The 55,047-nt window shown below is 69.4% G+C and carries 52 protein-coding genes, 2 tRNA genes and 1 riboswitch (1 of these 55 only partly in view); of the genes, 28 read left to right on the top strand and 26 right to left on the bottom strand.

Annotated elements, in window-relative coordinates:
* Positions 1 to 301, bottom strand: the 5' portion of a protein-coding gene (locus ACTOQ2_RS19825) for a response regulator transcription factor (RefSeq protein ID WP_440101191.1). It extends 368 nt beyond the left edge of the window; 301 of the gene's 669 nt are visible here — the first part of the coding sequence; the start codon lies at positions 299 to 301; the stop codon falls past the left edge of the window.
* A gap of 175 nt (positions 302 to 476) precedes the next feature.
* Between ACTOQ2_RS19825 and ACTOQ2_RS19820 the strand changes: the two genes are divergently transcribed.
* Positions 477 to 1,049: a hypothetical protein gene (locus tag ACTOQ2_RS19820; protein ID WP_440101189.1), complete on the top strand. Its 573-nt coding sequence runs from the start codon at positions 477 to 479 to the stop codon at positions 1,047 to 1,049.
* Between the two features lie 305 nt (positions 1,050 to 1,354).
* On the opposite strand, the gene ACTOQ2_RS19815 is transcribed toward ACTOQ2_RS19820, so the two are convergent.
* Positions 1,355 to 2,446: a hypothetical protein gene (locus tag ACTOQ2_RS19815; RefSeq protein ID WP_440101187.1), complete on the bottom strand. Its 1,092-nt coding sequence runs from the start codon at positions 2,444 to 2,446 to the stop codon at positions 1,355 to 1,357.
* Between the two features lie 238 nt (positions 2,447 to 2,684).
* The gene (locus tag ACTOQ2_RS19810; protein WP_440101185.1) at positions 2,685 to 3,299 is read right to left on the bottom strand and encodes a hypothetical protein; all 615 of its coding nucleotides are present in this window, start codon (positions 3,297 to 3,299) and stop codon (positions 2,685 to 2,687) included.
* 206 nt (positions 3,300 to 3,505) lie between these two features.
* Here ACTOQ2_RS19810 and ACTOQ2_RS19805 point away from each other — a divergent pair, with 206 nt between their 5' ends.
* On the top strand, positions 3,506 to 4,042 hold the full coding sequence (locus ACTOQ2_RS19805; protein ID WP_440101183.1) for a peptidylprolyl isomerase: 537 nt from the start codon (positions 3,506 to 3,508) through the stop codon (positions 4,040 to 4,042).
* A 166-nt stretch (positions 4,043 to 4,208) separates the two neighbouring features.
* Complete coding sequence (locus tag ACTOQ2_RS19800; RefSeq protein WP_440101181.1) at positions 4,209 to 5,084, top strand: rhomboid family intramembrane serine protease; 876 nt, start codon at positions 4,209 to 4,211, stop codon at positions 5,082 to 5,084.
* Between the two features lie 48 nt (positions 5,085 to 5,132).
* Here ACTOQ2_RS19800 and ACTOQ2_RS19795 read toward each other — a convergent pair whose 3' ends face one another.
* Positions 5,133 to 5,378: a cell division protein CrgA gene (locus tag ACTOQ2_RS19795; protein WP_344744891.1), complete on the bottom strand. Its 246-nt coding sequence runs from the start codon at positions 5,376 to 5,378 to the stop codon at positions 5,133 to 5,135.
* Between the two features lie 211 nt (positions 5,379 to 5,589).
* On the opposite strand from ACTOQ2_RS19795, the gene ACTOQ2_RS19790 reads away from it, so the two are divergent.
* The 3 genes from ACTOQ2_RS19790 (at position 5,590) to ACTOQ2_RS19780 (ending at position 7,043) form a co-directional block, all read left to right on the top strand.
* Entirely contained in the window at positions 5,590 to 6,243 is a 654-nt protein-coding gene (locus tag ACTOQ2_RS19790) for a class E sortase (RefSeq protein WP_440101179.1), read from the top strand.
* Between the two features lie 72 nt (positions 6,244 to 6,315).
* Positions 6,316 to 6,474, top strand: coding sequence for a hypothetical protein (locus ACTOQ2_RS19785; protein WP_440085309.1), 159 nt, complete (start codon positions 6,316 to 6,318; stop codon positions 6,472 to 6,474).
* Complete coding sequence (locus ACTOQ2_RS19780) at positions 6,471 to 7,043, top strand: anthranilate synthase component II (RefSeq protein WP_440101177.1); 573 nt, start codon at positions 6,471 to 6,473, stop codon at positions 7,041 to 7,043. Before ACTOQ2_RS19785 ends, ACTOQ2_RS19780 begins: the two co-directional genes overlap by 4 nt.
* A 311-nt stretch (positions 7,044 to 7,354) precedes the next feature.
* Here the strand turns inward: ACTOQ2_RS19780 and pknB are convergent, their stop codons facing one another.
* The 7 genes from pknB to ACTOQ2_RS19745 form a co-directional block, all read right to left on the bottom strand.
* On the bottom strand, positions 7,355 to 9,232 hold the full coding sequence (gene pknB / locus ACTOQ2_RS19775) for a Stk1 family PASTA domain-containing Ser/Thr kinase (RefSeq protein ID WP_440101174.1): 1,878 nt from the start codon (positions 9,230 to 9,232) through the stop codon (positions 7,355 to 7,357).
* A gap of 82 nt (positions 9,233 to 9,314) precedes the next feature.
* A complete protein-coding gene (locus tag ACTOQ2_RS19770; RefSeq protein WP_440101173.1) occupies positions 9,315 to 10,805 on the bottom strand; it encodes a protein kinase domain-containing protein in 1,491 nt (496 codons plus the stop codon).
* Positions 10,802 to 12,259 (bottom strand): peptidoglycan D,D-transpeptidase FtsI family protein, encoded by a 1,458-nt coding sequence (locus ACTOQ2_RS19765; RefSeq protein WP_440101171.1) that lies wholly within the window; start codon positions 12,257 to 12,259, stop codon positions 10,802 to 10,804. The genes ACTOQ2_RS19770 and ACTOQ2_RS19765 overlap by 4 nt, the downstream gene beginning before the upstream one ends.
* The gene (locus ACTOQ2_RS19760; RefSeq protein WP_440101169.1) at positions 12,256 to 13,635 is read right to left on the bottom strand and encodes an FtsW/RodA/SpoVE family cell cycle protein; all 1,380 of its coding nucleotides are present in this window, start codon (positions 13,633 to 13,635) and stop codon (positions 12,256 to 12,258) included. The genes ACTOQ2_RS19765 and ACTOQ2_RS19760 overlap by 4 nt, the downstream gene beginning before the upstream one ends.
* 4 nt (positions 13,636 to 13,639) lie before the next feature.
* Positions 13,640 to 14,953, bottom strand: coding sequence for a PP2C family protein-serine/threonine phosphatase (locus ACTOQ2_RS19755; protein ID WP_440101168.1), 1,314 nt, complete (start codon positions 14,951 to 14,953; stop codon positions 13,640 to 13,642).
* Positions 14,950 to 15,417, bottom strand: a complete 468-nt coding sequence (locus tag ACTOQ2_RS19750) for an FHA domain-containing protein FhaB/FipA (RefSeq protein ID WP_362688484.1) — start codon at positions 15,415 to 15,417, stop codon at positions 14,950 to 14,952. Before ACTOQ2_RS19750 ends, ACTOQ2_RS19755 begins: the two co-directional genes overlap by 4 nt.
* A gap of 17 nt (positions 15,418 to 15,434) precedes the next feature.
* Positions 15,435 to 16,175, bottom strand: a complete 741-nt coding sequence (locus tag ACTOQ2_RS19745; protein WP_329088344.1) for a DUF3662 and FHA domain-containing protein — start codon at positions 16,173 to 16,175, stop codon at positions 15,435 to 15,437.
* Between the two features lie 166 nt (positions 16,176 to 16,341).
* Between ACTOQ2_RS19745 and ACTOQ2_RS19740 the strand changes: the two genes are divergently transcribed.
* Positions 16,342 to 16,424, top strand: a tRNA-Leu gene (locus ACTOQ2_RS19740).
* Positions 16,425 to 16,908: 484 nt separating this feature from the next.
* On the opposite strand, the gene ACTOQ2_RS19735 is transcribed toward ACTOQ2_RS19740, so the two are convergent.
* Positions 16,909 to 17,943: a hemolysin family protein gene (locus ACTOQ2_RS19735; RefSeq protein WP_440101166.1), complete on the bottom strand. Its 1,035-nt coding sequence runs from the start codon at positions 17,941 to 17,943 to the stop codon at positions 16,909 to 16,911.
* Entirely contained in the window at positions 17,940 to 19,412 is a 1,473-nt protein-coding gene (locus ACTOQ2_RS19730) for a hemolysin family protein (RefSeq protein ID WP_440101164.1), read from the bottom strand. The genes ACTOQ2_RS19735 and ACTOQ2_RS19730 overlap by 4 nt, the downstream gene beginning before the upstream one ends.
* Before the next feature lie 453 nt (positions 19,413 to 19,865).
* Here ACTOQ2_RS19730 and ACTOQ2_RS19725 point away from each other — a divergent pair, with 453 nt between their 5' ends.
* Positions 19,866 to 20,990 (top strand): LCP family protein, encoded by a 1,125-nt coding sequence (locus ACTOQ2_RS19725; protein ID WP_440101162.1) that lies wholly within the window; start codon positions 19,866 to 19,868, stop codon positions 20,988 to 20,990.
* A gap of 209 nt (positions 20,991 to 21,199) precedes the next feature.
* Here the strand turns inward: ACTOQ2_RS19725 and ACTOQ2_RS19720 are convergent, their stop codons facing one another.
* Complete coding sequence (locus tag ACTOQ2_RS19720) at positions 21,200 to 21,844, bottom strand: GOLPH3/VPS74 family protein (RefSeq protein WP_440101160.1); 645 nt, start codon at positions 21,842 to 21,844, stop codon at positions 21,200 to 21,202.
* A gap of 166 nt (positions 21,845 to 22,010) precedes the next feature.
* Between ACTOQ2_RS19720 and ACTOQ2_RS19715 the strand changes: the two genes are divergently transcribed.
* The 4 genes from ACTOQ2_RS19715 (at position 22,011) to ACTOQ2_RS19700 (ending at position 25,320) form a co-directional block, all read left to right on the top strand.
* A complete protein-coding gene (locus ACTOQ2_RS19715) occupies positions 22,011 to 22,595 on the top strand; it encodes a DM13 domain-containing protein (protein WP_440101158.1) in 585 nt (194 codons plus the stop codon).
* 15 nt (positions 22,596 to 22,610) lie between these two features.
* Entirely contained in the window at positions 22,611 to 23,216 is a 606-nt protein-coding gene (locus ACTOQ2_RS19710) for a TenA family protein (RefSeq protein ID WP_440101156.1), read from the top strand.
* Positions 23,217 to 23,383: 167 nt separating this feature from the next.
* Entirely contained in the window at positions 23,384 to 23,707 is a 324-nt protein-coding gene (locus tag ACTOQ2_RS19705) for a rhodanese-like domain-containing protein (RefSeq protein WP_362688508.1), read from the top strand.
* 109 nt (positions 23,708 to 23,816) lie between these two features.
* Positions 23,817 to 23,955: riboswitch (TPP riboswitch) on the top strand.
* Complete coding sequence (locus ACTOQ2_RS19700) at positions 23,947 to 25,320, top strand: purine-cytosine permease family protein (RefSeq protein ID WP_440101154.1); 1,374 nt, start codon at positions 23,947 to 23,949, stop codon at positions 25,318 to 25,320. (Overlaps the previous riboswitch by 9 nt.)
* Before the next feature lie 98 nt (positions 25,321 to 25,418).
* Here ACTOQ2_RS19700 and ACTOQ2_RS19695 read toward each other — a convergent pair whose 3' ends face one another.
* A complete protein-coding gene (locus ACTOQ2_RS19695; protein WP_440069645.1) occupies positions 25,419 to 26,006 on the bottom strand; it encodes a methylated-DNA--[protein]-cysteine S-methyltransferase in 588 nt (195 codons plus the stop codon).
* Positions 26,007 to 26,131: 125 nt separating this feature from the next.
* Between ACTOQ2_RS19695 and ACTOQ2_RS19690 the strand changes: the two genes are divergently transcribed.
* Positions 26,132 to 28,003 carry a PAS domain S-box protein gene (locus tag ACTOQ2_RS19690; RefSeq protein WP_440101152.1) on the top strand — a complete coding sequence of 624 codons (1,872 nt, stop codon included), beginning with the start codon at positions 26,132 to 26,134 and terminating at the stop codon, positions 28,001 to 28,003.
* A gap of 157 nt (positions 28,004 to 28,160) precedes the next feature.
* Positions 28,161 to 28,610: an ATP-binding protein gene (locus tag ACTOQ2_RS19685; protein WP_440101150.1), complete on the top strand. Its 450-nt coding sequence runs from the start codon at positions 28,161 to 28,163 to the stop codon at positions 28,608 to 28,610.
* Between the two features lie 332 nt (positions 28,611 to 28,942).
* Here ACTOQ2_RS19685 and ACTOQ2_RS19680 read toward each other — a convergent pair whose 3' ends face one another.
* The 3 genes from ACTOQ2_RS19680 to ACTOQ2_RS19670 form a co-directional block, all read right to left on the bottom strand.
* A complete protein-coding gene (locus tag ACTOQ2_RS19680; RefSeq protein ID WP_440101148.1) occupies positions 28,943 to 29,638 on the bottom strand; it encodes a YidC/Oxa1 family membrane protein insertase in 696 nt (231 codons plus the stop codon).
* 205 nt (positions 29,639 to 29,843) lie between these two features.
* The gene (locus ACTOQ2_RS19675; RefSeq protein ID WP_440069638.1) at positions 29,844 to 30,110 is read right to left on the bottom strand and encodes a DUF6412 domain-containing protein; all 267 of its coding nucleotides are present in this window, start codon (positions 30,108 to 30,110) and stop codon (positions 29,844 to 29,846) included.
* The gene (locus tag ACTOQ2_RS19670) at positions 30,107 to 30,274 is read right to left on the bottom strand and encodes a hypothetical protein (RefSeq protein WP_344915193.1); all 168 of its coding nucleotides are present in this window, start codon (positions 30,272 to 30,274) and stop codon (positions 30,107 to 30,109) included. The genes ACTOQ2_RS19675 and ACTOQ2_RS19670 overlap by 4 nt, the downstream gene beginning before the upstream one ends.
* A gap of 129 nt (positions 30,275 to 30,403) precedes the next feature.
* On the opposite strand from ACTOQ2_RS19670, the gene ACTOQ2_RS19665 reads away from it, so the two are divergent.
* Both ACTOQ2_RS19665 and ACTOQ2_RS19660 read left to right on the top strand, forming a co-directional pair.
* Positions 30,404 to 31,099, top strand: a complete 696-nt coding sequence (locus tag ACTOQ2_RS19665; protein ID WP_440101146.1) for a response regulator transcription factor — start codon at positions 30,404 to 30,406, stop codon at positions 31,097 to 31,099.
* On the top strand, positions 31,096 to 32,223 hold the full coding sequence (locus tag ACTOQ2_RS19660; protein ID WP_440101145.1) for a sensor histidine kinase: 1,128 nt from the start codon (positions 31,096 to 31,098) through the stop codon (positions 32,221 to 32,223). Before ACTOQ2_RS19665 ends, ACTOQ2_RS19660 begins: the two co-directional genes overlap by 4 nt.
* 85 nt (positions 32,224 to 32,308) lie before the next feature.
* Here the strand turns inward: ACTOQ2_RS19660 and ACTOQ2_RS19655 are convergent, their stop codons facing one another.
* On the bottom strand, positions 32,309 to 32,806 hold the full coding sequence (locus tag ACTOQ2_RS19655) for a hypothetical protein (RefSeq protein ID WP_440069630.1): 498 nt from the start codon (positions 32,804 to 32,806) through the stop codon (positions 32,309 to 32,311).
* A 289-nt stretch (positions 32,807 to 33,095) separates the two neighbouring features.
* On the opposite strand from ACTOQ2_RS19655, the gene ACTOQ2_RS19650 reads away from it, so the two are divergent.
* The 3 genes from ACTOQ2_RS19650 to mptB all read left to right on the top strand — a co-directional run bounded on the left by ACTOQ2_RS19650 (position 33,096) and on the right by mptB (position 35,789).
* Complete coding sequence (locus tag ACTOQ2_RS19650; protein ID WP_329088376.1) at positions 33,096 to 33,449, top strand: STAS domain-containing protein; 354 nt, start codon at positions 33,096 to 33,098, stop codon at positions 33,447 to 33,449.
* 48 nt (positions 33,450 to 33,497) lie between these two features.
* Complete coding sequence (locus ACTOQ2_RS19645) at positions 33,498 to 34,178, top strand: glycosyltransferase family 2 protein (RefSeq protein WP_440069628.1); 681 nt, start codon at positions 33,498 to 33,500, stop codon at positions 34,176 to 34,178.
* A gap of 123 nt (positions 34,179 to 34,301) precedes the next feature.
* Entirely contained in the window at positions 34,302 to 35,789 is a 1,488-nt protein-coding gene (mptB, locus tag ACTOQ2_RS19640) for a polyprenol phosphomannose-dependent alpha 1,6 mannosyltransferase MptB (RefSeq protein ID WP_440101143.1), read from the top strand.
* Here mptB and ACTOQ2_RS19635 read toward each other — a convergent pair.
* On the bottom strand, positions 35,671 to 38,046 hold the full coding sequence (locus ACTOQ2_RS19635; protein ID WP_440101141.1) for a hypothetical protein: 2,376 nt from the start codon (positions 38,044 to 38,046) through the stop codon (positions 35,671 to 35,673). The two genes, mptB and ACTOQ2_RS19635, sit on opposite strands and share 119 nt — an antisense overlap.
* Positions 38,047 to 38,111: 65 nt before the next feature.
* Here ACTOQ2_RS19635 and ACTOQ2_RS19630 point away from each other — a divergent pair, with 65 nt between their 5' ends.
* The 3 genes from ACTOQ2_RS19630 to serS all read left to right on the top strand — a co-directional run bounded on the left by ACTOQ2_RS19630 (position 38,112) and on the right by serS (position 42,038).
* A complete protein-coding gene (locus ACTOQ2_RS19630; protein ID WP_440101139.1) occupies positions 38,112 to 39,533 on the top strand; it encodes a glycosyltransferase 87 family protein in 1,422 nt (473 codons plus the stop codon).
* Positions 39,534 to 39,678: 145 nt separating this feature from the next.
* Positions 39,679 to 40,599 (top strand): prephenate dehydratase, encoded by a 921-nt coding sequence (pheA, locus tag ACTOQ2_RS19625; RefSeq protein WP_440101137.1) that lies wholly within the window; start codon positions 39,679 to 39,681, stop codon positions 40,597 to 40,599.
* A 176-nt stretch (positions 40,600 to 40,775) separates the two neighbouring features.
* Complete coding sequence (gene serS / locus ACTOQ2_RS19620) at positions 40,776 to 42,038, top strand: serine--tRNA ligase (protein ID WP_440069618.1); 1,263 nt, start codon at positions 40,776 to 40,778, stop codon at positions 42,036 to 42,038.
* Between the two features lie 158 nt (positions 42,039 to 42,196).
* Here serS and ACTOQ2_RS19615 read toward each other — a convergent pair whose 3' ends face one another.
* Complete coding sequence (locus ACTOQ2_RS19615; protein ID WP_440101135.1) at positions 42,197 to 42,742, bottom strand: TetR/AcrR family transcriptional regulator; 546 nt, start codon at positions 42,740 to 42,742, stop codon at positions 42,197 to 42,199.
* Between the two features lie 105 nt (positions 42,743 to 42,847).
* Here ACTOQ2_RS19615 and ACTOQ2_RS19610 point away from each other — a divergent pair, with 105 nt between their 5' ends.
* Positions 42,848 to 43,999, top strand: coding sequence for an FAD-dependent oxidoreductase (locus ACTOQ2_RS19610; RefSeq protein ID WP_440101134.1), 1,152 nt, complete (start codon positions 42,848 to 42,850; stop codon positions 43,997 to 43,999).
* Positions 44,000 to 44,064: 65 nt separating this feature from the next.
* On the opposite strand, the gene ACTOQ2_RS19605 is transcribed toward ACTOQ2_RS19610, so the two are convergent.
* Positions 44,065 to 44,268 carry a cold-shock protein gene (locus tag ACTOQ2_RS19605; RefSeq protein WP_012886943.1) on the bottom strand — a complete coding sequence of 68 codons (204 nt, stop codon included), beginning with the start codon at positions 44,266 to 44,268 and terminating at the stop codon, positions 44,065 to 44,067.
* Positions 44,269 to 44,505: 237 nt separating this feature from the next.
* Between ACTOQ2_RS19605 and ACTOQ2_RS19600 the strand changes: the two genes are divergently transcribed.
* Positions 44,506 to 45,306 (top strand): HAD family hydrolase, encoded by an 801-nt coding sequence (locus ACTOQ2_RS19600; protein ID WP_362688565.1) that lies wholly within the window; start codon positions 44,506 to 44,508, stop codon positions 45,304 to 45,306.
* Between the two features lie 173 nt (positions 45,307 to 45,479).
* Here ACTOQ2_RS19600 and ACTOQ2_RS19595 read toward each other — a convergent pair whose 3' ends face one another.
* Positions 45,480 to 45,995 carry a bacterial proteasome activator family protein gene (locus ACTOQ2_RS19595; RefSeq protein WP_440069610.1) on the bottom strand — a complete coding sequence of 172 codons (516 nt, stop codon included), beginning with the start codon at positions 45,993 to 45,995 and terminating at the stop codon, positions 45,480 to 45,482.
* A 4-nt stretch (positions 45,996 to 45,999) separates the two neighbouring features.
* Entirely contained in the window at positions 46,000 to 46,956 is a 957-nt protein-coding gene (locus ACTOQ2_RS19590) for an NAD(P)H-quinone oxidoreductase (protein WP_362688571.1), read from the bottom strand.
* Positions 46,957 to 47,073: 117 nt separating this feature from the next.
* Between ACTOQ2_RS19590 and ACTOQ2_RS19585 the strand changes: the two genes are divergently transcribed.
* Together ACTOQ2_RS19585 and ACTOQ2_RS19580 are read left to right on the top strand one after the other, a co-directional pair.
* Positions 47,074 to 49,509 carry a nucleotide-binding protein gene (locus ACTOQ2_RS19585; protein ID WP_440101131.1) on the top strand — a complete coding sequence of 812 codons (2,436 nt, stop codon included), beginning with the start codon at positions 47,074 to 47,076 and terminating at the stop codon, positions 49,507 to 49,509.
* A gap of 119 nt (positions 49,510 to 49,628) precedes the next feature.
* Positions 49,629 to 49,717: transfer RNA gene (locus ACTOQ2_RS19580), tRNA-Ser, on the top strand.
* Between the two features lie 213 nt (positions 49,718 to 49,930).
* Here the strand turns inward: ACTOQ2_RS19580 and ACTOQ2_RS19575 are convergent.
* A complete protein-coding gene (locus ACTOQ2_RS19575; RefSeq protein ID WP_440101129.1) occupies positions 49,931 to 50,455 on the bottom strand; it encodes a hypothetical protein in 525 nt (174 codons plus the stop codon).
* A gap of 414 nt (positions 50,456 to 50,869) precedes the next feature.
* Between ACTOQ2_RS19575 and ACTOQ2_RS19570 the strand changes: the two genes are divergently transcribed.
* Together ACTOQ2_RS19570 and fxsT are read left to right on the top strand one after the other, a co-directional pair.
* Positions 50,870 to 51,304 carry a hypothetical protein gene (locus ACTOQ2_RS19570; protein WP_440101127.1) on the top strand — a complete coding sequence of 145 codons (435 nt, stop codon included), beginning with the start codon at positions 50,870 to 50,872 and terminating at the stop codon, positions 51,302 to 51,304.
* Between the two features lie 86 nt (positions 51,305 to 51,390).
* The gene (gene fxsT / locus ACTOQ2_RS19565; protein WP_440101126.1) at positions 51,391 to 53,910 is read left to right on the top strand and encodes an FxSxx-COOH system tetratricopeptide repeat protein; all 2,520 of its coding nucleotides are present in this window, start codon (positions 51,391 to 51,393) and stop codon (positions 53,908 to 53,910) included.
* Between the two features lie 3 nt (positions 53,911 to 53,913).
* On the opposite strand, the gene ACTOQ2_RS19560 is transcribed toward fxsT, so the two are convergent.
* A complete protein-coding gene (locus tag ACTOQ2_RS19560) occupies positions 53,914 to 54,747 on the bottom strand; it encodes a hypothetical protein (RefSeq protein ID WP_440101124.1) in 834 nt (277 codons plus the stop codon).
* Positions 54,748 to 55,047 lie beyond the last annotated feature (300 nt).

Below are 55,047 nucleotides of genomic sequence, written 5' to 3'. Positions count from 1 at the left end.
TGGACAGGAAGTCGTCCGCGCCCGTGTCCAGGGCCTCGGCTTCGTCGTGCACCCCGTCCTTGGCGGTGAGCATCAGGATCGGCGTCCAGTTCTCCGCGTCGCGGAGCTTGGCACAGACGGTGTAGCCGTTCATCCGGGGCAGCATGACGTCGAGCACGATCACGTCGTACGGGTTCTCGGTCGCCATCCACAGCCCGTCGCGGCCGTCGTACGCGACGTCGACGGCGAATCCCTCGCCCGCCAGCCCCTCCTTCAGGAGGTGGGCCAGGCGCTTCTCGTCATCAACCAGTAGCACGCGCATGCCGCCCAGCCTGCCGTACCCCGCCTAAAGCCAACCTGAAGACGATTTCCGGCGCCTTCAGGCTGGGTTCAGGCAACGGGCGGGAGCCTGTGGTCTCCAGAACGGCATGCCGGTCCGCTCACCAGTCCACCTGCCGTATCCGTCCGCCGACACTCGTCTGACAAGGAGAACATCCATGCGCATCCGCATGCTCGCCGCCGCCGTGGTGACCTCGGGGGCTCTGATGGCCACGCTGACCGGAGCCGCCAGTGCCGACACGCCCACCCCCGCCCCTCTTCCCCAGGACGGTGTCGTGATCGTCGACTGCGAGGGGGGCGGCCAGGTGACCCTGACGACGCGCCGGCTCACCGAGGCCGAGCGCGAGAAGCTGGAGAAGGAGGGATCCGCTCTCGCGGTTCCCGCCGTCCCAGCCGTGCCGTCCGGACAGGCCGGTGAGCTCGGGAAGCCCGAGGCCGGACGCGTCACGATCGCCGAGGACATCCTGGCGGTGCGGCCGGACGCCGAGCCGCCCGCCCTGCCCGAGGGCGCGATCCCGCCCAAGAGGGTCAGGGTCATGGCCGCGCCCGCCCTTCCCGAAGGCGTTCAGAAGCCCGGGGAGCCCGGGGAGGTGGCCACGCTCTCCACGGCCGTGCCCGCTCCCGAGGGGGCCGGGATCACCGAGATCAGGGTGACGGGCAAGCACCCGGAAGGCGACGTGCCCACCGTCACCTGCGTCAAGAAGGCCGGAGAGAAGGCCGAGGAGGAGTGACCTCGGGGACACCCCGGCGAGCCCAGGGCGTCCCCGCGAAGACCTGCGAACCGGCCGGGGCATCCGTGCGGGAACGACCCCGGCCGGTTCGCAGCAGGCCCGGAAACGATCCCGGCCGATTCACCGCCGGTTCGGAAGTGGCTCCGGCCGGTTCGCAGCACCCGGAAACGACTCCGGCCGGTTCACCGCCGGCTCGGAGGCGATCCGGGAAACCCGCGCGGAGATCCGTGCGGGGGCCGGTCCCCGGGGGACGACGTGTCACGCGCGGGGGCCGGTCCCCGGGGACGACCGGTCACGTGCGGTGGTCAGCCCCCGGGGAAGGACGGGTGCGGGCCCAGGGCCCAGTACTCGTACAACCCGTAGCCGATCCGGCCGTCGTACTCGAAGCGGCCGACCGCGTCGACCATGCCCCACATCCTGGGGGCGTCCTCGGGCAGCGTGTGGGTGACGCCTTGGACCACCGGGCCGGGACCCTGGTACATGCCGTGCTTCCAATCCGATTCCAGGCCATATCCGGTGCCCACCATCAGGTGCACCGGGAGAATCGGGACGCAGTGCAGGTCGAAGGGTTTCCCGCCCGGCGGGGAGAAGGAGATCGTCGCCTCGCGCACCTCCCGGGTGCCGTCCACGTACGTCGGGCGGTACTCGGGACGGCCGAGATACTCCTCCTCACCCTCCCTCGGAGAGCCGAACCCCCATACGCGCACCGCCTCCTCCAGCACCCGGCGGCCCTTCTCGTCCTCCTGGACGATGCACAGGATGGCGTGGTCGTCGAACTGGACGGGCGCGTAGAGCCAGTAGAAGGTGCCCGCGTTGCGCGCCTGGATGCCGGGGGGCTCGGGCTCGCCGACCGGGCGGATGCCCCACGAGCGGTCGCGGGTGCCCTGCCAGCGGTCGGGGGTGACCTCGACGTGCTCGTCGCCGACCAGGATGTGCCCGGTCCACCGGCCGGTCTGGGCCATCCGGGAGGAGTCGAACACCACGCGCTCCTGCCAGCGCAGGAAGTGCCGGGGTTCCAGGGTGGCCGGTACGGTGCCCTCCCAGATGAGGTCGAAGGACAGGCCGTGCTCCGTGGGGTCGAGCACCACCCGCAGCCGCCGGAGGCCCTCGATCACCTCGACCCTGAACGGGCCGACCCGCGTGTCCATCCGGTCGCCGCCGAGTTCCCGGGAGGCCCGGACCACGCGGTGCAGGTTCCGGTACCGCACGCAGGCGAACGCGTCGGTGACACCGAGGTTGGGATACTGGCCGAGGCCGACGATGAGCATCAGCTCGTCGGACCCGGCGTGGCAGTTGAAGTAGTACCGGTCGTAGAAGTTGCGGTCCGACGTCGTGACGTGCCGCATGACCTCTGGCGACTGGTGGACGGGATGGTCGTCGAGGGGCGACAGCGTCATCGGTGCTCCTTGGGTCAGAGGAACACGTTCTAACAAGCGCTTGGTGATCGGTCAATGGACGCCGCGCAGGAGTTCAACGGACGTTCGCGCAGGAGGGTTCGATCGACTCCGCACAGGAGTACGGCCCGCACCTTCGCGGTGCGGGCCGTACTCCCGGCAGTCGCCGTGGCCGTACCCGGCCGTACGCCGTGTTCGTGCCACCGACCGGCACTCACGTGACCGGCCGGTGCTCCGATCCCTAGGGCAGTTTCTTGGAGGTGTGCTCCGCCCTGGAGTCGGCCTTGGCACCGACCTCGTCGGCCTTCGTCGCGGCGTCATCCGCCGTGTCGGAGACCTTCCCGGCCACCGCCTCCGTCTTCTGCCCCACCCACTGGGACGCGTCGGAGGCGCTCTCCTTCAGCGTGTCCGCCCATTGGTCGGCGTTCCTGCGGTACAGGACATAACCCGCCGCCGCGATCGCGACGCCCGCGAAGAGCAGGATCATGGGTGTCTTCCTGGATTTCGCGGGAGTGGGATCGATCCTCGCGGCGGCCTGGGACAGCGCGGCGCTGATCTTCGGCGCGAGCTGCTCCTCGAACGAGTGCGCGGCGGCGTCAAGCCTGGGTGCCGCCCACCCGCGTGCCACAATGATCTTCTCGCTGGCCACGTCACGAGCCTGACCGGCCACTTCACGGGCCTGGCCGGCCATCTCTCGGGCGTGACCGGCCACATCGCGAGCCTGGACGGCCATGTCATGGGCATGATGACTGGCCGCGTCACGGGCGTGGCCGGCCATCGGGCCGACCCGATCCGCGGCTCGGACGGCCTGAGCCTTCACGTGGCGCAGCCGCCTTTCCGGTGCCACGATCTTCATGTGGCGCTTTCCAAACAGTGCTAGAGGCACAACAACCTCCCCATTCGTTGGGGCCCCGTCGCCACCCCTTCCCGCTCGAAGGCGGCTCAATCATGACGGCCCGTGGGAGGATGCTTGGGGATGCGGCTGCGGCCGAAATCGTCAAAGTGCCATAAAAGCAATACGTTGCACAGGTATTCCTACGAACTGAAGGGGGCAGTCCGATCATGGCTGAGAAGTTGATCGCGAACCTCAACACCAACCGCGGTAGCGTGAAGGTCCAGCTCTTCCCGGATCACGCGCCCAAGACCGTGAGGAACTTCGTCGAGCTCGCCGAGGGCACCCGCGAGTGGGTGCACCCGGAGACCGGCCAGAAGTCCAACGCCAAGCTGTACGACGGCACGATCTTCCACCGGGTCATCTCCGGATTCATGATCCAGGGTGGCGACCCGCTGGGTCAGGGTGTCGGCGGTCCCGGCTACAAGTTCGACGACGAGATCCACCCGGACCTCTACTTCAACCGCCCGTACCTGCTCGCCATGGCCAACGCCGGCGTCCAGTTCGGCCGCGGCACCAACGGCTCGCAGTTCTTCGTCACGGTGGTTCCCACGCCGCACCTCAACGGCAAGCACACCATCTTCGGTGAGGTGATCGAGGGCCAGGACGTCGTCGACGCCATCGCCAAGACCGACACCGACGCCCGTGACCGTCCCACGGAGCCCGTGGTCCTGGAGTCGGTGACCATCGAGCGCGTCCAGAGCTGATCTCTCGAACGGCGGCCTCCTCCGGAGGCCGCCGTTCGCGTTCCCGCACGTCCTCTTCCTCACCCCGCCCCCGAGCCCTGCCCTTCACGGGTGTACGGGTGCTCGGGATCGTGAATAGGCTGGCAGTCTGTGGATAACAGAACGCTCGAAGGGGCCAGCCACACACATGACCACCCAGCCGTCCAACGAGCCCGACACCGTTGTCCCCACCTGCTACCGGCATCCAGGGCGTGAGACCTACGTCCGCTGCCAGCGGTGCGACCGTCCCATCTGCCCCGACTGCATGCGCGACGCCGCGGTGGGCTTCCAGTGCCCCGAGTGCGTGGCCGAGGGCAACAAGGGCATGCGGCAGGCGCAGTCCGTGTTCGGCGGCCGGGCGGTCACCACGCCCCGGGTGACCTGGGCACTGCTGGTCGTCAACGTCCTGGCGTACGCCGCCGAGACCGCGAACACCAGCTGGGTGCTGAACAACTTCATGATGAGCGCCTACCACGTCGGCTATCAGGGCGAGTGGTGGCGCCTGATCACCGGCGCCTTCCTGCACCAGCCGCTGGGGGCCGGTGGCTTTGCCCTGACCCACATCGTGTTCAACATGTGGGCGCTCTACGCCATCGGCCCCGAGCTGGAGCGGCGCCTCGGGTCGGCCAGGTTCCTGGCCCTGTATCTCCTCGCCGCGCTCGGCGGGTCCGTCGCGGTCTACCTGTTCGGCGAGGCCGCGGTCGGCGCCTCGGGCGCGATCTACGGCATGTTCGGCGCGCTGTTCGTGCTCGCCAGGAAGCTCGGCTACAACGCCCAGGGCGTGCTCTGGCTGATCGGTGCCAACGCCGTGATCACCTTCGTGATCCCCGGCATCAGCTGGCAGGGCCACCTCGGCGGCCTGATCACCGGCGCCCTGGTCGCCGCGGTCTTCGCCTTCGCCCCGGCCAGGAACCGCAGCGCAATCCAGTGGGGAGGTTGCGCGGCGGTGCTGATCGTCCTGGTCGCGCTGTTGCTGGGGCTGCCGCCGTTCGTCGTTCAGGCCAAACTGGGGATCTTCGGTTGATCCACACCCTGATGCTTCCCCAGGGTGTGGACAATCCCTGTGGAAAAGCTAGCGCCAGCGGGTGGAAAGGATCACCCCGAGGATGATGAACGCGAACCCGACCAGCAGGTTCCAGTTCTGGAGGGTGCCGAGGAGGGGAGCGGTGGGCGCCACGTAGTAGACGGCGATCCACAGGATGCCGACGATCCAGCAGGTCACCATGACCGGCGCCAACCAGCGTGGGCTGATCTTGACCTGCTGTGAGGTCTGCGGCGGGGTGTAGACCGGCTTCTTGCGAGTCTTGGGCTTGGGCACTGGGGTTCTTCTCCTGCGTCAACCCTGCGCGATCTGGATCGTGCGCAGGCCGTGTCGATTAGCGTAGTCGCTAGTGGATGAAGTTCCGTGTAAGGATAGTCTGCGCAGGTGGACCATGGCGATTCCGTGGGGCACCATCCTGTGGCAAATGTTGCGCCGGACCCGTGGTCCGGCCCGCCGCGGAGGCCTTTTCCGTCACTAGCCTGACCCCATGAGAGCGGCGCTGAGGGTTCTGGGCGACCTGAGCGTCACCGCGGGGCTGGTCATCCTCCTCTTCTGCGCCTACCTGCTGTGGGGCACCGGCTCCTACACCGCCACGCAGCAGGCGCTGCTGCGCGGAGAACTCCTGGGAGAGGAGATCCCGCCAGGCGGGGAGGCCGGAAGCCGGCGGGGAGAGCCGCCGGGGCCGATCCGGCTGGGCGGGGCGGTGGCGATGCTGGCGATTCCCCGGCTCGGGGACGACTACCGGTACGCCATCGTGGAAGGCGTCGACCAGGATCGGCTGCGGATGGGCCCCGGTCACTATCCCGGCACTGCCCTGCCAGGAGAAATCGGTAATTTCGTTCTTTCGGGCCATCGGACCACCTACGCCGCCCCTTTCAACCGCATCGACGAGCTCCGCCGGGGCGATCTCATCCTGGTCGACGCCCGCGAGGCCCGCTACACCTACCGCGTCACCGGCAGGCGCGTCGTCGACCCCGGCGAGATCAGCGTGATCGCCCCGGTTCCCGGCCGGCCGGGCCGCGAGCCGACCAGAGCGCTGATCACCCTGTCCACCTGTCACCCGGAGTACTCGGCCGCCCTGCGGCTCATCGTCTCGGGGGAGCTGGCGGGGCATGAGGACCGCCTCGAGCGGTCCGGGTAGACCCCGAACAGGAGCCGGACAGACCCCGAACAGGAAGGCCCGGGCAGACGCCCCGGACACGAAGGAGGTCCCATGTACGGCTGGATCTGGCGAATGCTTCCCGGAAACCTCGTGACCAGGGGATTCGCCGCCCTGGTGCTGGCCGGGCTGGTCGCGGCCGTACTCTGGTATGTCGTGTTCCCTTGGATCGAACCTCGCGTCTCCCTCGACCTGACCACCGTGGGCCGATGAGCCGCGTCCTGGTCGTCGACAACCACGACAGCTTCGTCCACACCATCGTCCAGTATCTCCGCGAGCTCGGCGCCACCTGCGACGTGCGCCCGCGCGACCTGGTCGCGGTCGAGGACGCCCGTGGCTTCGACGGGGTCCTGATCAGCCCCGGCCCCGGCACCCCTGAGGACGCGGGGGTGAGCGTCCCGCTCGTCGGCCACTGCGAGGCCCATGGCATCCCGCTGCTCGGCGTCTGCCTGGGACACCAGGCCATCGCCATCTCCCACGGGGCGACCGTGGGGCGGGCGCCCGAACTGGTGCACGGCCGTACCAGCGCGATCTCGCACGACGGGCGCGGTGTCTTCTCCGGCCTGCCGTCACCGGCGACCATGACGCGCTACCACTCGCTGGCCGTCCTGCCCGGGACGGTGCCCGAGATCCTCGAGGTCACCGCGACCAGCGACGATGGGGTGATCATGGGTTTGCGCCACCGTACCGCCCCCGTCGAGGGCGTGCAGTTCCACCCCGAATCGGTGATCTCGGAACACGGTCACCGGCTGCTCGGAAACTGGCTGGAAAGATTGTTGTAACGCGAAGCCCATCCTGGACGATTGACCAGTGAGAGTCCTTCCGCCATCGCCCCCGAGTGGCGGAAGGGCTCTTCCCCGTTTCCGGGCCTTGCGGGCCTCCCGGTTCTCCGGTTCCCGTCTCCCGGATCCTCCGGCCGGAAACCGGGTGACGACGTCGCGCACGCCGGACGCCGCACACATCGAACGCCGCGAGACCCCGACGCCGCGAAAGCCGGGAGAACGCGAGAACGGCCAAGGACGCAGGAACGGGCGCGGGCGAGAAAGGAAAGAGGCCCCCGCGCGGTCGCGGGGGCCTCCGTCAGGTGCTCCGGTCAGTTCCCGTCGCCGGGCGGCGCCTCATCGAAGATCGTGTCGTCGTCGGGCTCCGTGGGCGTGTCCTCCGTCGGCTCCTCGGGAATGGTCGGCTGCTCCTCGGGGAAGGTCGGCTGCTCGGTCGGCTCGGGCGGTGCCCCGCTCGACACGATCAGCGTGATGGTCGTCCCCTGCTGGTACTTGCCGCCCGCCTCGGGAGACTGGCTCAGCACGGTGTCCTTGGGCAGGTCGCTCGGCTGCGGGACGACCTTCCACTTGAAGCCCGCCTCCTTGAGCGCGTTCTTGGCGTCCCCGACCGTGAGGTTCACCACGGCCGGGACCTCCATCGCCTCCTTGGGGACGTAGATCCGGACGATACTGCCCTTGTTGGCCTTCTTGCCCGGCGCGGGCACGGTCTCGAAGACGATGCCCTGCTTGCGGCTGGAGGGCTTGGTCTGCAGGTTGACCTCGAAGCCGGCGTCCTCAAGGGTCTTCGTGGCGTCCTCGGCGCTCATGTTGAGCACGGTGGGCACCTCGACCTTCTCGATCCCCTTGGAGACCTTGAGCGTCACCTCGGTGCCCTTGTCGACCTCGTGGTCGGCCGACGGGTCGCTCTCGATCACCGAGCCCTTCGGGATCTCCTCGTCGAACGCCTCGACGACCTTCACCTTCAGGTCGAGGTCCGTGAGCTTCTTGGTCGCCGCCTCCACGGTCTGCGAGACCAACGGCGGGATCTTCACCTTGCCGCTGGTGGTGGGGGTGCCCGGCGAGCTGAGGAACATGTAGCCGACGCCGATGAAGGCGCCGATGACCAGCAGCGGGATGAGGATCCACGCCGCGGTCTTGACCGCGGTGTTCCCGCCGCTCTGCTGCCGGCGACGGCCGCCCCCGCCGGTGCGCGGGCCGCCGCCCTCCTCGCCGTACTCGTACGCCGGGACGGCGGTGGTGCGCTGGGTGGCCGGGCCGCCCGGACCGCCGGGGCCCGGAGCCTGCATCGTCCGGGTGGCCGAGCCGTAGTTGTTGTTGGCGCTCAGCGCCATCGTCTGGGCGTCCGTCGGGATGCCGGACATCGCCCGCTGGATGTCGGCCCGCATCTCCCCGGCGCTCTGGTAGCGGTGCGCCGGGTCCTTGGCCATCGCCTTGAGCACGATGGCGTCGGCCCACTGGGGAATGTCGCGGTCGATCTGCGACGGCGGGATCGGGTCCTCGCGCACGTGCTGGTAGGCGATCGCGACCGGCGAGTCACCGGTGAACGGCGGCTGCCCGGTCAGCAGCTCGTACAGCACGCAGCCGGTGGAGTAGAGGTCGCTGCGGGCGTCGACCCGCTCGCCCCTGGCCTGCTCCGGCGAGAGGTACTGGGCGGTGCCGATCACCTGGGCGGTCTGCGTCATGGTCGCGGCCGAGTCGGCCATCGCGCGGGCGATGCCGAAGTCCATGACCTTCACGTCGCCGTTGCGAGTGATCATGATGTTCGCGGGCTTGATGTCGCGGTGGACGATGCCGCCGCGGTGGCTGTAGTCCAGCGCCCGCAGGATCCCGTCGACCAGCTCGGCGGCGCGCTCGGGCAGCAGCCGCCGGTCGGCCCGCAGCAGGTCGCGCAGCGTGCGGCCGTCGACGTACTCCATCACGATGTAGGGCACCGGCGCACCCTCGGAGACGTCCTCGCCGGTGTCGTAGACCGCGACGATGGACGGGTGGTTCAGTGACGCGGCGGACTGCGCCTCACGGCGGAAACGCGCCTGGAAGATGTGGTCCCTGGCCAGGTCCGCGCGAAGGGTCTTGATGGCGACGATCCGATCCAGCCGGATGTCTCGGGCGCGATAGACCTCGGCCATGCCGCCACGCCCGACGACGCCGTCAAGCTCGTAGCGATCGCCGAGGCGTCGGGGCTGAGTCATTTCCTGCACTGTCCCTTACCGTTCATCTTGGGTGCCGGTGAGCTCTTGGGCCACCGGTGTCCATCATCGACCCGTTGCCGCATCACGTCTCCTCATTCGGCGGGTCTGTGTCACCGGGTTCAGGAGTTGTGCTCGGTGTGAGGCTCGGTGTCACCGTCGGGGTGGTTGGTGTCGGGGTGGGAGTCGTCGGGCTGGGGCTGGGTGGTGGCGACGTACTCGGCCTTGCGGTGGGCGTGGCCGATGTGCTTACCGTAGCCGACGGCGTGACCGAGGGGCGGGCCGACTTCGTCGGTGAGAGCGGCGGTCTGCTCGTCGGAGGCTTGCTTTTCGTCGGCCGTGCGGTCGGCGACGTGGTGGCCGGGCTCGACCGTACGACCGGCTCTCCCGGCTCGCTGTCACCGGGCTGGTTCGTCAGCTCGTGGACCGCCAGGGCACCCAGCCCGACCGCGGCGGCGCATCCCGCGACCGTGGCGACGATCAGTGTCGTCCTGCGCAGACCGCGGCGCCCGCGCCGCGCCGGGACGGCACCCGGCGGAGTCGTGCCCGCGCCGGATCCCGCACCGGCGCCCGCGCCGGAACCCCCGCCCGCCCCGGAGCCCGCGCCCTGACCGGGACCCCCCGCCGGGCCCGCGGCGTCCCGGCCGGGCTCGGGCCGGAGGGGGACGGCGAGGGCGGAGGTGACCTCCTGGGGCCACTCGCTCGCGGGCTCCGCGCGCCAGCCCACGGGGTCGGTGAGCATGCCGAGACCGGTGGCACCGGTGGCGGTCAGCGCGTCGAGCAGCATGTCCGCCCGTTCCGACAGCTCCCTGGCACCGGCCGGGCGCCGCAGCGGATCCTTGGCCAGGCACGCCATGACCAGGTCGCGGACCGCCGGCGGGATCCACTCCGGCAGCGGCGGCGGGGGTTCGCCGATGTGCATGAGCGCGATCGCCACCTGCGTCTCCGCGCGGAACGGCGCCTGCCCGGTCAGGCACTCGTAGGCGACCACACCGAGCGAGTAGATGTCGGTGGCGGGCGTGAGCGGGTCGCCGGACGCCTGCTCGGGGCTGACGTACTGCGCGGTGCCCATCAGGATGCCCGTCTGGGTGACCGGCACCGCCTCCAGCGCCCTGGCGATGCCGAAGTCTGTGATCTTTATCACGCCCGCCTCGGTCACCAGAAGGTTCCCGGGCTTGATGTCCCTGTGGATGATCCCCGCGCGGTGTGCGGCGTGCAGGCCCATGGCGGTCTGGCGGACCACGTCGAGGGTGATCTCGGGGCTCAGCGCGCCGTCGCGGGCCAGGATGCCGGCCAGGGACTGCCCGGGCACCAGCTCCATCACCAGGTAGGCGACGCCGCCGCCCTCGCCGTAGTCGAAGACCTGCGCGATGCCCGGGTCGGACAGCCCGGCCGCGATGCGCGCCTCGGAGCGGAACCGCAGGCGGAAGGCCGGATCCTCCGCCACGTGCGGGCGCAGCAGCTTCACCGCGACCTCGCGGCCGAGGAGCTCGTCCCTGGCCCGCCACACCTCACCCATGCCGCCCGACGCGATCCGCCCCAGCGGGCGGTACCGGCCCCCGAGCAACGCGGTCATCTACCCAGCACCGCTTCCATCACGCTCTTGGCGATCGGGGCCGCGGTCTGACCGCCTGAGGCGTCGCTGCCGGCGCTCCCGGACTCGACGATCAGCGCGACGGCGACCTTGGGGTCCTCCGCGGGGGCGAAGGAGATGAACCACGCGTGCGGGTCACGGCCCTGGGCGGTCTCCGCGGTGCCGGTCTTGCCGCCGACCGTCACGCCCGGGATCTGCGCCGCGCTCGCCGTGCCCTTGTTGACGACGTTGACCATCATCTCCTGGAGCTTGCGCGCGCTGTCCTCGCTCATCGCGGTGTCCAGCTCGTCGGGATCGGCGCTCGCGACCTCGCCACCCTCGGAGTCGGCGATCTTGTTCACCAGGTACGGCTTCATGACCACGCCGTTGTTGGCGATGCCGGCGGCGATCATGGCCATCTGCAGCGGGGTCATCTGGTTGCTGCGCTGGCCGATCGAGGCCTGGGCAAGGGCCGCCTGGTCCTCCTCGGGGCCGATGCTGCTGGCCGCCACCGGCATCGGGATCGCCAGCTGCTCGCCGCCGATGCCGAACTTGGCCGCCTGGTCGCGCAGCGCCTCGTAGCCGAGGTCCATCGCGATCTTGCCGAACGGGGTGTTGCAGGACTTCTCCAGCGCGAACGACAGCGTCACCCGCCCGGCGCCGCACGCCGCGCCGCCGTAGTTGGGCAGGTCGGCGGTGGTGTTGGGCAGGTCGAGCCGCTGCGGGGCGTCGACCTGGGTCTCCGGGCCCACGGTGTCGTCGCTCTCCAGGTACGCGGCCGCGGTGACCACCTTGAAGGTCGAGCCCGGCGGGTAGGTGCGCTCGACCGCCCGGTTCAGCAGCGGCGTGTTCTCGTCCTTCTCCAGCTTCTTGGAGGCCGCGTTCACCTCGGCCTTGTTGGCCTTGGACAGCGGGTTGGGGTCGTAGGTGGGGATCGAGACCATCGCGAGGATCGCCCCGGTCTTCGGCTCGATCGCGACCAGCGCGCCCTTCTTGCCACTCTCGCCCAGCGCCTTGTACGCCGCCTCCTGCGCCCTGGGGTTGATCGTCAGGTCGACGTTGGCGCCCCTGCTCTGCTTGGCGGTGAACAGGTCGATGCTGCGCCGGATCAGCAGGTCGGCGCTCGTCCCGTTGAGGAGGCTGTTCTCGGCCCGTTCGATGTTGCTCTGGCTCTCGGGCGCGAAGAACCCGGTGATGGGCGCGTAGACCTTGCCCTCGGGATAGCGCCGCTCGAAGCGGAACTCTGGGTCGCCGGTGTCGACCGACTCGGCGAGCACCTTGTCGCCCGCGGTGATGCGACCGCGCTCGACCTCGTACTGCGCGAAGAAGTTGCGGGTGTTGCGCGAGTCCTTGCGCAGGTCCTCCGCGCGCACGGCCTGCAGGTAGTTCACATTGATCATGAGCAGGCCGAACATGAGCAGGCAGGCAAGGGCGGCGCGCTTGAGGGGACCGTTCATCGCTGGAACACCTGCGTCATTCCTTCGTCCTGGATGGCCTGGGGCGGAGGCTTCCTCGCCGTATCCGACATGCGTACCAGCAGCGCGATAAGGATCCAGTTAGCCAGCAGCGCCGATCCGCCCTGCGACATGAACGGGGTGACCAGGCCAGTCAGCGGGATCAGGTTGGTCACGCCGCCCACGATGATGAAGACCTGCCAGGCGAGGATGAACGACAGGCCCCCCGCGAGCAGCTTGGAGAACGGCTCGCGAGCCGCGATCGAGGTGCGCAGACCGCGCTCGACCAGCAGGGCGTAGACCATCAGCAGGGCCATCAGCCCGGTCAGGCCGAGCTCCTCGCCGGCGGCGGTGAAGATGAAGTCGGAGAAGGCCAGCGGGATCTGGTCGGGGTGGCCCTGGCCGAGGCCGGTGCCGAGCACGCCGCCCTGCCCCATGGCGAACAGGCCCTGCATGAGCTGGAAGCTGCCGCCGAACTCGCGGTCGTACAGCGCCGGGTTCTCCGGGTCGAGGAAGACCTCGAAGCGGGCCGCGACGTGGTCGAAGAGCAGCCCCGCCAGGACCGCTCCACCGACGAAGAGCAGGATGCCGATGAGCACCCACGAGGTGCGCTGGGTGGCGATGTAGAGCATCGCGATGAACGTGCCGAAGATCAGCAGCGAGGAGCCGAGGTCCTTCTGCAGGACCAGCACGCCGAGGCTGAGGCCCCAGGTGATGAGCACCGGGCCCAGGTCGCGGGCCCGGGGCAGGTCGATGAAGAGCAGCCGCCGCCCGGCCAGGGCGAGCACGTCGCGCTTGGCGACCAGGTAGCCGGCGAAGAAGATGACCAGGGCGAGCTTGGTGAACTCCGCGGGCTGGAGGGTGAAACCGGCGATGCCGATCCAGATGCGGGCGCCGTTGATCTCCTGGCCGATGAACGGCAGCAGCGGCGAGACCAGCAGGGCCAGGCCGACGGCGCCCATGGTGTAGGTCAGACGCTGCAGCGCGCGGTGGTCGCGCAGCACGATCAGCGTCACGGAGAACATGACGACCCCGACCGCGGTCCACATCAGCTGGTTGGTGGCCGAGGCCCCCGGCATGCCGGACGCCTCGAGGCGATAGATGATCACCAGTCCGATGCCGTTGACCAGCGTCACCAGCGGCAGGATCAGCGGGTCGGCCCAGGGCGCGAACCTGGCCAGCACCAGGTAGGCGGCGAGCATGAGGCCGCCCAGGCTGAGACCGTAGGTGACCATTCCCGCCGGGATCTGCTTGTCGAGGGCCAACCCCACGTTGGCGTACGCCAGCATCACGATGGCGACCGCGAATGCGAGCATCGCCAACTGGGCCACCCGCCGTTTGGCGGGAAGCGGGACCGGCTCTGCGCTAGGGGTGCTCATGTGTTTACTGTGACCTTGTGGGTTCGGGAGCCCTGGCGGGCGCGGAGGACGCGGAGGCGCTCGGGGATGCGGTCGGTTCGTCCTTCCCGTCGGATGCGGCCGCGGACGTCTTCAGCTCTTCGATCTTCCTCAGGCCCGCCTCGACGGTGGGGACGGGGATGCCGTCGCGGACCTGGCCCTGCTGGAACGCGCCGAGAGTCGTGATCGATTCCGCGGTGCTCTGGGCGACGTCGAAGAGCTCGATGGGGCCCAGGTTGGTCTTCACGCCCTGGAAGACCACTATCTCGTTGCCCTTGGCCCCCACGAAGTACTGGTCCTCCAGCCACTGCCCGCCGAAGTACCAGCCTAAGCCGCCCCCGACGACGACGACGCCGCCCGCCACGGCCAGGAGAGGCCATACCCGGCGGCGTTTGGCCGGTCGGGCCGCGGCCCTGACGATCGGCTCGTCGTCGTCGGTGTCGTCGTCGGAGATGACGGGTTGCGGCATGGTGACCGCGCTGGCACGGCCCGCCGGGGTGTCCGGCGGTTGTGACCTCGGCATGCTGGAACCGGCGGCGCCGACCACGGCCGCGTCGGTGCGCGGCACGTGGGTCTCGTCCACCTCCAGCACGTCGGCGAGGACGCAGGTGATGTTGTCGGGGCCGCCGCCCCGGTTGGCCAGGTCGATGAGGGTGCGGACCACCCCGTCGGGGTCCTCGATCGTGGAGAGCGTGTGGTGCAGGGTCTCGGCGCTCACCACCCCGGACAGGCCGTCGGAGCAGAGCAGGTAGCGGTCGCCGATCTGGGCCTCGCGCAGGGACAGGTCGGGGTCGACCTCGCCACTGCCGTCGAGCGCCCGCAACAGGATCGACCGCTGGGGGTGGGTGGCGGCCTCGTCCTGGGTGATCCGGCCGTCGTCCACCAGTGACTGCACGAGGGTGTGGTCGTGCGTGATCTGGTAGAGCTCTCCGGCTCGCAGCAGGTAGGCCCGTGAGTCGCCGACGTGGACCAGGGCGACCCTCGTCCCCGACCAGAGCATGGCGGTGAGGGTGGTGCCCATGCCCTTGAGGCTGGGGTTGTGACTCACCATCTCGTGCAGCTTGCGATTGGCGTCGCGTACCGCCGCCTCGATGGCGCTGAGCAGGTCACCTCCCTGGGCGTCCGTGTCGAGCAAGGACATCTCGGCGATGGCGACCGAGCTGGCCACCTCGCCGTGTGCGTGGCCGCCCATGCCGTCCGCGACGGCGAGCAGGCGGCCGCTGGCGTAGGCGGAGTCCTCGTTGCCTTCGCGGAGGAGGCCGACGTCAGAGCGGGCGGCGTAACGGAGTGCGATGGTCATTTGCGCAATTCGATGACGGTCTTGCCAATGCGGATCGGAACACCGAGCGGCACCGGAGTCGGACGGGTGACTTTGGAGCGGTCAAGATACGTGCCGTTGGTGGAGCCGAGATCTTCCACGATCCACTGACCGTCCTGGGGGAAGAGCCGGGCGTGCCGGCTGGAGGCGTAGTCGTCGCTGACTACCAGCGTCGCGTCGTTCGCCCGGCCGATGGTGATGGGCGTCTCCGAGAGGGTAATGGTGGTGCCTTGGAGGGGGCCACCGGTGACGACCATCTCCCGGGGTTCCCCCTTCTTGGATTTGGCCGGAGTCTTCACCGGCTTGGGCGCCTTGCGCGCGGGGACGGCGGCGGCCGTGCGTGAACCGAACAAGTCTGTCCGGATCACACCGACCGCGGCAATCACGAAGAACCACAGCACCGCGAGGAAGGCGAGCCGGATCAGCAGCAGCGTGAGCTCGGACATGGACCGTCTGTTTACCTTTAATCGCGCCGGAAAACCAGAGTCGTTCGCCCCAGCGTCACGCGAGTGCCGTTCTGGAGCTCGACCCGGCGAACCGGCTGGCCGTTGACGAAGGTGCCGTTCGTGGAGCCGAGGTCGACGAGCGCGACCAGGGGACCCTCCACTCGCAGCTCGGCGTGGTGCCGGGACACACCCGGGTCGACCAGCCGTAGATCGCAGTCGGTGCCCCTGCCGAGCAGGGTCACCGGTGTTGTCAGGTCGAAGGACCGCTGGCCCTGCGGGTCGTCCTGGGTGGACACCAGCAGGCGGGGGCGGCCTCCGAAGGCGTGGGATTTCGCGGCGGGCACGTCGCTCACCGGCTGGCGGATCTCGTCCTGCTCGACCGTCGCGCCACGGATCACGCCCGAGCGGATGCGGAACAGGCCGACCGCGAGGTCGTCGGCCGTCTCGAAGCGGACCCTGACCGGCCCCACGAAGGAGTAGCCCTGTTCCTTGGCGTACTCCCTGGCGAGGTTGGCCAGCTCGTGGCTGATGCTGTCGGAGTAGACCTCCAACCGCTCGTTGTCGGTCGTGGACAGTTCGACCACGAAGTCGTTGGGCACGAGAGTGCGTCCCTGGGCGACGATCGCCGCCCGCTCGTCCATCTCCCGTTGGACCGCACTGGCGACCTCTACCGGCTGAAGGTCAGATTTGAACGCCCGTGCAAAGGCCCCTTCAACCAAACCTTCGAGCCTCCGCTCGAAACGCTGAAGGACTCCCACCGGGTACCTCCCCTCCTCCGTCTATGTGGTCGCGGCCGCTTGGGGGCTCGTTGGCTCGTTCCTCGCTCTCTCGCACCCAGCTGCTCCGCTTTCGCATCTAGGAGGATCGTATCCGGGTTCATGGGTACGGGCCGATCCGTGCTAATGTTTCGACCGCACCCAACAAGGGCGGGTGGCGGAACGGCAGACGCGCACGGTTCAGGTCCGTGTGTCCGAAAGGACGTGAGGGTTCAAATCCCTCCTCGCCCACAAGATCATCACCCCGGTCATGCGAGCATCGCAACCGGGGTTTTGTCGTTTCCTGGCGAACCGCGTATCCATCTGAGCCATCCGTAAGGTCTCGTGGCGGGCCGAGTCGATCATCGATCAAGGTAGTCGCTCGCTCCGTTATAGAGAAGTCTCAGGGGTTACGCATGGGTCTTGTGGTTTTTGGACCGCTACGACATGCCCATCGGTTCTACCCGGTCACGCTTGCTGATCACTTTCGGATGACTTGCAGTGATTCGCCGGTGTCTGATTACGCTTACAGAGAACACGGGCCGGAAAATAATCTTTCCCCGGCCCGTGTCGTCCTCCCACCGGTTCCGTGATCGATCTGGCCGGTCTCTCGCCGGCCCGGTGGGGCTCTCACCGGTCTGAGCGGGCCTTCACCGGTCTGGCCGGTATTTCGCCGCTCCCGCTGCTCTTTCCCCGGTCTCGCCGCTCCCGCGGACGCCGGGAGCGGCGAGGACCGTTAGCGAGCCGCGGGCATCCGTACGTCCAGGATCTCGCCGAGCAGGTCCGTGAGGCTCACCATGCCGACCACCTCGCCACCGCCGTCGGTGACCAGGCCCAGGTGCGCGTGGGCGTCCTGGAGCGTGGAGACCGCGTCGGGGATCGTGGTCTCCTTGGCCAGGCGCGGCACCGGGCGGGCGAGCTCGGCGGGGCTCGCCTCCGGCCGGACGAGGATGTCCCTGACGTGCACCACGCCCAGGACGTCGCCCGGCCTGCCGGAGGTGACCAGCATGCGCAGGTGCCCGTCGCGCGCGGCGACCTGGCGCATCCGCTCGCTCGTCGCGTCGGCGGGCACCGAGGTGGTCTTCTCCAGCGGCAGCATCAGCCGCTCCACCGGCTGCTGGTGGACCCGCAGGGCCCGGGTGAGCAGGTCGTGCTCGTCGCGGTCGAGCAAGCCCATCCGGCCCGACTCGCCGACCAGCATCGCCAGCTGGACCGGGGTCCTGGTGGTGGCCAGCTCGTCCTTGGGATGCACCCCGAACAGTCTCAGGATCCCGTTCGTCAGCCCGTTGAGCGCGGCGAGCACCGGCCGGACGACCCAGGTGAAGCCGCGGAACGGCAGGGCCAGGCCCATCGCCGCCATCTCCGGGTGGGTCAGCGCCCACGACTTGGGAGCCATCTCGCCGATCACCATGTGCAGGAAGGTGACGAACGCCAGCGCGATCACGAGCGAGACGGGGACCCGCAGCGACTCGGGCAGGCCGACCGCGCCGAAAACCGGCTCCAGCAGGTGTTCGATGGCCGGTTCGGTCACCATGCCCAGGCCGAGCGAGCACAGCGTGATGCCCAGCTGGGCTCCGGCCAGCATCAGGGAGAGCTCCCTGCCGCCGCGCACGGCGGCGCGGGCGGCGAGCCGGGTCAACCGGCCTCCCCGGCTCGCGAGCTCCTCCAGGCGGTGCCTGCGGGCCGAGATCACCGCGAACTCGGCGGCGACGAAGAAGGCGTTGCCGATCAGCAGGGCCACGCCGAGCAGCAGGGCGGAGGTGGTGCTCATCGCCGCCTCGCCTCGCTCCGCTCGATCATGGGCGTCTCGGGGCCACGCTCGATCATCCACGGCGCGGTCATCGCCGGTCGGTCCTCTTTCCCGGTTCTCGCCTCCGGGGCGTCCCCGGGATCGGCGTCCTGCGACGCGGTGAGCGACAGCCGCACCCACTCGGGGACCCTGCGGTGCACCGAGAGCACGGTGAGCGCCGCCTCCCTCTCGTCGGCGCTGTCGTTCTCCAAGGGGTCGTTGCGCGACGTGAGCGTGACGGTCACCTGGTCGCCGGGCTCGCTCATCCGGCCGAGGGTGGCGAGCACGAGGCCCGCGACGGTGTCGTAGTCGTCGCTCTCGGGGAGTTGCAGGCCGATGGCCCGCTCGATCTCGTCCAGCCGGAGCGTGCCCGGTAGGTCCCAGGTGCCCTCGTCGCCCGCGACGACCCCGGCGGGCTCCGGGTCGTTCTCGTCGATGAGCTCGCCGACGAGCTCCTCCGCGAGGTCCTCTATGGTGACCACGCCGGCCAGGCCGCCGTACTCGTCGATGACGCACGCCAGGTCGTCGTGGGCGGTGCGCATGCGCTCCAGTACGAGGGGCAGCGGCGAGGAGGTGGGCACCAGGAGCGCGGGGCGGGTGATCTTTTCCAGCGTGCCGTCGGCCAGTCCCGACCTGAGCAGCTCGCGGACGCCGGTGACGCCGACGACGTCGTCGCCGTTCTGGTTGCAGAGCACCGGATAGCGGGAGTGGCCGTGCCTGCGGACGGCGTCGATCAGGTCGGAGATCGGCCGGTCGTCCCTCAGCAGCACCACGCGGGGACGCGGCACCATGACGTCCTCGGCGGTGCGGTCGCCGAACTCCAGGGCGCGGCCCAGCAGCTCCGACAACCTCGGCGGCAGGTCACCCGCGGTGGCGGACTCGGAGATGATCCGGGACAGCTCCTCGGGGCTGGCGCCGTGCTCGATCTCCTCCACCGGCTCCACGCCGACCCGGCGCAGCAGGCCGGTGGCGGCGGAGTCGAACAGGCGGATGACCGGCCCGGCGATCCGCAGGTAGATCATCGTCGAGCGGGCGAGGAACTTCGCCACCGGCTCGGGACGGGCGATGCCCAGGTTCTTGGGGGCCAGCTCACCGAAGACCATCTGGATGACGGTGGCCACCGCGACGGCCAGCGCCACGGCGATGCCGGGCACGGCCCCGCGCGGCACTCCCGCGGTCTCCAGCCAGGGGCGGATGACGGTGGCGATGGCGGGTTCCGAGATGAAGCCGACGAGCAGGGCGGTCACGGTGATGCCGAGTTGCGCCCCCGACAGCATGAACGACAGGCGTCCCGTCACCTCCAGCGCCCGTGCCGCGGCCGCGTCGCCGGAGTCGGCCTGCTCGCGCAGCACGCCGCGGTCCGCCGCGACGAAGGCGAACTCCTGGGCGACGAAATAGCCGGTGGCGAGGGTGAGCAGGAGGATGGCCAGCAGGCCCAGAGCCGTGTTCACCGGGCGGCTCTCCCGGTCGGTTCAGTGGTGCCCGTGCGTTCGCACGGGCAGGTATTCCACGGGTCCGGAGTGGACACGATCATCCTTTCGAGCAGAGGTAGTCCTCTACCGTAACGATCCGGGTGGGGGCTGATGTTTCCGGATCGGCCGACGATCGCATTGCTGGTCGCTAACAACCTGTCTGAGTACTTTTACACAGGGAAACCTTGGGCGCCTGGCGGCAGGCGCCCCAGCCACGACGTAGCGTCGATAATGACGTTTTCACCATGAGATCAAGAAGTGGCGGGACAAGACGTGGCTGACAGGCCCGAAGACGACGATCGCACTCGCGCGCTGCGATCGCCCACGCCGGGGCCCGTGCCGCCGAGAGCGGCCGGGCAGCCCGCCTACCCCTCGCCTGGCGGTCCGGGGACGCCCGTCCGGCAGTCGGCCTCCTCGCGGCGGGAGGCACCCGTGCGGGAGGAGACGTCGCGCGAGGTGCCGCCGCCCCGGGGCGGGCGGGTGTACGGCAAGGCCAGGTCGGGTTCCGGCCCGGTCAAGCCGCTGAACGCGCCCCCGGCCCCGCCCGGGGACTCCGGCGGCCGAGGAGGCGGGAGCGCGTCGCGCATGCCCGGCTGGCGGCCGAAGCGTCCCGGCAGGCTCATCGTGCGGATCCTCGCCGGGCTGGTCGTCGTGCTGCTCGTCCTGGCCGTCGGCGGATATTTCGTGATCAACTCGCGGCTGACCAAGATCGAGGCGCTCACCGACTACGAGGGCCGTCCCGCCGACACCCCCGGCACCAACTGGCTGCTGGTCGGCTCCGACAGCCGCGCCGGCCTGACCGCGGCCCAGCGCAGGAAGCTCGCCACGGGCAAGGCCGTGGGCCGCAGGACCGACACGATGATGCTGCTGCACATCCCCGAAGGCGACGGCCGCCCGACCCTGGTCAGCCTCCCGCGCGACTCGTACGTGCCGATCGACGGTCACGGCAGCAACAAGCTCAACGCCGCCTATGCCTTCCAGGGCGGCCAGCAACTGCTTCCCAAGACCGTGGAGCAGGTCACCGGGCTGCGTCTCGACCACTACATGGAGATCGGCTTCGGCGGCTTCGTGGGGATCGTGGACGCCATCGGCGGGGTCGAGATCAACGTCAAGCAGGCGATCAAGGACCCCAAGGCCGGGATCAACCTGAAGAAGGGCCTGCAGACGATGGACGGGGGGACGGCCCTCGGCTACGTCCGCACCCGCGCCACCGGCGCGATCCCCGACCTCGACAGGACCCAGCGCCAGCGCCAGTTCTTCTCCGCGGTGGTGAAGAAGGCGGCCAGCCCCGGCGTCCTGATCAACCCCTTCACATCCGTCCCGCTCGCGCTGAGCGCGGCCGACTCGGTGTCCGTCGGCGAGGAGACCGGCGCCTTCGACCTGCTCTCCCTCGGCCTCGCCATGGGCGGCAACCCGGTCACCACGGTCGTGCCCATCGGCTCCCTGCCCACCATCGACGGCCAGTCCGTCGTGAAGTGGGACCGGGAGAAGGCCCTGCGCATGTTCGAGGCCCTGGCCCAGGACAAGCCCGTGCCCGAAGACGCCCTCGGCAAGTGACGTCCCGCCCCGGCCCCAGGGCCGGGGCGCCTGCCCGGCGGTTCCCGTCCACGGCACTTTCCTCCGGCCCTCCCGCCCCCGGTCGTCTCCCCGAAGCGACACGGAGATGACGCGGAGACGACGCGGAGGCGGGGCGGGCACGGGATAGGACGTCCTCGCCGGGCGGAGCACCTTCGTGACAGTGCCCGCCCGGCGAGGGCCGGCGGACCTCAGCTGCCGGCGCTGACGACGACCCCCGCTATCACGGCCGCCATGACGGCGGCATTGACGGCGGCGATGGTCTGGGAGACCGCCTTGCCGGCCCACTCGCCCTCGGTGATCTCCTTGATCCGTTCCTTGCTCGCGCCGGGGAACGCCTTACGGTCGATCTTGGCCGCGTGCAGGATCGCGATCAGCACCGCGGCCCGCTCGTCGGGGGTGGCGCCGGACAGCACGCTCTGGACCCGCTCGCGGATCGCCAGCTCGACGCCGGGGTCGCGCTCGGGGTAGCGGGTGCTCGGGAAGATCCCCAGGACCTTGCGCCGCTCCTCGTCCAGCACGCCCCGCTCCGCCAGGCGCGCCAGCAGGCGGGCGCGAAGCTTGCCGGAGTGGAGCCTCTGCACCCACCACTCGGGCTTGCGCGCCCTGGACTCCGCCGCGATCCTGGCCAGCGCCGTGTCGAGCTCCTCGTCCCCGACCGGGGTCGCGTCGAGAACGGCGACCTTCTTGTCCGCGAGGTCGATCCGGCCGCCGACGGCCAGTTCCGCCAGCAACGCGCCGCCGAGCGCGGCGTCCAGCTCCGAGGAGCCGATGAGTTGTCTGCCCTGCTCCTCGTCGTACGCGAGCAGGAGCACTTCCTCAGCGATCGTCGTCATCGTCCGACACTACGTCGCGGGCGCTTCGCGGCCGTAAGCACTCCGTAATCGATCTAGGGCGGTATCGCGGATAGCCTCGGCACCGAGGCCGGAGGGACGTCTCGACTTCCTCGCCGTAACCGGAGGCCAGGGGTCTCCACGCCGGAGGTATGCGATGGGAGTCCAGATGAGGGTCAAGAGGCTGCTCCGGCACCCCGTCACGTGGGGTGTCCTGGCGCTGGGCGCCGTCGCGCTCGGTGTCGCGCTGTACCTGTTCCAGCCATGGCGCCTGTTCACCACCGTCGAGGTGAACGAGGCGCTGCCCGTCGCGGCCGCGTCCCCCGGGCCGGAGGCCACCGGGCAGGGCGAGCCGGCCGAGCCGGCCGAGCCCGCCAGGGCCACCGAGACCGCCCAGGATCAGGAGCCGAAGGTCATCGCCACGGGCACGTTCATCTCCCACGAGCACGAGACCGAGGGCAGGGCGAGGGTACTGGAGCTGTCCGACGGGAGCCGGGTCCTGCGAATCGAGGACCTGAACACCTCCGACGGCCCGGACCTGCGGGTCTGGCTCAGTGACCAGCCCGTCAAGAAGGGCAACGCGGGATGGTTCAACCTGGACGACGGCAAGCACCTCGAACTCGGCGACCTGAAGGGCAACAAGGGCAACGCCAACTACGCCATTCCCGCCGGGGCCGACCTCGACAGCCTGAAGTCCGTCACCATCTGGTGCAAGCGCTTCAGCGTCTCCTTCGGCGCCGCCGCCCTGACCTGACACAATCTCCGACCCATGAGCGTTTCTGAGGAACTCCACGTCATCGGCCGCCCGCTCGTCGAGGCGCAGCTCGCCCATCCGACGGTGGCGGGCATCGCGCGGGGAGATCTGCCCGAGCCGGTGTTCCGGTCGTGGCTGGAGCAGGATTACCTGTTCCTGCTCGACTACGTCCGCGTCTTCTCGAGACTCGCCTGGCAGGCCCCGGACGGGCATCTGGGCGACCTGGTGGACCTGGCGCACGTCACCTTCCACGAGGAGCTGAGCCTGCACCGGTCGCTGTCGGCCGAGTTCGGCGCCGACCTCGGCGGGGCGAGGAAGGGCCCGGCCTGCGCGGCGTACACCTCCTTCCTGCTCGACTCCGCGGCCGTCTACGCCGACGGCCTGGCCGCGCTATACCCCTGCATGTGGGGTTACTCCACGCTCGGCCGCGCCCTGGCGGAGAATCCGCCTGCCGAACCCCGCTACCGCGCCTGGGTCGACACCTACGCCCACCCGGCCTTCGCCGAGCTGACCGGGCGCATCGCGGTGATGATCGACGAGGCGGCGCCGGACCCGGGCAGGGCCGGACAGCTGTTCGCCGAGGGAATGGCTCACGAACTCGCCTTCTGGGACGTGCCCTGACCCCGTCCGCCCGTCCGCCCGTTCGCCCGGCTGCCGCCGCGGGTCGGGTGATCTGGTAGGGCTGGACGTACCGAATTGGCCTGCTATCAGGGGAAATCGAAGGTCCGGATGAGGGCATCCACGTGGCTTTGCGCCCCATCCGGTGGAGGAGTTGGAACAATGGGCGTATGAGTGTTCCTGAGGTCGAGGCGCAGGCCGTGCCGGATGACGCGTTCCTGCTCGACGTGCGCGAGAACGACGAGTGGCGTGCCGGGCACGCGCCCGGCGCCGTCCACATCCCCCTGGGTGAGCTGCAGTCCCGGGTCGACGAGGTGCCCAAGGGCGCGCCCGTCTACGTGATCTGCCGGGTCGGCGGCCGTTCCGCGAACGCCACCGCCTGGCTCAACCACGTCGGCTGGGACGCGATCAACGTCGGCGGCGGCATGCGGTCCTGGGACGGCGCGGGGCGTCCGATGATCGCCGAGAGCGGCCAGGACCCCTTCGTCGCCTGAGCCGCCTGAGCCGCCTGAACCGTGCGAGGGGGAGCCCTCGCCGAGACGTGAGGGGGGAGCCTCCGCCGAGACTCTTGCCAAGAAAGGAATGAATGGCATAATCAGGGCGAATGTCTACCGCGGGAGCTCGGGCGTAACCGGGCTGAGAGGGCGGAACACGCAGAGGGTCTCATCGACCTCCGACGCGCCGCCGACCGCATGAACCTGTCCGGGTAATGCCGGCGTAGGGAGTGTGCGTGATGACGTCTGCCGCCGTCGATTCCAAGGGTTCCGGCGATTCCGGGGACTCCGGGGCGGCCGAGGCGCCCCTCACGCTCGGCGAGGCTCCTCCCAAGGCCCTCGGCGTGCTCGACCAGGGTGCGCTCTGGGCCAACCTGGGTGTCAGCCTGCTCGGGTTCTCCGGCGCGATCGCGCTGATCAATCCGCTCGGCGACCGGCCGCTGAGCTTCATGGCCGCGATCCTGGCCGCCGTCGTGGGCAGCGTCATCGGTACCGCGATGGTCGGCCTGGCCGCGATTCCCGGGCAGCGGACCGGCGCTCCGGCGATGGTCCTGCTGCGCGGGCTGTTCGGGGCGAGGCTCTCCTACCTGCCGACTGTGCTGAACATCGTCCAGATGCTGGGCTGGGGAGCCTTCGAGCTGTGGGTCATCGCCCAGGGCGCCCAGGCCATCGCCGGATCCTTCGGCGTCGAGGTGCCCTACGCGGTCTGGGTGGTCGTCGCGGGGGTGATCACCACCGCGCTGACCATCCGGCCGCTGGGAGCGGTCCGCCTGCTCCGCAGGTACGTCACCGCCGGCGTGGTGATCTCGATGATCTGGTTCATGGTCGCCCTGTTCCAGCGGGGACCGGCGATCGGCGGCGGATCCTGGGAGGCGTTCGCACCGTCGGTCGACTACGTGATCGCGCTGTCGGTCTCGTGGGTACCGGTCGCGGCGGACTTCGCCCGCTTCTCCCGCTCCGGCAGGGCCGCCTTCACCGGGGTCGTCGGCGGTTACACGATCGCCCAGGTGGCCTGCCTGGTCCTCGGCATCGCGGCGCTCGCGCTGGTCGGCAACGACCCGAACCAGGTCTGGGACCCCTTCGTGGCCGCGGCACTCGGCCCGCTGTTCTTCGGCATCCTGGTGCTGCGCGAGACCGACCAGTCGTTCGTGAACGTCTACTCCACCGCGATGTCGCTGCAGAACCTGCTGCCCAGGCTGGACCGCCGGATCATCTCCGTGGCCATCGGCGTGCTGGTCACCCTGCTCGCGATCTTCGTCAACGCCGAGACCTACACCGGCTTCCTCGGCCTCATCGGGGCGGTCTTCGTGCCGATGTTCGCGGTGCTCGCCGCGGACTACTTCCTGCTCGGCGGCGCCAGGCGCTGGGACACCTCGGAGACCGCGCCCTCGCGCCCGCTCATGGTGCTCCCGTGGGTGCTGGGCTTCGTGACCTGGTGGATGCTCGCCGCGCTGCCGGCCGCCCCGGAGGTCGCGTGGTGGACCTCGTTCTGGAACGGTGCCCGCGACGCGCTCGGCTTCGTCCCGCAGCCGTGGATGAGCGCGTCCGTCGGCGCGTTCCTCGTCGCGGGTCTCGTCACCCTGGGGCTCGGCGCGCTCCGGCGCCGCTCCTGACCGCGCCGCCGTACGGCTCCGGCGGTTTCGGGTCGTGGAGGCGGTCGTGGGCGGTCCCAGGGGGCACTGGGAGTCCCGGGGGTCCTGGGGAAGGCGGGCTACGCGCCGCCGCCGGGCCCGCGGAGCACGGCGGCGGACTCGATGCGCAGCAGTCGTTCCTTGGCGGCCGAGCCTCCGGCGTATCCGCCGAGGACGGCCTCGCTCTCGACCACCCGGTGGCACGGCACGATGACGCACACCGGGTTGCTGCCCAGCGCGTTGCCGACCGCCCGCAGCGCGCGCGGCCTGCCGATCCGCTCGGCGATCTCGAGGTAGGTCGTCACCGTCCCGTACGGCACCGCGAGCATCATCTGCAGCACGGTCCTGGAGAACTGGGTGGCCAGGCGCAGGTCGACCGGCGTCGTGAAGGCGCGGAGCCTGGCGGAGAAGTAGGCGTCCAGCTCCCGGCGCACCGGGTCGAGCCGCCGGGCGTCCGGCCCGATGAACGTGCCGACCTCCCTGCTGATCCGCTCGAAGACGACGTTCTCGTCCTCGTAGCTGCAGGCCACCACACCCCTGCTCGTCACGGCGAGGGTCAGACGCCCCAGCGGGCCGTCGAGCGTGCCGAACGCGATGTCGGGATGGCTCGTGCCGACGTAGTCGGGCGAGGTCACCCGTAGCAATGCATCGATGTCGCCGGATGACATGGCCCCACCCTTTCGTATCCAGGTGTGTGGTGACCGCAGAGTATCGGACGGATCGCCCGGCCAGTGGCAACACGTGCGGGACGAAAGTGCCAAGATCAGACCGGTTGAGACGGCACTATGGGTGTGTGGTGGACTACAGGGCCGACAGTGACGGGGGCATCGGCCGTGAGGTCGTCGCCGCGGCGCCCAACGCGATCGTCGCCATCGATCGCGAGCAGACGGTCCTCGCCTGGAATCCCGCCGCCGAGCGCCTGTTCGGCTGGTCGGCCGACGAGATGGTCGGCCGCCGGGTGCCGGTGGTCCCCGAGGAGCTGACGGCCGAGCACAACGCGGTCCTGGAGAAGGTCCGCACCGGCGGCCAGGTCTCGCTGAGGACCAAGCGGTTCCGCCGCGACGGCAGCCTGCTCGACGTGCGGGTCGACACCGCCGCGCTGTCCGCGCCGGACGGCGCCCTCCTCGGCTACGTGAGCGTCTACCACCTGGCCCAGGACGACGAGACCGCCAACGACCGCAACGCCCGCCGGGCGCAGCTCGTCCGCAGGCTCACCGACGTGGTCGCCGACATCAACGCCGAGCTGGAGCTGCCCGCCGTGCTCGACCGGATCGCGGCGAGCCTCGCCGACCTGACCGGAGCCGACGCGGGCGGGTTCGTGATGATCGAGGGCGACCGGCTCCGCCTCGTGGCCTGCCACAACCTTCCCGACTCGCTGCGCGACTCGACCGCCGACCTCCGCACCAGCCTGGTCGGCAAACTGCTGCGCGAGGGCAGGACCGTCCTGCTGGAGACCGGCGACCAGGACCGGCTGGACCGGTTGATCTGGTCGCGGCTGCCCGGCCTGCACACCATCGCGCTCGGCCTCGCGGCCATGGGCGGGCGGTCGTACGGCGCGCTGTACGCGCTGTTCGCCAAGCGCAAGGCGGGCCACCTGGAGCTGGAGCTGCTGGAGCTCCTCGCGGGTCACGCGGGCATCGCCGTGGGAAACGCCATGGCCTACCAGGAGGCCGTGCGGCAGCGCGCCCACGAGCGGGCGGTGTTCGACGCCAGCGCCGACGGCATCGCGGTCCTCGACGACACGGGCCGGGTGGTCCAGTGGAACCCGGCCGCCAGCGAGCTGACCGGCTTCCACGCGGCCGAGGTGATCGGCGGGCCGCCGCCCTTTCAACTGCCGGGCCCGGGGGACAAGCTCAGCATCCAGCTGCCCTCGGGCACCTGGCTGGACGTGCTCTGCGCGGAGATCGTGGAGACGGGCGAGATCGTGGTCGACTTCCGCGACGTCACCCGCGCGAAGGAGCTGGAGGAGGCCAAGGACCTCTTCCTCGCCACCACCAGCCACGAGCTCCGCACGCCGATCACCGTGGTCCGCGGTTTCGCCAGCACGCTCGACAGTCGCTGGGACAGCATGGCCGAGGCCGAGCGACGTGCCGCCGTGCACACCATCGCCGAGCGGGCCCGCTCGCTGGGCCAGCTCATGGACCACCTGCTGCTGGGCTCGCGCGCGGGCGCCGGCGAGCTCACGCTCAGGATCGAGAGCTTCGACCTGGCCGAGCTGGTCCGGGCCGCCACGCTGGGTCTGCCGATCCTGTCGGACCTGCACCGGGTCGAGGTCGACGTCCCCGACGATCTGCCCCCGGTCTCCGGTGACGCGCTGGCCACCGACATCCTGCTGGCCCAGCTGCTGGAGAACGCCTTCAAGTACTCGCCGGACGGTGGCCTGATCAGGGTCGAGGCCTGGGTGGACGGCGACCGGGTGGTGCTGGTGGTGGACGACGAGGGCGTCGGTATCGCCCATGCCAGCAGGGAGCGCGTCTTCGAGCGCTTCGTCCAGGCCGACAGCGGCGACCGCCGCAGGTTCGGCGGGGTCGGCCTCGGCCTCTACATCGTGCGGAGCCTCGCGCGGGCGCAGGGCGGGGAGGTCTCGGCGCATCCGCGTCCCTCCGGCGGCACCCGGATGAGGCTGGCCCTTCGTATCGCCGACACGCCGGGCGCCCTTACCTGATCGACACGCCGAACCAGTAACGAGTCGGTAACGGATGCGCTGATCTATTGTCGAATGTGCACAAGCTGTAATTGACGCCCGGTTTCCACGACTATCTAACGGGGCATTTCGGTCGTACTGGGGTGAGTTCCTCAGGGGGGAACAGGCATACGGGGAGGTGAGTGCGTCGAGCGTCGTTCTGTTGCCGTATGCACCGTCCAGCGTCGCTGTCGCACGCCAGCGCCTCTGCTCTGACCTGCAGGAACGAGGTGTGTACGAGACCGCTATCGACGACGCGGTGCTCGTGGTCAGCGAACTGCTGAGCAACGCGCTGCGTCACGCCCACCCGTTGCCGTCAGGACAGATCAGAGTGTCATGGCGCTGGACCGAAGAGCATGTCGAGGTCGCTGTGAGTGACGGTGGCGCGGCCACCGAACCGCGGGCGGGACGCCCGACGCTCTCCTCCCTGGGAGGGCGAGGCCTAGGAATCGTCGAGTATCTGGCCTCCAATTGGGGCGTCAGGCACGAGGGGGACATCACCACGGTATGGGCGGTGGTCACGGCGGTCGACACGGTAGGTAACGGCCACGTTTCCACTCCCGAACCCGCTCTCAGGGAATGCGGATAACCCTCTTTCCGGGTTTCGTCCCGCTTCAAATGTCGTGAAGCGGGACGGGACCGGGTACCTCTCCGGTGGGGCGACGTCGTTATCAGGCGTGAAGGCTTTCTCGCGGGATGACGCCCTTATCAGGCGTGAAGGCTTTCCCGCGGGATGACGCCCTTACCAGGTGTGAAAGTTTTCCCGCGGAATGGCGTCCTTACCAGGTGTGAAGGCTTTCCGGCGCCGACTACCCCTCCCGCCGATCGGCGGGACGCGATTCTTCCTCGGTCCTCGGTCCTCGGTCCTCGGTCCTCGGTATCCGGTGCCCGGTATCCGGATTCCCGAGTGCCGCCCCGCCCTCAGCCCCCGGCGAGCGCCGGGCGGTGCAGCACGGCCTTCTCTCCGGCCGTCCAGGCCGTCGTGACGAGGAGATAGACCCCCGCCGCGAGCGGCAGCACCGCGGCGACCAGGACGGTCCCGTACGGCAGCAGGGGCAGTATCCGGCGCAGCGCCGCGGGCTGCACGTCCTCGCTCATCGTGCGCCGCATCCGGCGGGACGTGATCCACGCCACGGCGACGAGCAGCAGGAAGAGCCCGGCGAAGACCAGGGTCGGGCCGCTGATCAGCCCGAATCCGGCCACCGTGCCCGCGAACTGCTGACCGAGCGGCACCCCGAAGAGCCCGTGGGTCAGGAGCGCGTTGGCCTGCCCGGCGATCGTCGAGGAGATGAACACCTGGTACGTCACCATGAGGAACGGCATCTGCGCCACGGACGGCAGGCACCCGGCCAGCGGCGAGGTCTTCTCCCTGGCGTAGAGGGCGGCCAGTTCCCGCTGGAGCCGCTCGGGGTTGCGGCCGTGGCGCTTCTTGAGCCTCTGGAGCTCCGGGGCGAGGCGTACCCTGGCCCGCTCGCCCCTGGCCTGCATGACACTGAGCGGGAGCAGCAGCAGCCGGACGAGGACGGTGAACACGACGATCGCCGGAGCGGTGGAGCCCAGCGGCTCGGCGAGCGCGGCGATGAGGCCGGCGGTGAACGCGATGACGGGGTCGAACATGAAAGGGCCCTTCTGAGCGGAGTGGAGACGGCACAGAAGGCGCCCGCGAACCGCGGGGTCTTTCCTGGACGCGTACGCGCGGCGCACGGCGGCCGGGTGCCTCCGGGGCACGGTGATCACGTGTGTACACGGTGATCACGCGCGTGCGGGGCATGCCGGTCACGTGCGCGCGGGGCACGCGAGGATCGCGAGAGGTCGCGGAGGATTACGCGGGCGCCGGGCCCGCGGAGGGTGCTCTGGGCCGGGATCTCCCGGCCGCGTCTGGGTCGCGCTGCCGGACGAACATCGTCCGTCTGGCCCGGTCGCGCCGGGACATCGGCGACCGTGACTCCGTACCCGAGGTGACGGGCGCCGGGCGCAGAGCCCAGGCGAGCAGGAGCACGCCCAGCCCGACCACGGCGGCGGCCGTCAGGACACCGCCGCCGTCGAACATCCAGACCGCCAGGGTCTGGACGGCGAGCAGCAGGTTCACTTCTTGAACTTGGCCACCGCGGTGACCAGCGCGACGACCACGAAGGCCACCACCGCCAGGACGAGCGCGAACTTCAGCAGCCCGAAGAGGGCGGGCAGCACGAACCCGAACACCACGTAGAGCGCGAGCAGGACGCCCAGAACCCCCAGCACGATACGACTCATGCGATCCACCGTACGCCGGGCGGGGCGACGGCGGGCGCCTTGATCGTAACGATGGTCATAACGATCGAGTGCTTACGGACCGGTGACACGGCTTAGGGATCGTCCCCTCGCGGGCCTACCGTGGGGGCCATGAGTGCGCGGATTCTGGTGGTCGACGACGATTCGATGGTGGCCGAGGTCGTGGCCCGCTACCTGGAACGCGACGGTCACGTGGTCGAGTGCGTCGGAGACGGCGCCGAGGCGCTCAGACGCGCGCTGGCCAATCCGCCCGACCTGATGGTGCTCGACCTGATGCTCCCCAAGATGGACGGCCTCCAGGTCTGCAAGAAGCTCAGGGAGCGGTGGCCGGTTCCGGTGATCATGTTGACCGCGCTCGGCGACGAGCTGGACAGGGTCGTCGGCCTGGAGACCGGCGCCGACGACTACGTCACGAAGCCCTTCAGCCCCCGGGAGCTGGCGCTGCGCGTGCAGTCCGTACTGCGGCGGGCGCGCGGGTCCTCCCTGCCGGCCGGTACCGGCGTGCTCAGGGACGGCGAGCTGGCTGTCGACGTCGGTGCCCACGAGGTGCGGCTCCGCGGTGACGAGATCATGCTGACCGCCCGCGAGTTCGACCTCCTCGCCCACCTGATGCGCAACCCCCGCCAGGCCTTCAGCCGTTCCGCCCTGCTCGACCAGGTCTGGGGCTGGTCCTTCGGTGACTCGTCCACGGTGACCGTCCACGTCCGCCGCCTCCGCGAGAAGATCGAGCCCGACCCGACCGACCCCCGGCGCATCGTCACCGTGTGGGGCGTCGGCTACCGCTACGAACCGCTGGCGGAGTCGTGATCCCGGAGATCCTGCTGATCGTCGCCGTCACCGCCGGGCTCGGCCTGCCGGTGGCGCTGGCCGGGCTGGGCACGATGTGGCTGCTGCGCGAGCGGTCGATCGGCGTGATGCTCGCGGTGGTCGTCGTGGTGACCGTCGTGGCGACGGTCGGCGGCATGGTGGCCCTCACCCTGAAAATGATCATCGAGGGGACGTCGAGGGACATCGTGCTCAGCGTCGTCGTCGTGGGCGGTCTGGTCGGGCTGGGCGTCGCGACGGTGCTCTCGCGCCGGGTCGTGGCGGCCAGCCGCAGGCTCGTCGACGCCGTGCACGCCGTACCGGCCTCGGGGGAGTTCACGCCTCCCGAGGGGCTGCCCGCCGAGCTCGGCACGATCGCCGGAAGCCTGGACCAGGCCTACCGGCGGCTGCGCCTCGCCAATGAGCGCGAGCGCGCCCTGGAGAGCGCCCGCCGCGAACTCGTCGCCTGGGTCAGCCATGACCTGCGCACCCCGCTGGCGGGCATGCGGGCCATGGCCGAGGCCCTGGAGGACGGGGTGGTCGCCGACCCGGAGACCGTCGGCCGCTACCACCGGCAGATCCGCCTGGAGGTGGACCGGCTGTCGGGCATGGTCGACGACCTGTTCGAGCTGTCCAGGATCCACGCGGGGACGCTGCGCCTGTCGCGCGACCGGATCGGCCTCGGCGACCTGGTCGCCGACGCGCTGGCCGGGGTGGAGGAGCTGGCCAGGGGCAAGAGGGTGAGACTGGCCGGCGAGGTCGGCCCGGTGGTCCCCGTCCAGGCCGACGCGGCCCAGCTCTCCCGGGCGCTGCGCAACCTGGTGGTCAACGCGATCAGGCACACTCCGGGCGACGGCACGGTCGTGGTCCGCGCCTCGGTCGAGGACGACACCGCCTGCCTGTCCGTCGCCGACGGCTGCGGCGGCATCCCGGCCGACGACCTGCCCCGCGTCTTCGACGTCGCCTTCCGTGGCGAGACGGCCCGTACCCCCAGCGCCGACGGCGCCGGGGCGGGTCTCGGCCTGGCGATCGCGCGCGGCATCGTCGAGGCCCACGAGGGGGCGATCGGCGTCGTCAACTCCGGCCCCGGCTGCCGCTTCGAGATCCGCCTGCCGCTCTCCGCCTGAGCGGCCCGGCCGCTCCGGTCCTGCCGGGTCCGGTCCGGACGTACGCCGGTGAGCGCGGAACGCGGGGCGGGTGGGCGGTGGGCGGTCAGCTCGCGGCGGTGCCGTTGGAACCGGTGTTGCCGGCGGCGGTGCCGTTGGCGGTCGGCGCGGGCGTGACGTGGCTCGTGGTGCCCTGCGGGCCCTCGGGCCTCACGGAGACCATGAGGGTCATCTGCGCGCACTCGCCGCCCTCGGTGTCGGGTTCGACGTGCTGGCAGGAGGTCAGCCTCCTGGTGGTGCCGAGAGACTCCACCATCGCCCGGAACGTCGGGCACGGCCAGCGCCACATGCAGCTGCGGCAGCGCAGGATCGGATGCGCGGCGTCGCTGGTGATGCCGCCCGCGTCGCGCGGCTGGTGCAGGTCGAGCAGCCTGACGCCGAGCGTGGCGAAGTCGAGGAGCTCTTCGCGCGCTCCCTCGAGGAAGTCGAGGTCCTCGGTCGACAGGCGGGTTCTGATCGGGACGTATCCCTCGTGGTTCACCAGGCTTCGCAGTGAGCTCGCCGCGTCGCGCCACGAGGTGGCCTTGTCGGTGCGAGTGATCATGGATTCCAGGTGCTCCCGAAGCCGCTGTCGCTGGAGATCCTCAGGTAGGTCGGTGTTCATGGGTGCGTTCGAGCCCGTTTCTTGTAACTCAACGGCCGCCACTGACGTAGCGCAGCGACGATCGGGAGGCGCCGGGTCTCCTCCCCTTTCCGGCCAAGCCGGTGTTGCTTAGTGTCAAGCTTCGCGCACTCAGGGTTTCCGTGAGGCGGAAACGGGGGACAAAGGGCGGACGACTCGGGTTGTTCAAGAGAACGTGACCAGCGGCTCTCGCGCCGCTAGTGTGCCCGCTGTGGAGCTAAAAGTCTCAACTCGATCTCATGCCGGGCACACCGTCGTGACCATCGTTGGCGAAATCGACCTATACACCGCGCCTCGCCTGCAGGCCGAGTTCACTCGGTTGCTTGGGCAGAGCCAGACCATGCTTGTCGTCCTCGACATGTCCGCCGTGGAGTTCTGTGACTCCACCGGCATGAACGTGCTGCTCTCCGCGCTCAAGCGACTGCGCGAGCGGGGTGGCACGCTGGAGGTGGCGGCGCCCCGGCCGGCCGTACGCAAGATCTTGCAGGTCACCGGCCTCGACTCCGTCTTCGTCGTGCACGAGACGCTGCCGGAGAAGCTGCTGACCTCCGACTCCCAAGGATGACGTCCTCCCCACGGCTGATGCCCGGGGTCTCCACACTGGAGGTGTTCGATGACCGGCACGGCGGCGATCATTCCCGCCAAGGATGAGGGCGACAGGATCGGGGCCACCGTGGCCGCGGTCCTGGCGCTGCCCGGCGTCGATCTCGTCGTGGTCGTCGACGACGGCTCCGTCGACCAGACGGGGCGGGTGGCCAAGGCCGCCGGGGCCCGGGTCGTGCGGCACAGCCACAACCGGGGGAAGGCCGCCGCCATGGAGAGCGGTGCCCACGCCGTACGCCTGCTCGACGGCGAGGAGCCCCGGCACCTGCTGTTCCTCGACGCAGACCTGGGCGAGACCGCCCGTACGGCCGTGCCGCTGATCGAGCCGGTCGCGGCGGGCGAGGCCGACATGACGATCGCCGTCTTCGTCACCCGCGTGAAGCTCGGCGGCCACGGGTTCGTCGTGAGGCTCGCGCGCGAGGGAGTCGAGCGCGCCACCGGCTGGACGCCCGCCCAGCCGCTCAACGGGCAGCGTTGCCTGACCCGGGCGGCCTTCGAAGCCGCCCGCCCGCTGGCGCGCGGTTTCGGCGTGGAGACAGGTCTCACGATCGACCTGCTCAGGAAGGGCTTTCGCGTGCGCGAGGTCCCGGTCGAGATGGCACACCGGGCCACCGGCACCGACTGGAAGGCCCAGATCCACCGGGCCAGGCAGTTCCGCGACGTCGCCCGCGCCCTCCTGGCACGCCGCTGACCCCGACCGGCTGGTCCGGACCGCCGGCCGGGCCCCGCGGCACCACCCGGTTCACCGGTGTCACCCCGGGCCCCGCAGCGGGCACTGCACCGGGCACCGTGCCGGGTGTGCTGGAATTTGCGGGTGACTCGGGATGCGTCGGTCGTCGACGAGAGGCGGAGTCCCGCCGGCGATACGCCGCGCGGGCTCGACGTGGCCGCGTTCGGAGCCGTGGGGCTCTCGGTGGCGACCACGGTCCTGATCGGGCTGCTGGGCCCCTCGGCCATGGTCCCGAGGTTGCCAGGGCCCTCCTGGCAGCCTCCGTACTCGCTGGAGGCCCACCCCGGCGCCCATCTGGCCATCGCCCTGGGCGCCGTCGCGATCGTGCTGGGCGGGCTCGGCCTCGCCGCCGCGCTCAGGTCCCGGTGGCGGCCCGACCCGCGCCGGCTGCTCTACGCCGGTTGCGCGGTGGCGGGCCTGCTCGCCTTCCTGCCGCCCTCCGGCTCGGCCGACCACCTCAACTACGCCGCGTACGGCCGCCTGGTCACGCTCGGCCAGGACCCGTACGCGATCACCCCCGCCGCACTCCCCGGCGACCCGGTCACCGGCGCGGTGGAGGAGTGGGCCGGTGTGACCAGCGTCTACGGCCCGGTCGCCACCGCGGTGCAGGCGCTGGCGAGTTTCGTGGGCGGCGACTCGGTCAGGCTGACGGTCTTCGCGATGGCCGTCGTCAACGCGGCGGCGTTCATCGGCACGGCGCTGCTGCTGCACCGTTTCGCCAGGGGTAACGCCGACCTCCAGCGGCGGGCGGCGCTGCTGTGGACGGTCAACCCGCTGATGATCTACCACCTGGCCGCCGGGATGCACGTCGACACCCTCGCCATCGCCTGCATGGTCGCCGCGCTCACGGTTCGCGGCGCCGCCTCGGGGCTGCTGCTCGGGGTGGGCATCGGGGTCAAGCTCAACGCCGGGCTCGTCGCCCTCGGACCGGCGTGGGAGCTGCGCCGCTCGCCGGGCAGGCTCGCCGTGGTGGCGGGGACCGCGACGGCCACCGTGGTGGCGATCTACGCCGTCGCCGGGCCGCACGTGCTCGACCAGGTGAGCGCCGCCAGCAGGAAGGTCTCCCTCGCCACGCCCTGGCAGCTCGTCAAGGTGGGGCTGCAGTCGCTCTTCGGGCCGGGCGCGTACTCGGCCTGGATCCAGATCGGATCCCTGCTCCTGATGGCCTGCCTGGCCTGGCTGGTGCTGCGGGCGCCGGGGTCGGCCGGGTCGGCCGGGTCACAGCCCGCCGGTACCGCGCCCGCCGTCGCCGCCGCGATGGTGGTCGCCTGGCTGTTCGCCGCGCCGTACGCGCTGCCCTGGTACGACGGGCTGGCCTTCGCGCTGCTGGCCCTGGCGTCCTGGCCCGCGCTGGAGGCGTTCATGGTGGCCAGGGTCGTCGTGCTGTCGCTGGGCTACCTTCCGGCCAGGGAGGCGCTGCGGCCCGACGACCTGCTCTGGACGAAGACGCTGCTCAGGGAGACGGTGGTGCCGTGGACGCTGCTGGCACTGACGGCTGCCCTGGCGTGGTGGGCGGCGAGAGCCGGACGGCGCGCACGCAGGCGGCCAGCGTCAGCGGCACCGCGACCGTGAGGGCCATGGCCGGGATCGCGATGCCCGAGTCGTTCATCAGGAACCCGATCAGCGCGCAGGCCAGCGCCCCGATCAGCCCGGCGCGCAGCGCGGGCGCGAGCGCGTAGGCCCGGCCCAGGGCCGACGCGCCCCACCGCGACGGGCGGTCGAGCACCAGGAACAGGAACGCCAGCGCGACCAGCGTGAGCAGCGACAGCGACCAGTTGCCGACCGTGACCCCGATCATCGCGCCGAACTTGCGGCCGACCACGGTCCAGGCCTCCCCGTCCAGCACCTGCTGCACGAAGGCGCCCAGGTGGGTGCGCTGTCCGGCGGGCCGCAGCCAGTCGGCCACCGCTATGGCGCCGATCAGCAGGCCGCCCGCGAGGCCGGCCAGGACCAGCCTGACCGGCGAGACCCGCCCGCCGGACAGCAGGATCAGGAAGACCGCGACCCCGACCAGGAAGGCCGGGACCCCGCCGAAGTCGGCACCCCACGCGGGCCAGCCGTCGGCGAACACCGCCAGCCCCCCGTACGCCGCGCACACCGTGAGCGCGAGCGAGCGCCGGCCGCGCGAAATCAGCCACTGGGCGATCCCGGCGAGGGCCAGGATCGTGCCGGCGGAGTAGACGGCGAAGGCGATGTTGCTGAAGCCGTAGAAGCGTCCGCCGGTGACCGGCTCGTAGCCGGTGACCGCGTTCACCTGCAGCGTCGAGCCGTTCATCACGTCGGCCAGCAGCGCCACCGAGGTGACGGCGGCGACCACCGTCAGCGGGCCGAGCGGGTGCGCCCGCCACGGGCCGGCGAGCGCCACCCCGGCGACCGCGCAGGCGAAGCCGAGGATGGTCACGATCACCCAGAACATCGGCGCGGGCAGGCTCCACCAGGGGACCAGCTGCGCCAGGAAGGTGGAGACCGCGATCGCCCCGCTGACCACGGCGACGACCCGGACGGCCGTCAAGGCGCGGGAGCCGCCCCAGCCCCGGCGGATCGCGGCGGCGGCCAGCAGGTAGAACAGGATCTGGACCGCCACGAACACCGCGAAGAACGGTCCCCTCACCTCGCGCAGCACCTGGCTCGCCAGGTCGTCGTCGGCGAGCTTCCCGGCCGTCGCCGCGACCGGCTCCCCGCTCGGCACGTCGCCCAGCCAGGGGCGTCCCACGACCCCGTTGGGGATCTTCATGTTCAGCAGGCCGATCGCGGTGGCGGTCAGGTCGGTGTTCGTGACCAGGCCGTCCTGGCGGGTGGAGGTGGCGGTGAGGTAGCCGCGCGCGTACGTTCCCCCGTCGGGGGACGGGCCCCGGGCGATCGCCACGTGCAGGTGGGGCACCACCGAGGTGTCGGCCAGGCCCCCGACCAGGACCGTGGTCCCCGTCCCCGGCGACGGGGTCCCGCGTGACGGGGGCAGGCGGTCGAGGACCGCGCCCACCACGCGGTCGGCCCCGGCCACGGCCTCCCGCCTGGCCTGGCCGGTCATCCCGTCCGCGGTGCCGGCCGGGGTGCGGCCGGCGCCGGTCCAGGCCCTGGTGAGGTCGTCGGCCTCGACCACGATCAGGCCGTACGGGGACAGGTCGCCCAGTTGCTCAATGCTCGCCGCGTATTTCCCGATTTTCCCTGACTTGTTGGCGGCGGCGAGGGCGGCTCCCGGCCCGACGGCGGCCACCTTCAGGCCCGCGCCGGTCGCGAGCTCGCCCAACTGCCCGAGAACCGGCCGGTAGGAGGTGGTGGCGTTGAAAGCGGACAGCTCGGCCCAGCCGGGCACGCTCGCCCCGCCGCCGGGAGCCGGCTCCGGCGGGCGCGGGGGCTCGCAGCCCGCACCGGGCGCGCCCGCGCGCTGACCGGCCGAGACCGTCAGCCAGCCCGCCACCGGGCAGGTGATCCCCCGATCGGGCGGCGGGACCGCCCGGGTGGACATGGACGCGGAACCGCCCTCGCCCACCAGCCTCCACAGGTTCGGGGTCCGCTCCCGGTCCAGGTCACTCCACTCCAGGCCCGGTATCCCGACGATCACCACCTTCTCGGGAAGCGCCTTTGCCGAGGCGCCCGTCGTACCGGCACCGAAGGCGCCCAGAGCGCCCGGGGCGCCTGAAGTTCCAGAAGCGCCGGAGGCGGCGAAGGACTTCGAGGCGCCCGGGACGCCGAGGAGGACGCAGAGCACGGCCAGCAGCAGGGACGCGGCGGCCGGAGCGGTCCTGGCGACCCGGTGGAGCGGCGGTCGCGTCACGGTCCCGTCGGTGGCCGGGCGCGCGGTCCCGTGGCCGCGGTGTGCCGAAGCCATCCGGTTCCCCCTGTCCGTATCCGCCGGGCGGCCGTTCTCCCGGCCCCACGGTAACCTGCCTGCTCGTGAGGACTGGCGAGGTGACCACGACCGGGCGGCGCCCCCCGACGTGGCTGTCATGGCTGTCGTGGCTGCCCGCGTTGCTGCTCGTCGCCGCCGCGGTGGCCCCGCTGGTGCTCCACTGGCTGGGCAACGTGGACGACCAGCGCCTGGTCGACCTCGATGTTTACCGTACCGGCGGAGCGGCGATCCTGGAGGGCCGGCCCGTTTACGGGTTCATCACTCCCGCGCCGCAGCTGCTGCCCTTCACCTACCCGCCGGTGGCGGCGCTGCTGGCCACGCCGCTGGCGGTGATGTCCTGGACGGCGGCGCAGTGGGCGTGGACCGCGTTGATCTTCCTGACGCTGGCGGTCACCGTCCTGCTCTCCTTCCGCGCCGTGCTCGGAGGCCCGAAGGCCGTTCCCGATGCGGCCGTTCGCGGTGCGGCCGTCGCGGGGCCGGGCGCCGCCTCCGGTGTGCCCGCCGGAGACGCGGCGCGCATAACGGGGACGTTCGAGGGCGTACGCGCCCGGCTGGGCGGGCTCGCCAGGTTCGGCGAGGGCGGCGAGGGCGGGGCGGGCCGCCTGTGGACGCCGCTGCTGTTCGCCGCACTGATGATCGCGTGCACCTACCTGATGCCGATCAGGGACCAGGTCCGCTTCGGCCAGGTGGACATCCTGCTCGTCGCGCTCTGCCTGGCCGACTGCGTGGCCCGGCGCCCGGTGTGGCCGCGCGGCATGCTGATCGGCCTGGCCACCGCGGTCAAGCTCACCCCGGGCGTCTTCCTGATCTACCTTCTCATCGCCGGTTTCGGGCCCGGCGCGAGGCGGGAGCAGCGCGGCACCTTTTTCGTGGCCGCGCTCACCGCGGCGCTGCTGACCCTGCTGCCGTTCCTGGTGATCCCGGCGGACGCCGCCGACTTCTGGTTCCGCGCGCTGCTCGATCCCGAGCGGCTCGGTGCCAACGCCGCGACCACCAACCAGTCGATGCGCGGCATGCTCATCCGCCTCTACCTGCCCGACGTGCTGACGAGCCTGCTCTGGGTGGCGCTGGTCGCGGTGGTCGCCTGGTACGGCTTCCGCCACGCCCGCAGGGCCCTGCTCGACGGGCACCTCGTGGCGGGGGTCGCCCTGGTCGGGCTGATGGCCGTACTGCTGTCGCCGGTCGCCTGGATCCATCATCTGGCCTGGGTGGTCGTGGTGCTCGGCGCGCTGGCCGGTGACGGGCGCGACCCGGTCAGGCTCCGGGTGGCCGCGGGGGTCTGGCTCTACTACGTGCTGCCGATCCCCTGGTGGGGAGTGACGATCAAGGCCGCGGAGATCCCGGTGCTCAGCCCCGTGCTGGGCAAGATCGTACAGAACGGGTTCGGTCTGGGCGCGCTGGCCCTGGTCTGGTTGCTGGGGGTATGGCTGCCCAGGCGGAGAGAGGCGTTCCGGACGCTCTCCTGACGGCCCCCGCACGCGGCCGTCGAGGGGATGATCGACAGGAGACGGCCTCTGACGTGGAACGACTTCGAGTGACCATGTCGGAATCGGCCGCGTCAGTAGGTAATCCTGCGCACATTTTCCGACAGTCGCCGGATAACCTGGGGACATGTCGAAACTCGCTTACCTGGGACCGGAGGGGACCTTCACCGAGGAAGCCCTGCGCATCCTGGCGCCCGAGGCCGAGCGCCTGCCGAGCCCGAACGTCACCGCGGCCCTGGAGGCCGTCCGGCGAGGCGAGGCCGACGGAGCCGTCGTCCCGATGGAGAACTCGCTCGAAGGCGCCATCACCACGACCCTTGACGAGCTCGCCCGGGGTGAGTCGCTGCTCATCACCGCCGAGCTGCTGCTCCCCGTCGAGTTCTCGCTCCTGGCGCGTCCCGGCACCGAGATCGGCCACATCAAGAGGGTCTTCTCCCACCCGGCGGCCATCACCCAGTGCCGCAACTTCATCGCCCGCGAGCTGCCCGACGCCGTGGTGGTCGCCGCCCCGTCGACCGCCGCCGCGGCGCAGGAGGTCGCGCTTCCCGGCTCGCCGTACGACGCGGCCATCGCCGCGCGCATCGCCGGTGAGCACTACGGCCTGGTCGAGCTCGCGGCCGGGATCGGCGACCGCACCGACACCGTCACCCGGTTCGTCCAGGTGTCGCGTCCCGGCCCGCTGCCCGAGCCGACGGGTGCCGACCGCACCTCACTGGTCGTCTTCCTCGCCGACGACCACCCGGGCGCGTTGCAGGAGATGCTGACCGAGTTCTCCGTCCGCGGCGTCAACCTCTCCCGCATCGAGTCGCGGCCCACCGGCGACGGCATAGGCCGCTATTTCTTCCACTTCGAATTCGAGGGCCACGCCGCCGACGCCCGCGTCGGAGAGGCGATCTCGGGTCTGCACCGCATCTCCGCCAAGGTGCGCTTCCTGGGCAGCTACCCGCGCGCCGACGGTCTCTTCCCGCAGATCAAGCGCGGTACGAACGACGATGACTTCGCCGAGGCCGCCGGCTGGCTCGGCAGGGTCCGCACCGGTCAGGTCTGATCGCCGCCCGGCCGTAGAGCCGGCACCCGGTCCAGGGACGGTGCCGGTGTGCGCCCGCCTAAGGCGTCCCGGCGGGCGGGAAACGGATGCCGCGGCCGGCTCGTCACCGCCACCGCGGGGGGCGGGCCGGTCAATCCGGGCGCGGGCGCGAGCCGTACATCGGTAGCCTTGTGGCTGTGATTGACCTGCGTACCCTTCGTGAGGATCCCGACCGGCTACGGGCGTCGCAGCGTGCCCGCGGTGAGGACGACTCTGTCGTCGACACGCTGCTCGACCTCGACGAGCGGCGGCGCGGCGCGCTGAGCCGCTTCGAGACGCTCCGCGCCGAGCAGAAAACCGTCGGCAAGTCTGTCTCCCGTGCCTCAGGGGAGGAGAAGGCCACCCTGCTGGAGCGGGCGAAAGACCTCTCCTCGCAGGTCAAGTCCGCCGAGGCCGAGGCGGAGAGGCTCGGCGCCGAGCTCGACGAGCTGCTCTACACGGTGTCCAACCTCGTGGAGGAGGGGGCTCCCGCCGGCGGCGAGGACGACTACGTCGTGCTGGAGGAGATCGGCGAGAAGCCGTCCTTCGACTTCGAGCCCAAGGACCATCTGGCGCTGGGCGAGCTGCTCGGCGCGATCGACATGGAGCGCGGCGCGAAGGTCTCGGGCTCGCGGTTCTTCTTCCTGAAAGGCGTCGGCGCGCGGTTGCAGCTCGGGCTGCTCAACATGGCCATGCAGCAGGCGATCGAGGCGGGCTTCATCCCGATGATCACGCCCGTGCTGGTCAAGCCGGAGTCGATGAAGGGCACCGGTTTCCTCGGCGCCCACGCCAGCGAGGTCTACCACCTGCCCGACGACGACCTGTTCCTGGTCGGCACGAGCGAGGTGCCGATGGCGGCCTACCACGGCGACGAGATCCTGGACGGCTCCGCGCTCCCGTACCGCTACGCGGGATGGTCCTCGTGCTTCCGCCGCGAGGCGGGCTCGTACGGCAAGGACACGCGTGGCATCATCCGGGTCCACCAGTTCGACAAGGTCGAGATGTTCTCCTACGTGCGCCCCGAGGAGGCGCACGCAGAGCACCTGCGCCTGCTCGACTGGGAGAAGGAGATGCTGGCCAAGGTCGAGCTGCCCTACCGGGTGATCGACACCGCGGCCGGAGACCTGGGGTCCTCGGCCGCGAGGAAGTTCGACTGCGAGGCGTGGGTGCCCAGCCAGGGCCGTTACCGCGAGCTCACCTCGACCTCCAACTGCACCGACTTCCAGGCCCGCCGCCTCGGCGTCCGCTTCCGCGACTCCGGCGGCAAGCCCCAGCACGTGGCCACCCTGAACGGCACGCTGGCCACCACCCGCTGGATCGTCGCGATCCTGGAGAACCACCAGCAGGCCGACGGATCCGTCGTGCTCCCCAAGGCCCTGCGCCCGTACGTCGGTCTCGACGTGCTCGAGCCCGTCAAATAGGTTCGCGCCGCTCGCGGCGAGGCACGCGAGCCCGTAGTGCTCGTAGTGAGGGCCCCGCCGCGCGGCGGGGCCTTCCGGGGCATGCCCTCCGGTGGATCCTCCCGCTCGTCCTGCCTGTCCCGTCGGCCTCGCCTGTTCCGCTCGCCTCGCCGTTTCGCTCACTCGGCGAGGTAGCGCTGGATCGTGGGGCCGAGCCAGTCGACGATCTCCTCCCGGGGCATGGCCACCACGGGCGGCAGCCGCAGGACGTAGCGGCACAGGGCCATGCCGAGGACCTGGGTGGCGGTGAGCCCGGCCCGTAGCGCGGCCTGGGCGGGGTCGGCGCTGAGGCGGGCGACGAGGGGGCCGAGCTGGGCGGCGAAGATCTCGCGCATGCGCTCGGCGGCGCCCTCGTTGGTGACCCCGGTACGGAGCAGGATCATCATGCCCTCGTCGTCCTCCCAGCGGTCGAGGAAGTGGGCGACGAGCGTCCTGCCCACCTCCTCCCGGGGAACCGCCGACAGATCCGGAAGCCTCAGGTCGATGTCGGCCGCGGCGGCGAAGAGCCTGTCCTTGTTGCCGTAGTAGCGCATGACCATGGACGGGTCGATGCCCGCGTCCGAGGCTATGGCCCGGATGGTGGCCCGCTCGTAACCGTCCGCCGCGAAGCGCTCGCGTGCCGCGGTCAGGATCGCGGCCTTGGTGTCCTCCGAGGTTCTTCGCATGCCAACAACTGTAGGCCAACAACTGTTGACATCGCCAGGGCGGAGATGCACAGTTATGCCAACGAGCGTTGACCAACAAGCGTTGGCATTCTCAAGGAGGACGAAATGCTCCCCACGCTTCCCACGACCACGGACGTTCTCGTCGTCGGCGCGGGCCCGACCGGCCTCACCGCCGCCGTCCACCTCGCCGGACAGGGATTCGACGTGACCGTCGTCGACGACCAGGCGGCCGGTGACAACACCTCGCGAGCCGCCGTCGTGCACGCCAGGACGCTGGAGGTCCTCGAGAATCTCGGAGTCTCCGCGCGTCTGGCGGCCCTGGGCATCCACGCCCGGCGGTTCACCATCAGGGACCGCGACAGGATCCTGGTGCCCGTCGGCTTCGACCGGCTACCGACCCGCTACCCGTACACGCTGATGGTCTCCCAGGCGGTGACCGAGCGGGTGCTGCTGGAGCGCCTCGCCGAACTGGGCGGACGTGTCGCCAGGCCGTACACCCTGGAAAGCCTCACCCAGGACGACGAGGGAGTGACCGCGCGCCTCTCCGGGGGCGCGGTCGTCACCGCGAAGTACCTCGTCGGCGCCGACGGCATGCACAGCACGGTCCGCGAGCAGGTGGGAGTCGCGTTCGAGGGCGGGCGGTACGCGGAGTCGTTCAGCCTGGCCGACGTGCGCCTCACCGGCGGCGTGCCCCGCGACGAGGTCGTCCTCTACTTCTCGCCCGCCGGGCTGGTCGTGGTCGCGCCGCTGCCCGACGGCACCCACAGGATCGTCTCCACCGTGGACGAGGCGCCACCCACCCCCGACGTGGCCTTCGTCCAGGGACTGCTGGACGCCCGGGGCTCCCGGAAGGAGCGTGCCGTGGTCGGCGAGGTCCTCTGGGGATCCCGCTTTCGCATCCACCATCGCGTGGCCCGTACGTTCCGCGCCGGGCGGGTCCTGCTCGCCGGTGACGCCGCGCACGTCCACAGTCCCGCGGGAGGGCAGGGGATGAACACCGGAATCCAGGACGCCGTCGCCCTGGCCGAAGCCCTCACGATCGCTCTCAAGGGCGCGGAGGAGGCACTGGACCGCTATGCCGCCGCCCGTCGCCCCATCGCCCTTCAGGTCGTCACCTTCGCCGGGCGGCTCTCCGGGCTGGCCAACATGAACAGGCATCTGCGACCGCTCAGGAACCTGATCCTGCGACTCCTGGCGCTCAGCCCGGCCTTCCGCCGGCGACTCGCCTGGCGGCTCTCGGGTCTGGTCTACCGGTGAAAGGTAGAAGGCGGGGTTCGCTAGAAGCGAACCCCGCCTTCCGGTTCAACCAAGAGGTCTATGCGTCAGACGGCGCGGACCTGCGAGGCCTGCGGGCCCTTCTGGCCCTGGGTGATCTCGAACTCGACCCGCTGGCCGTCTTCGAGGCTACGGTAGCCGTTGCCCTGGATCTCGGAGAAGTGCACGAACACGTCCGGTGCACCGCCGTCCGGTGCGATGAAGCCGAAGCCCTTTTCAGCGTTGAACCACTTGACGGTTCCCTGAGCCATTAAAGCTCTCCCTCAGGATTTGAAACTTTGGGATTCACACCTCATGAACCCCATGTGTCGTACAGCGGGCCCCGGGGTGGCTCAGTCAAACTGGTTTTCACAACGGGATTCAGCTAATACAACGCCATCACATCTAACACTATCCGGCGCATGCGTGTTCCCGCCATGAGGAAGATTCCTCGGACCGGATCCCTGGGGCCGACACGCCGACCATCACAGTGCACACTGGGACGTGTTATGCAAAGCCCCAGGCTGGTCGCCACCGACCTCGACGGCACCGCTCTGCGCTCGGACGGCACCGTCTCCCCCCGTACGGCCGCCGCTTTTGCGCTTGTGGAGAACGCCGGGGCCACACTGGTCTTCGTGACCGGCAGGCCACCTCGCTGGATGCACATGGTCGCGGGAGCCGTGCGCCATCGAGGGCTGGCCATATGCGCCAACGGAGCCCTCGTCTACGACCTGCACAGTGAGCAGATCGTCAAATCCCACCTCATCCACCCGGACGTGCTTGAAGAGGTGGTGAGGCGTCTCCGCGAAAAGGTTCCCGACCTCGCGTTCTCTGTGGAATACGAGGGTGGATTCGCTCACGAATCGGACTTCCGTCTCGGAGGATGGGACAGCAAGGCGGTCGGCGGACGCCGCGTCGGAACGGACACGCTCACCTCGCGGCCCTGCGCCAAACTTCTGGCACTACATCCCAGAATGGACCCCGACATCCTCCACGCGGCGGTTTACGGGCTGGTCGGCGACCTGGTCACCCCCACCCATTCCAGCGGCCGGGCACTGATCGAGATGAGCGCGCACGGCGTGACGAAGGCATCGGCGCTGTCCCACCTGGCCATGACGCTCGGCATCGTGGCCGAAGAGGTGATCGCCTTCGGCGACATGCCCAACGACCTTCCGATGCTCCGGTGGGCCGGCGTCTCGTACGCCGTCGCCAACGCCCACCCGGAGGTGCTGGCCGCGGTCGATCACGTGACCGCGGCCAACAACGACGACGGGGTCGCCGGGGTTCTTGAGGAGCTCTACAGATCGTGACGGGCTCCGCGAGCTCTCAGAAAGCCCGGTGAAAGTTTCGCGATCGGGGAGCCGGCGGCGTCCGCCGGACTCTCCGCCCGGCTCGTGAGCCTTCACCGCGCCCCTCGGCGGGCCGGTGGGTGTGTCGTGCGGGGGTCTTACAGCGCGGGGGCCTTACAGATCGTGCGGGGGCCTCACAGGTAGGGACCCGCGTTGCCGCCAGGGGGGCCCTCCTGCTGCTGGAGGGACATGCCGCCGGGCAGAGCCCTGCGCATGTTCTCCAGCTGGGCGCGAGCCGCCATCTGCTGGGCGAACAACGTGGTCTGTATGCCGTGGAACAGTCCTTCGAGCCAGCCGACCAACTGCGCGTGGGCGACCCGGAGCTCCGCCTCGCTGGGCGGGGTGCCGTTGACGTCCTCGGTGAACGGCAATGAGAGCCGTTCCAGCTCCTCGACCAGTTCCGGTGCCAGACCGTCTTCGAGCTCCTTGATGGAACTCTCGTGGATCTCCTTGAGCCGCTTGCGGCTGGCCTCGTCCAGCGGAGCCGCCCGGACCTCCTCGAGGAGCTGGCGGATCATGCTGCCGATGCGCATCACCTTGGCGGGCTGCTCGACGAGGTCGGCGATCGACCGGCTCTCACCCTCCTCCTCGCCCTGGGAGCCCTGGGGACCCACGACCACGATGTGCGGAGTGCTCTCCTCAGCGTTCATAGCCTCAACTTACTAGCAGGATTTTCCCGATGTGTTCTCCGGACTCCAGGATGCGGTGGGCCTCGGCCGCGTCGCTCATCGGCACCCGGGCGTGCACCACGGGCCGGATGGCCCCGGCGTCGAGCAGGGGCCAGACGTTGTCCACGACCCCGCGCACGATCGCCCCCTTCTCGTCGACGGGCCGGGAACGCAGCGTGGTGCCGTACACCGAGGCCCGCTTCGCGAGCAGGGCTCCCAGGTTCAGCTCGCCCTTCGCGCCACCCTGCAGGCCGATCACGACCAGCCGGCCCCCCGTCTTGAGAACCCTGATGTTCCCCGGAAGGTATTTGCCGCCCATGATGTCGAGGACCACGTCGGCCTTGACCTTCTCCGAGAAGTCCTCCCGCCGGTAGTCGATCCCCTCGTCGGCGCCCAGCTCCAGGCAGCGGTCGATCTTCTCGGGGGACCCGGCGGTGACGACCACGCGCGAGCCGAACGCCTTCGCCAGCTGTACGGCCATCGTGCCGATCCCGCTCGCGCCGCCGTGCACGAGGAGGGTCTCGCCCTTCCGCAGGCGCGCGGTCATGAAGACGTTGGACCAGACCGTGCAGGCCACCTCGGGCAGCCCGGCGGCCTCGACCAGGTCGACGCCCTCCGGCACCCGCATGACCTGCTGCCAGGGAACGGCGACCTTCTCCGCGTAACCGCCACCGCTGAGCAGCGCGCACACCCGGTCACCCGGCGCGAACCCCTCGACGTCCGGACCCACCGCCTCGACCACGCCGGAACACTCCATGCCCGGGTACGGCGAGGCGCCGGGGGGCGGGTCGTAGAGCCCCTGACGCTGCAGCGCGTCGGCCCTGTTGACCGCGGAGGCGGCCACGTCGATGATGACTTCGCCGCGTTCGGGCAGCGGATCGGGAACCTCCCGCCACGTCAGCACTTCCGGTCCACCTGGTTTATCGATCACGATGGCGCGCATGTGAGCAAAGGTATCCGCTGAGCCCCAACTTGGTGGTTGCTCGCGTTGACAGGAACACAGGGCGTTAACCTGCTATGTGTTTGCTGCCCTTTTATGCCCATCCCGAGGGGGAACACGGTGGCAAGACACGATCGTGAGGAATCTCTCGAGGAACAGCTCGCATGGCTCGACGCCATCAAGGAGCAGGAGGAGGAGGCGCCCGCCCTGGCGGTGAAGGCCGGCGCGGTGGACGACGCCGTCGTCTCGCCGTACCCGAAGGACCCCTGGAGTCTGGTCCCGACCGAGCCGGACACGACGTCCTCGCCGCTGTTCCGCGCGGCCGTCGACTCGGCTCACCCGGTCGCCGACCCGCCGGTGGAGGACGCCGACGCGGCCGAGTGGATGGAGGCCTCCGACACGGTGAGTTCCTTCACCGTGCCCGCTCCGGTATCCGGCAAGCAGGACAACGACGGCTTCCTCGCGCCGCTCAAGCCGCTGCCGCGCCAGGAGGAGGGCGACACCGGCGACCACGGCGTCGCCGACTTCACCGAGCCGCACCTTCGCACCCCGTTCGCGGCGCCCGCCCAGGAGCCGTCCCGCGGGTTGTTCGAGCAACCTCGGCGCCAGGCGGAGCCGGCCGAACCCTTCACGTCTCCCGCTCCTGCCTCCGCCTCGGCCGAGCCCTCCGACCCGGAGCCGCCCAAGCCGTCGTCCTCGGACACCGAGCGGTTCACCTTCGGCGGCACGGAGTTCGGCGGTACCGACTCCGACCGCTTCTCCTTCGGGAGCGGCGGCACGCGCTCCACCTCGGGCGGCAAGGACTTCTCCTCCACCGGCTCCTCGACCGGCGGAGACTTCTCCGCCGGAACCGCCGGAACCGCCGGAACCGCCGGAACCGCCGAGGCCGACCGGTCGGCGTCCGGCACGACCGGATCCGGTGGGTCCGGGACCGGCACGTCCGGTGCGTCCGACGGTGGCGACCGGTTCTCGTCAGGTGCCGCGGAGGCCGACCGCTTCCCCGCCGCCGGTGCCGAGCACGACCGTGACCGTACGATCTTCGAACCCTTCGAGTCCTTCGAGTCCACGGTGACGTCGGTGGTGAAGGAGCCGCCCAGGCAGGCGCCCGAGCGCTTCGAACCCGACTCGGATCGCTTCGAACCCGTTCCGGCACCCGTCCCCGCGTCCGGTTCCGAGCCCAAGCCGGAGCCCGCCGACTCGTTCCGGGCTCCCGAGTCCTTCGGCACCGACCGGCCGGAACCGGCCGCGGCGCCGGAGCGTCCCGCGACCTCGGGTGCGTTCGGCCCGGAGTCCTCTGCGGGCTCCTTCGGTACGGACACCGCCCCCGGCTCCCGTGGCTCCTTCGGCACGGAGCGTTCCAGCTCGGCTCCGTCTTCTTCCGGTTCTTCCGGGTTCGCCGCGTTCTCCGGCCCCACGGCCTTCGCGCCGGGACGGGACGCGCCCCCCGCCCCCGAGCGGGACTCGTCCCAGGAGCGCGTGGAACGGGAGAGCCCCTTCGCGCCGGGACGGGACGCGGCCGAACCGGTGCGGGAGCCGTATCAGGCACGCCGCCGCCAGACGACCCCGGCACCCGCCTTCGGCGCACCGGCCAGGCAGCAGCAGCCTCCGGGCACGGCTCCCCGGCAGTCCGCCGACAGCCTGGACCCGGAGTCGCTGCTGAGGGGCCGTCGCAACGCGCCCGCCGGTGGCTGGCGGAAGCTGGTCTACAAGGCGTCGGCCGGGCTGATCAAGCCCGGCGAGTCCCCGGAGGTCCGTCGTCGCAGGGAGCTGGTCGGCCGCGCACGCACTCCGGTGGCCACCGGCCACCACCGCGTCGCCGTACTCAGCCTCAAGGGTGGTGTCGGCAAGACCACGACCACGGTCGGCCTCGGTGCCACGCTGGCCCAGGTACGCGGCGACCGGGTCATCGCGGTCGACGCCAACCCCGACCGGGGCACCCTGTCGGACAAGGTCGAGCTCGAAACCTCCGCGACCGTCCGCGACCTGCTCAACGAGCGGCAGCAGATCAAGAGGTACGTCGACATCCGGGCCTTCACCTCCCAGGCCCCGTCGCGCCTGGAGATCCTCGCCTCCGACCGTGACCCGTCGGTGTCCGAGGCCTTCAGCGCGGCCGACTACCAGTCGGTCTCCCAGGTGCTGGAGAACTTCTACTCGATCTGCATCACCGACTGCGGCACCGGCCTGCTCCACTCGGCCATGTCCGGCGTGCTCGGCCTGGCCGACCAGCTCGTCCTGGTCAGCTCTCCCTCCGTGGACGGCGCCCGCGCCGCCTCGGCGACCCTCGACTGGCTGGAGGCCCACCACTACGAGGAGCTCGTCCGCTCCGCGACCGTGGTGCTGTGCAGCGTCCGTCCGCGCTCGAAGTCGACCGTCGACCTCGACCGCCTGGAAGCCCACTTCGCGGCCCGCTGCCGCGCCGTCATCCGCGTCCCCTACGACCCGCACCTTGAGGAGGGCGCGGAGATCGACTTGGAAAGGCTCCAGCCCGGCACCCGCGAGTCCTACCTCCGCCTGGCCGCCTCGGTCGGCGACGGTTTCGCGGGTCCCCAGCCCTGACTCACACCGGGCGGGCGCCTCGTCCCCGAATCGGGGACGAGGCGCCCGCCGGGTCCGGGCACGCCCGGGTCAATGAGAGACTAGGGTGCAATCTGACACGTTCTCCGGACGTGTCGCCAGGAGAGCTCGCCTAGTGGACGATGGCGGCGGTCTTGAAAACCGCTAGGCCGGGTGACCGGTCTCGTGGGTTCGAATCCCACGCTCTCCGCTGAGCATCAGAAACGGCGTCTGACCAGGCACTTGGCCTCGGTGAGGCGCCGTTGATCGTTTCCGGGGTGTGCAGCCGTATGCCGCTCTGAGCGGCTCTGAGTCGGTGTTCGCGGAATATACGCGGAATGATGTTGGTCGCATCCGCGCAGGTCGCGCCGGGAAAAAGAGAAGAGGCCCCGGGGACTCCGGAGCCTCTTCCACGTGTGATCGATCATGCGGCCAATGCATCGTCGATCCTGCGATTGGCGATCTCCGTGCCACCGTCGATGCACTTGGCGTAGACCTTGAGCAGCACGTCCACCCCGTGCCCCGCCCGCTCCGCCACGTCAGGGGCCGCCACCCCGGCATTGAGCCACAGGGACACCGCCGCGTGCCGCAGATCGTACGGCCGGGCCGCCAGGGGTGAGACCTGCTGTTCGGGAGTCAACGCGAAGGCTCGCGCCGCCTTCCACACTTCGCAGTAGGTCCCGATGGAGATCACTCCGCCGCGCGAGGTCCGGAACAGTCGGCCGTCTTCATGGATGCCGAACTCCTCGATGTGCTCGCGCAGGATGGCCACCAGCTCGGGCGGGACCGGCACGGGACGGCCTTCGTCCTCGGCCCGGTGCTTCAGGCCCCGATCGTCGTGAGCCTCACCACTGTCGGTCCACTTCTTGTTCGTCCACGGCTTGGACTTGGCCAGGACGGGCCACCCCCAGCCCGTCGCCGGGAGGTGGCTGAAGCGACCGACATGCAACGGGGATGCACAAGGGATTGAATCGAGCCGGCCGACGAGCGCCTGGTCGATCTTGATAAGAACCCCCGAGTGGGACGGCAAAACGCAATATGCGTGGAATGATCTAAATCGCTAGAGCTGGCAGATGCGCGTCTGTGCACTTCAGGGCGCCATACAGTGAAAATCGGCGGTCCGTTGTAAATCCGCGGCTCATAGCCAGGTTCGGATGCCGGAGCCGTGGTGAGCAGTAGAAACGGCCCTTGGCTAGCGCATACGCCGGTTAAGGGCCGTTCTCGTCTCCCCCTTTTTGTCCGGCTAGCGTCGGACGTCTGCGATTATCCGTTGCAATGCGTTTCTACGATCAAGGTCTAGGGTAGCGTTCTAGATGGAGTACGCCTCAAGATCCAAACTTCCCGTGAGACTGGAACGGTGCACATGGATCCGCTTACTGCAGCAATCATCCTCGGCGCAGGAGCTGGGCTCAAAGAAGGCGCGACGCAGGCTGTTCGCGACGCGTACAATGCAATCCGCAATCTCCTGACCTCCAGATATCCAACCTTGGATCTTCGGCCGTTGGAAGAGAACGCCGGTTCAGCAACAGAACGGGAATCCCTTTCGGCGGATCTAGTGGAACGCGGCGCCCTTGAGGACGCCGAACTACTGGAGTCTGCTAGGTCACTGGTCGAAACGGTGGAGAGGGAAGACCCGCAGTCTGCGGCTTCCCTAGGGGTCGACCTTAATGCTATTCGCGCGGAGTTCATCACGATCGCGCGAGTAGTCGGTGGCGTGCGGGCACAGGACGTCCAGACCAAAGGCGGAATATCTATCTCTGATATTCAACACGGCTGGGGGGCTGACCCAAAACCCTGAGGGCGGCTGCCACGGAACGCGCATCCGCAGCTGCCCAAGCCGATGCCACCGACCTCCCTCCGCGATCTCTCGTCGATCTCGATCGAGTGGCTGCCCATAACATCACGATCAACGTGGCATCTACAGAGAACGCACCGGTGACACGCCTTAGTCCGCCCGAGCCCAGGACCGGAGTCCCACCCGACCCAATCGTCTATTTCACCGGCCGCCAAGAGGAGTTGACCAAACTCCGACAGGCACTACTCCAGCACGGCCGCGTGGCGACGTTCGGGCTCGGCGGCGTCGGAAAGACGCAGCTGGCTGTCCAATATATTCAACGGAACAGGGCCGACTATCACAACGGCACTTTCTGGCTGAGAGGCGACAGGGCAAGCACGCTCACCGGAGATCTGGCCAGCCTGGCGTGGCGACTGAACCTCCCAGAGCGGGAGCTGATCTACCAAGAGCTGATTATCGAAGCGGTCGTCTCATGGCTGAGCAACCATCAGCACTGGTTGCTTGTGATCGACAATCTTGATGAACCGGCATTTGAGGCCGTTAATCGACTGCTCCCCCCTGGCCTTCGCGGGCACATCCTGGTCACCACACGGGTCCCCATATGGGCCGTGCGGTTGGAATTGGGGCCGTTGCCGATTGATGTCGCCACCCGCTTTCTACTGGCCCGTACTGGGCAGAGCGATGTCATCTCCGCAGAGGCCCTATGCGACCGGCTCGGCTGTCTGCCATTAGCGCTCGAACAGGCCAGCGCCTATCTGGACGAGACAGGGGAGCAACTGGCCGGCTACCTCAGGCTACTTGCGCAGGCGTCCTCCGAACTCCTGCAAGAGGGAACCCCAGAAGATCACCCGGAACCTGTAGCGCGCACTTGGCAGGTCGCATTCCAACGAGTAGAACAACGCTCACCAGCGGCAGCCGACCTAATGCGGCTGTGTGCGTTCCTAGGGCCCGATGAGATACCTATCCACCTGCTCCGAACAGGGGCCAGGGCTGACAAGCTCGGCGAGGTCTTGAACAACGCCTTGAGCGATGACCTCAAAGCCAACCGTGCAATCGCGGTTCTACGTCGGTATTCACTGGTCACTCGACAGGTTGATCGATTGAGTATTCACCGACTGGTGCAAGAGGTCGTTCGCTACTCGGTGGAAGTTAACGGTACTCAAAGTGTCTGGACGGAGCGTGCGTTGGACACGCTGATAATCACTGTGCCGGCCGCGGCCAAGGAGCCCGTGAACTGGGGCATTTGCCACGAACTCGCGCCGCACGTTCTGAGCGCGGTGGACTTGTCGCTCAAGGCTGGTCTCTGGCCCATCTACAGCAGTGAACTTCTCAACCGCATTGCCACATATTTTTGGGCACGTGCCGAATACGAAGCCGCAAAGCCCTTACACGAACGAGCACTTAAGGTACGCGAGCAGACCCTCGGCCGGGACCATCCGGATACCGCGATCAGCCTCAACAACCTGGCAGTGCTGCTTCAGGACAGCGGTGATCTTGAGGGTGCGCAGACCCTGTGCGAAAGGGCGCTCAACATTCGTCAGCGCGTCCTGGGAGCCAACCATCCGGACACCGCCACCAGCCTGAACAACCTAGGACGTCTTCGGCAGGCTCAAGCACAGATGGACCAGGCGAAAAATCTCTTCGAGCGCGCCCTTGAATTGCGCGAAGGAATTCTAGGTAGTGAAGATCCATTAACAGCTGAAAGCCTAAATAATCTCGGCCTGCTTCTGCGAGATCGAGGAGAGTTCGCCGCGGCCCGTCCGCTGTATGAGCGGGCTCTGGACATACGGGAACGAGTTCTGGGCTCCGACCACCGAGATACCGCCACCAGCCTCAACAACCTGGCCAGTCTGCTCCAAGACCTCGGCCAGTTCGCCGCGGCCCGTCCGCTGTATGAGCGGGCCCTGGACATACGGGAACGAGTTCTGGGCTCCGACCATCCGGATACCGCCACCAGCCTCAACAACCTGGCCAATCTGCTCCAAGACCTCGGCGAATTCACAGCTGCGAGACCCCTTTGCGAAAGGGCTCTAGACATCCGCGAACGCATTCTCGGCCCCAACCATCGACGCACCGGTCAAAGTTTGGGAAACCTCGCGAGCCTGCTCCAGTTCCAAGAAGAACTCGCCGCCGCTCGCCCCCTGTTCGAGCGGGCACTCAGCATATACGAGCGCGTACTGGGCCCTGAGCATCCCTATACCGGTACCGGCCTGAACAACTTGGGACGCCTGCTGTACGACCAGGGAGAGTTCTCTTCTGCCCAGCCTCTGTGCGAGCGCGCACTGTCCATCTACGAGCGAGCGCTAGGTTTCGATCACCCATATACCGCCACCAGCCTTAACAACCTCGGCCTGATCCTAAAGGGTCAGGGGCGGTTGGAAGAAGCAAAAGAACTCTTCCACCGTGCCCTGCAAATTCGCGAAAAAGTCCTTGGGTCGCTTCACATCGAAACCGCAATCACTCTTAATAATATCGCTCGAGTGCTGCTGAGCGAAGGAGAGGTGAAAACCGCTCTCCCCTTGCTGGACAGGGCGGTGCAAATCTTCGAGCGAACGATCGGGCCGCACCATCCGACTACGATCCACATCAAAGCGAACCGCGTTTCATAGCGGTCAGAGGGTGTCAGTCGGTTTCATTTCAGAATTGTGATAAAATGCCGCCTGAACATCCAGGAAACTGCGAAAACCTTGGATGGTTCGGGCCATTATTGCCTCTTCTGAAAGGTCTCCTGCATAGTGGGCGAACGCTACTTCCGCCGCCAGGTAGGCATGCTCTAGATGCTCCTCCTCGACAAAGGTGTGAAGGCTTACCCACTGGTATGCCGGAATCGGGTTCTGTGGCGTCGTATACGCCTCTAGATAAGCGGTGAGGCCGGGATAGTGGAGATGTAAGAACTTATCGATTATATTGAACTCTCTATCGGCCAAGAGCTCGGCTCCGATATGAAAGCCCATTGCTGCGAAGATGTCATGTTCGGTGACTGCAGAACAGGGCAGCAGGTAGGCGGCTCTGATATCCGCGAGGAGTTGACCGAAGTCGGCGTCCAGCGGAAACATCTGGTCGAATCCAGTGTGGTCCACCTCGAAGTAGTCAAGGACGCCAAGGAGGAAGGTCTGCCCCAACTGCCGATGAGTTATCCTGGCCTCGGTATCCCGGTCGGAGTATTCGTCCTCGGCAGCGAAGAAGACATGCGACGCTATTACACTAGCCACACCAGAACAAGCACTGATCGCCGTGCCCGAGTGTCTGAACACGGAGTCCATCATGTGAATTCTGCCCGCTAGTCCTGCAACTCCACCCGCGAAGCATCCATTGAATACAGTATATTTGTGCACAAAGTTCACTAGGTCGGCCGGATTTTGCAATGACTCCAACCGGCGTATCACAAGCCGCTCGGACTTCTCGAAATCCACCGATTTGGCAATGGCTTCACGCACGTCAGTCATTCTCGTCCAACTCCTTGTTGCGACAAACAGTAGCAAGTATGTGAGGCCCCAGCAAACATTTCTGAGTCTGGCGCGACGGCTGAGAACAGAGTGAAATGAAGAGCACAGTATTGCAACATGCGTGACCTTGCAGGTGCCGAAGTCGGGCGCCTCCTGCCGCTTATCCTGGAGCAAGGGCATCACAGGCGGTCTCTTACAACCGATCTTTCGCCTAAGTTCGCTGAGCTTGTTGTTTAACCTCGGATTTGTACATCTGCTGCGATAGGCCATGCCAGGCGATATACCGGGCTGTGACGCCTC

The organism is Streptosporangium sp. H16, assembly GCF_051918855.1.
In the GTDB taxonomy this organism is placed as follows: Bacteria; Actinomycetota; Actinomycetes; order Streptosporangiales; family Streptosporangiaceae; genus Streptosporangium.
Note: the sequence above shows the minus strand (reverse complement) of the source record. Positions and strands in the feature narration are given on the sequence as shown.

Bases quoted from the DNA above. Each gene is read 5' to 3' on its own strand.
- ACTOQ2_RS19680 (WP_440101148.1), bottom strand. From the start codon at position 29,638: ATGTTCGACCCCGTCATCGCGTTCACCGCCGGCCTCATCGCCGCGCTC.
- ACTOQ2_RS19770 (WP_440101173.1), bottom strand. From the start codon at position 10,805: ATGACCGCGTTGCTCGGGGGCCGGTACCGCCCGCTGGGGCGGATCGCG.
- ACTOQ2_RS19790 (WP_440101179.1), top strand. From the start codon at position 5,590: ATGAGAGCGGCGCTGAGGGTTCTGGGCGACCTGAGCGTCACCGCGGGG.
- ACTOQ2_RS19800 (WP_440101181.1), top strand. From the start codon at position 4,209: ATGACCACCCAGCCGTCCAACGAGCCCGACACCGTTGTCCCCACCTGC.
- pheA (WP_440101137.1), top strand. From the start codon at position 39,679: ATGTCGAAACTCGCTTACCTGGGACCGGAGGGGACCTTCACCGAGGAA.
- pknB (WP_440101174.1), bottom strand. From the start codon at position 9,232: ATGACTCAGCCCCGACGCCTCGGCGATCGCTACGAGCTTGACGGCGTC.
- ACTOQ2_RS19590 (WP_362688571.1), bottom strand. From the start codon at position 46,956: ATGCGCGCCATCGTGATCGATAAACCAGGTGGACCGGAAGTGCTGACG.
- ACTOQ2_RS19705 (WP_362688508.1), top strand. From the start codon at position 23,384: ATGAGTGTTCCTGAGGTCGAGGCGCAGGCCGTGCCGGATGACGCGTTC.
- ACTOQ2_RS19635 (WP_440101141.1), bottom strand. From the start codon at position 38,046: ATGGCTTCGGCACACCGCGGCCACGGGACCGCGCGCCCGGCCACCGAC.
- ACTOQ2_RS19610 (WP_440101134.1), top strand. From the start codon at position 42,848: ATGCTCCCCACGCTTCCCACGACCACGGACGTTCTCGTCGTCGGCGCG.
- ACTOQ2_RS19710 (WP_440101156.1), top strand. From the start codon at position 22,611: ATGAGCGTTTCTGAGGAACTCCACGTCATCGGCCGCCCGCTCGTCGAG.
- ACTOQ2_RS19805 (WP_440101183.1), top strand. From the start codon at position 3,506: ATGGCTGAGAAGTTGATCGCGAACCTCAACACCAACCGCGGTAGCGTG.
- ACTOQ2_RS19750 (WP_362688484.1), bottom strand. From the start codon at position 15,417: ATGTCCGAGCTCACGCTGCTGCTGATCCGGCTCGCCTTCCTCGCGGTG.
- ACTOQ2_RS19605 (WP_012886943.1), bottom strand. From the start codon at position 44,268: ATGGCTCAGGGAACCGTCAAGTGGTTCAACGCTGAAAAGGGCTTCGGC.
- ACTOQ2_RS19820 (WP_440101189.1), top strand. From the start codon at position 477: ATGCGCATCCGCATGCTCGCCGCCGCCGTGGTGACCTCGGGGGCTCTG.
- ACTOQ2_RS19785 (WP_440085309.1), top strand. From the start codon at position 6,316: ATGTACGGCTGGATCTGGCGAATGCTTCCCGGAAACCTCGTGACCAGG.
- ACTOQ2_RS19760 (WP_440101169.1), bottom strand. From the start codon at position 13,635: ATGAGCACCCCTAGCGCAGAGCCGGTCCCGCTTCCCGCCAAACGGCGG.
- ACTOQ2_RS19815 (WP_440101187.1), bottom strand. From the start codon at position 2,446: ATGACGCTGTCGCCCCTCGACGACCATCCCGTCCACCAGTCGCCAGAG.
- ACTOQ2_RS19720 (WP_440101160.1), bottom strand. From the start codon at position 21,844: ATGACGACGATCGCTGAGGAAGTGCTCCTGCTCGCGTACGACGAGGAG.
- ACTOQ2_RS19595 (WP_440069610.1), bottom strand. From the start codon at position 45,995: ATGAACGCTGAGGAGAGCACTCCGCACATCGTGGTCGTGGGTCCCCAG.
- ACTOQ2_RS19715 (WP_440101158.1), top strand. From the start codon at position 22,011: ATGAGGGTCAAGAGGCTGCTCCGGCACCCCGTCACGTGGGGTGTCCTG.
- ACTOQ2_RS19755 (WP_440101168.1), bottom strand. From the start codon at position 14,953: ATGACCATCGCACTCCGTTACGCCGCCCGCTCTGACGTCGGCCTCCTC.
- ACTOQ2_RS19600 (WP_362688565.1), top strand. From the start codon at position 44,506: ATGCAAAGCCCCAGGCTGGTCGCCACCGACCTCGACGGCACCGCTCTG.
- ACTOQ2_RS19615 (WP_440101135.1), bottom strand. From the start codon at position 42,742: ATGCGAAGAACCTCGGAGGACACCAAGGCCGCGATCCTGACCGCGGCA.
- ACTOQ2_RS19665 (WP_440101146.1), top strand. From the start codon at position 30,404: ATGAGTGCGCGGATTCTGGTGGTCGACGACGATTCGATGGTGGCCGAG.
- ACTOQ2_RS19655 (WP_440069630.1), bottom strand. From the start codon at position 32,806: ATGATCACTCGCACCGACAAGGCCACCTCGTGGCGCGACGCGGCGAGC.
- ACTOQ2_RS19780 (WP_440101177.1), top strand. From the start codon at position 6,471: ATGAGCCGCGTCCTGGTCGTCGACAACCACGACAGCTTCGTCCACACC.
- ACTOQ2_RS19810 (WP_440101185.1), bottom strand. From the start codon at position 3,299: ATGAAGATCGTGGCACCGGAAAGGCGGCTGCGCCACGTGAAGGCTCAG.
- ACTOQ2_RS19765 (WP_440101171.1), bottom strand. From the start codon at position 12,259: ATGAACGGTCCCCTCAAGCGCGCCGCCCTTGCCTGCCTGCTCATGTTC.
- ACTOQ2_RS19695 (WP_440069645.1), bottom strand. From the start codon at position 26,006: ATGTCATCCGGCGACATCGATGCATTGCTACGGGTGACCTCGCCCGAC.
- ACTOQ2_RS19735 (WP_440101166.1), bottom strand. From the start codon at position 17,943: ATGAGCACCACCTCCGCCCTGCTGCTCGGCGTGGCCCTGCTGATCGGC.
- ACTOQ2_RS19700 (WP_440101154.1), top strand. From the start codon at position 23,947: ATGACGTCTGCCGCCGTCGATTCCAAGGGTTCCGGCGATTCCGGGGAC.
- ACTOQ2_RS19560 (WP_440101124.1), bottom strand. From the start codon at position 54,747: ATGACTGACGTGCGTGAAGCCATTGCCAAATCGGTGGATTTCGAGAAG.
- ACTOQ2_RS19645 (WP_440069628.1), top strand. From the start codon at position 33,498: ATGACCGGCACGGCGGCGATCATTCCCGCCAAGGATGAGGGCGACAGG.
- ACTOQ2_RS19570 (WP_440101127.1), top strand. From the start codon at position 50,870: ATGGATCCGCTTACTGCAGCAATCATCCTCGGCGCAGGAGCTGGGCTC.
- ACTOQ2_RS19670 (WP_344915193.1), bottom strand. From the start codon at position 30,274: ATGAGTCGTATCGTGCTGGGGGTTCTGGGCGTCCTGCTCGCGCTCTAC.